This window comes from Brevundimonas sp., assembly GCF_013912065.1.
Lineage (GTDB): Bacteria > Pseudomonadota > Alphaproteobacteria > Caulobacterales > Caulobacteraceae > Brevundimonas.
This window is the reverse complement of sequence record NZ_JACESA010000012.1, coordinates 1-57,671: the sequence shown is the minus strand read 5'-3', so window position 1 is coordinate 57,671 and position 57,671 is coordinate 1. Positions and strand designations below refer to the sequence as shown.

Annotated in this window: 48 protein-coding genes (1 of these 48 running past the window's edge); 17 read left to right on the top strand and 31 right to left on the bottom strand. The window is 66.6% G+C overall.

Features of this window, described 5'->3' with window-relative positions:
• Positions 1-415 carry the 3' portion of a very short patch repair endonuclease gene (locus H2037_RS11570; protein ID WP_292121908.1) on the top strand. Its footprint begins 14 nt before the window's first position, so 415 of the gene's 429 nt are visible here — the last part of the coding sequence; its start codon lies beyond the left edge, outside the window; it ends in the stop codon at positions 413-415.
• Here H2037_RS11570 and H2037_RS11565 read toward each other — a convergent pair.
• The 5 genes from H2037_RS11565 to H2037_RS11545 form a co-directional block, all read right to left on the bottom strand.
• Complete coding sequence (locus H2037_RS11565) at positions 391-2,322, bottom strand: ATP-binding protein (protein WP_292121906.1); 1,932 nt, start codon at positions 2,320-2,322, stop codon at positions 391-393. The two genes, H2037_RS11570 and H2037_RS11565, sit on opposite strands and share 25 nt — an antisense overlap.
• A 72-nt stretch (positions 2,323-2,394) precedes the next feature.
• Entirely contained in the window at positions 2,395-3,453 is a 1,059-nt protein-coding gene (locus H2037_RS11560; RefSeq protein WP_292121904.1) for a quinone-dependent dihydroorotate dehydrogenase, read from the bottom strand.
• Positions 3,450-3,794, bottom strand: coding sequence for a DUF952 domain-containing protein (locus tag H2037_RS11555; RefSeq protein WP_292121901.1), 345 nt, complete (start codon positions 3,792-3,794; stop codon positions 3,450-3,452). The genes H2037_RS11560 and H2037_RS11555 overlap by 4 nt, the downstream gene beginning before the upstream one ends.
• Entirely contained in the window at positions 3,791-4,297 is a 507-nt protein-coding gene (locus H2037_RS11550; protein WP_292121898.1) for a histidine phosphatase family protein, read from the bottom strand. The genes H2037_RS11555 and H2037_RS11550 overlap by 4 nt, the downstream gene beginning before the upstream one ends.
• A 60-nt stretch (positions 4,298-4,357) precedes the next feature.
• The gene (locus H2037_RS11545) at positions 4,358-5,098 is read right to left on the bottom strand and encodes a methyltransferase domain-containing protein (protein WP_292121895.1); all 741 of its coding nucleotides are present in this window, start codon (positions 5,096-5,098) and stop codon (positions 4,358-4,360) included.
• Between the two features lie 45 nt (positions 5,099-5,143).
• Here H2037_RS11545 and gloB point away from each other — a divergent pair, with 45 nt between their 5' ends.
• Positions 5,144-5,872 carry a hydroxyacylglutathione hydrolase gene (gloB, locus tag H2037_RS11540; protein WP_292121892.1) on the top strand — a complete coding sequence of 243 codons (729 nt, stop codon included), beginning with the start codon at positions 5,144-5,146 and terminating at the stop codon, positions 5,870-5,872.
• Here gloB and H2037_RS11535 read toward each other — a convergent pair.
• From H2037_RS11535 to H2037_RS11495, 9 genes are all read right to left on the bottom strand, one after another.
• Positions 5,862-6,581 carry a DUF4908 domain-containing protein gene (locus tag H2037_RS11535; protein ID WP_292122086.1) on the bottom strand — a complete coding sequence of 240 codons (720 nt, stop codon included), beginning with the start codon at positions 6,579-6,581 and terminating at the stop codon, positions 5,862-5,864. The two genes, gloB and H2037_RS11535, sit on opposite strands and share 11 nt — an antisense overlap.
• A 100-nt stretch (positions 6,582-6,681) precedes the next feature.
• Positions 6,682-7,407, bottom strand: a complete 726-nt coding sequence (phbB, locus tag H2037_RS11530; protein ID WP_292121888.1) for an acetoacetyl-CoA reductase — start codon at positions 7,405-7,407, stop codon at positions 6,682-6,684.
• A gap of 122 nt (positions 7,408-7,529) precedes the next feature.
• Positions 7,530-8,591: an NAD(P)-dependent alcohol dehydrogenase gene (locus tag H2037_RS11525; protein WP_292121885.1), complete on the bottom strand. Its 1,062-nt coding sequence runs from the start codon at positions 8,589-8,591 to the stop codon at positions 7,530-7,532.
• 72 nt (positions 8,592-8,663) lie between these two features.
• Entirely contained in the window at positions 8,664-9,410 is a 747-nt protein-coding gene (locus tag H2037_RS11520; protein WP_292121882.1) for a DUF72 domain-containing protein, read from the bottom strand.
• Between the two features lie 220 nt (positions 9,411-9,630).
• A complete protein-coding gene (locus H2037_RS11515; RefSeq protein ID WP_292121879.1) occupies positions 9,631-9,918 on the bottom strand; it encodes a type II toxin-antitoxin system ParD family antitoxin in 288 nt (95 codons plus the stop codon).
• Positions 9,919-10,049: 131 nt separating this feature from the next.
• Entirely contained in the window at positions 10,050-10,364 is a 315-nt protein-coding gene (locus tag H2037_RS11510; RefSeq protein WP_292121876.1) for a YdeI/OmpD-associated family protein, read from the bottom strand.
• Positions 10,365-10,447: 83 nt separating this feature from the next.
• Positions 10,448-11,188 carry a prephenate dehydrogenase gene (locus H2037_RS11505; RefSeq protein ID WP_292121873.1) on the bottom strand — a complete coding sequence of 247 codons (741 nt, stop codon included), beginning with the start codon at positions 11,186-11,188 and terminating at the stop codon, positions 10,448-10,450.
• A gap of 136 nt (positions 11,189-11,324) precedes the next feature.
• Positions 11,325-12,656: a dihydroorotase gene (locus H2037_RS11500; RefSeq protein ID WP_292121870.1), complete on the bottom strand. Its 1,332-nt coding sequence runs from the start codon at positions 12,654-12,656 to the stop codon at positions 11,325-11,327.
• A gap of 167 nt (positions 12,657-12,823) precedes the next feature.
• Positions 12,824-13,804, bottom strand: a complete 981-nt coding sequence (locus H2037_RS11495; RefSeq protein WP_292121867.1) for a glycosyltransferase family 9 protein — start codon at positions 13,802-13,804, stop codon at positions 12,824-12,826.
• 100 nt (positions 13,805-13,904) lie between these two features.
• Between H2037_RS11495 and H2037_RS11490 the strand changes: the two genes are divergently transcribed.
• The 3 genes from H2037_RS11490 (at position 13,905) to H2037_RS11480 (ending at position 16,184) form a co-directional block, all read left to right on the top strand.
• Complete coding sequence (locus tag H2037_RS11490; RefSeq protein WP_292121864.1) at positions 13,905-14,135, top strand: hypothetical protein; 231 nt, start codon at positions 13,905-13,907, stop codon at positions 14,133-14,135.
• Positions 14,132-14,686, top strand: coding sequence for a hypothetical protein (locus H2037_RS11485; protein ID WP_292121861.1), 555 nt, complete (start codon positions 14,132-14,134; stop codon positions 14,684-14,686). Before H2037_RS11490 ends, H2037_RS11485 begins: the two co-directional genes overlap by 4 nt.
• A 76-nt stretch (positions 14,687-14,762) precedes the next feature.
• The gene (locus H2037_RS11480; protein WP_292121858.1) at positions 14,763-16,184 is read left to right on the top strand and encodes a response regulator; all 1,422 of its coding nucleotides are present in this window, start codon (positions 14,763-14,765) and stop codon (positions 16,182-16,184) included.
• Between the two features lie 23 nt (positions 16,185-16,207).
• Here the strand turns inward: H2037_RS11480 and H2037_RS11475 are convergent, their stop codons facing one another.
• From H2037_RS11475 to H2037_RS11430, 10 genes are all read right to left on the bottom strand, one after another.
• Positions 16,208-17,779, bottom strand: a complete 1,572-nt coding sequence (locus H2037_RS11475) for a PAS domain-containing hybrid sensor histidine kinase/response regulator (protein ID WP_292121856.1) — start codon at positions 17,777-17,779, stop codon at positions 16,208-16,210.
• A 58-nt stretch (positions 17,780-17,837) separates the two neighbouring features.
• The gene (locus tag H2037_RS11470; RefSeq protein ID WP_292121852.1) at positions 17,838-19,199 is read right to left on the bottom strand and encodes a glutamate--cysteine ligase; all 1,362 of its coding nucleotides are present in this window, start codon (positions 19,197-19,199) and stop codon (positions 17,838-17,840) included.
• Between the two features lie 125 nt (positions 19,200-19,324).
• Positions 19,325-20,056 (bottom strand): 16S rRNA (uracil(1498)-N(3))-methyltransferase, encoded by a 732-nt coding sequence (locus tag H2037_RS11465; RefSeq protein ID WP_292121849.1) that lies wholly within the window; start codon positions 20,054-20,056, stop codon positions 19,325-19,327.
• Between the two features lie 16 nt (positions 20,057-20,072).
• The gene (locus tag H2037_RS11460) at positions 20,073-21,236 is read right to left on the bottom strand and encodes an acyl-CoA dehydrogenase family protein (RefSeq protein ID WP_292121846.1); all 1,164 of its coding nucleotides are present in this window, start codon (positions 21,234-21,236) and stop codon (positions 20,073-20,075) included.
• Positions 21,237-21,330: 94 nt separating this feature from the next.
• On the bottom strand, positions 21,331-23,115 hold the full coding sequence (locus tag H2037_RS11455; protein WP_292121842.1) for an acyl-CoA dehydrogenase C-terminal domain-containing protein: 1,785 nt from the start codon (positions 23,113-23,115) through the stop codon (positions 21,331-21,333).
• Positions 23,116-23,118: 3 nt separating this feature from the next.
• Entirely contained in the window at positions 23,119-23,601 is a 483-nt protein-coding gene (locus H2037_RS11450) for a MerR family DNA-binding transcriptional regulator (RefSeq protein WP_292121839.1), read from the bottom strand.
• Positions 23,602-23,770: 169 nt separating this feature from the next.
• The gene (locus H2037_RS11445) at positions 23,771-24,190 is read right to left on the bottom strand and encodes a DoxX family protein (RefSeq protein ID WP_292121836.1); all 420 of its coding nucleotides are present in this window, start codon (positions 24,188-24,190) and stop codon (positions 23,771-23,773) included.
• Between the two features lie 148 nt (positions 24,191-24,338).
• Positions 24,339-24,560: a helix-turn-helix transcriptional regulator gene (locus H2037_RS11440; protein ID WP_292121833.1), complete on the bottom strand. Its 222-nt coding sequence runs from the start codon at positions 24,558-24,560 to the stop codon at positions 24,339-24,341.
• Positions 24,561-24,568: 8 nt separating this feature from the next.
• Positions 24,569-25,096 carry a DUF2975 domain-containing protein gene (locus H2037_RS11435; protein WP_292121830.1) on the bottom strand — a complete coding sequence of 176 codons (528 nt, stop codon included), beginning with the start codon at positions 25,094-25,096 and terminating at the stop codon, positions 24,569-24,571.
• Between the two features lie 120 nt (positions 25,097-25,216).
• Entirely contained in the window at positions 25,217-26,635 is a 1,419-nt protein-coding gene (locus H2037_RS11430; RefSeq protein ID WP_292121827.1) for a protein adenylyltransferase SelO family protein, read from the bottom strand.
• Positions 26,636-26,867: 232 nt separating this feature from the next.
• On the opposite strand from H2037_RS11430, the gene nhaA reads away from it, so the two are divergent.
• From nhaA to H2037_RS11415, 3 genes are all read left to right on the top strand, one after another.
• A complete protein-coding gene (gene nhaA / locus H2037_RS11425; RefSeq protein WP_292121825.1) occupies positions 26,868-28,112 on the top strand; it encodes a Na+/H+ antiporter NhaA in 1,245 nt (414 codons plus the stop codon).
• A 210-nt stretch (positions 28,113-28,322) separates the two neighbouring features.
• Positions 28,323-30,959, top strand: a complete 2,637-nt coding sequence (locus tag H2037_RS11420; RefSeq protein WP_292121822.1) for a TonB-dependent receptor — start codon at positions 28,323-28,325, stop codon at positions 30,957-30,959.
• Positions 30,960-31,224: 265 nt separating this feature from the next.
• The gene (locus tag H2037_RS11415; RefSeq protein WP_292121820.1) at positions 31,225-31,611 is read left to right on the top strand and encodes a hypothetical protein; all 387 of its coding nucleotides are present in this window, start codon (positions 31,225-31,227) and stop codon (positions 31,609-31,611) included.
• A gap of 316 nt (positions 31,612-31,927) precedes the next feature.
• Here H2037_RS11415 and H2037_RS11410 read toward each other — a convergent pair whose 3' ends face one another.
• Both H2037_RS11410 and H2037_RS11405 read right to left on the bottom strand, forming a co-directional pair.
• Positions 31,928-35,020, bottom strand: a complete 3,093-nt coding sequence (locus H2037_RS11410; RefSeq protein ID WP_292121818.1) for an efflux RND transporter permease subunit — start codon at positions 35,018-35,020, stop codon at positions 31,928-31,930.
• An 8-nt stretch (positions 35,021-35,028) separates the two neighbouring features.
• Complete coding sequence (locus H2037_RS11405) at positions 35,029-36,177, bottom strand: efflux RND transporter periplasmic adaptor subunit (protein ID WP_292121816.1); 1,149 nt, start codon at positions 36,175-36,177, stop codon at positions 35,029-35,031.
• A gap of 195 nt (positions 36,178-36,372) precedes the next feature.
• Here H2037_RS11405 and lepA point away from each other — a divergent pair, with 195 nt between their 5' ends.
• Positions 36,373-38,181: a translation elongation factor 4 gene (lepA, locus tag H2037_RS11400; RefSeq protein ID WP_292121813.1), complete on the top strand. Its 1,809-nt coding sequence runs from the start codon at positions 36,373-36,375 to the stop codon at positions 38,179-38,181.
• A 257-nt stretch (positions 38,182-38,438) separates the two neighbouring features.
• Here the strand turns inward: lepA and H2037_RS11395 are convergent, their stop codons facing one another.
• Positions 38,439-38,900 (bottom strand): hypothetical protein, encoded by a 462-nt coding sequence (locus H2037_RS11395; protein WP_292121810.1) that lies wholly within the window; start codon positions 38,898-38,900, stop codon positions 38,439-38,441.
• 303 nt (positions 38,901-39,203) lie between these two features.
• Entirely contained in the window at positions 39,204-39,569 is a 366-nt protein-coding gene (locus H2037_RS11390) for a DUF559 domain-containing protein (protein WP_365833668.1), read from the bottom strand.
• A gap of 224 nt (positions 39,570-39,793) precedes the next feature.
• On the opposite strand from H2037_RS11390, the gene H2037_RS17430 reads away from it, so the two are divergent.
• Positions 39,794-39,973, top strand: a complete 180-nt coding sequence (locus H2037_RS17430) for a hypothetical protein (protein WP_365833666.1) — start codon at positions 39,794-39,796, stop codon at positions 39,971-39,973.
• A gap of 226 nt (positions 39,974-40,199) precedes the next feature.
• Positions 40,200-41,060: a DUF6236 family protein gene (locus tag H2037_RS11385; RefSeq protein WP_292121808.1), complete on the top strand. Its 861-nt coding sequence runs from the start codon at positions 40,200-40,202 to the stop codon at positions 41,058-41,060.
• Positions 41,061-41,149: 89 nt separating this feature from the next.
• On the opposite strand, the gene uvrB is transcribed toward H2037_RS11385, so the two are convergent.
• Positions 41,150-43,501 carry an excinuclease ABC subunit UvrB gene (gene uvrB / locus H2037_RS11380; RefSeq protein WP_292121805.1) on the bottom strand — a complete coding sequence of 784 codons (2,352 nt, stop codon included), beginning with the start codon at positions 43,499-43,501 and terminating at the stop codon, positions 41,150-41,152.
• Between the two features lie 382 nt (positions 43,502-43,883).
• On the opposite strand from uvrB, the gene H2037_RS11375 reads away from it, so the two are divergent.
• From H2037_RS11375 to H2037_RS11355, 5 genes are all read left to right on the top strand, one after another.
• Positions 43,884-46,772 (top strand): TonB-dependent receptor, encoded by a 2,889-nt coding sequence (locus H2037_RS11375; protein ID WP_292122080.1) that lies wholly within the window; start codon positions 43,884-43,886, stop codon positions 46,770-46,772.
• A 430-nt stretch (positions 46,773-47,202) separates the two neighbouring features.
• Positions 47,203-50,226, top strand: coding sequence for a TonB-dependent receptor (locus H2037_RS11370; RefSeq protein ID WP_292121802.1), 3,024 nt, complete (start codon positions 47,203-47,205; stop codon positions 50,224-50,226).
• 101 nt (positions 50,227-50,327) lie between these two features.
• Positions 50,328-50,711 (top strand): helix-turn-helix transcriptional regulator, encoded by a 384-nt coding sequence (locus H2037_RS11365; protein WP_292121799.1) that lies wholly within the window; start codon positions 50,328-50,330, stop codon positions 50,709-50,711.
• A 26-nt stretch (positions 50,712-50,737) separates the two neighbouring features.
• A complete protein-coding gene (locus H2037_RS11360) occupies positions 50,738-51,838 on the top strand; it encodes a hypothetical protein (RefSeq protein WP_292121796.1) in 1,101 nt (366 codons plus the stop codon).
• Between the two features lie 76 nt (positions 51,839-51,914).
• On the top strand, positions 51,915-53,690 hold the full coding sequence (locus H2037_RS11355) for an SLC13 family permease (protein WP_292121794.1): 1,776 nt from the start codon (positions 51,915-51,917) through the stop codon (positions 53,688-53,690).
• A 39-nt stretch (positions 53,691-53,729) separates the two neighbouring features.
• Here H2037_RS11355 and H2037_RS11350 read toward each other — a convergent pair whose 3' ends face one another.
• Entirely contained in the window at positions 53,730-54,050 is a 321-nt protein-coding gene (locus H2037_RS11350) for a hypothetical protein (protein WP_292121791.1), read from the bottom strand.
• A 91-nt stretch (positions 54,051-54,141) separates the two neighbouring features.
• The gene (locus H2037_RS11345) at positions 54,142-56,772 is read right to left on the bottom strand and encodes a M14 family metallopeptidase (RefSeq protein ID WP_292121789.1); all 2,631 of its coding nucleotides are present in this window, start codon (positions 56,770-56,772) and stop codon (positions 54,142-54,144) included.
• Positions 56,773-56,893: 121 nt separating this feature from the next.
• Between H2037_RS11345 and H2037_RS11340 the strand changes: the two genes are divergently transcribed.
• Positions 56,894-57,671 (top strand): Ada metal-binding domain-containing protein (locus H2037_RS11340; protein WP_292122077.1); only part of this gene is annotated, 778 nt, incomplete at its 3' end.

Sequence of the window (57,671 nt, the reverse complement as noted above, 5' to 3'; positions counted from 1 at the left end):
CAGTCCCGAGAAGCGCAGCGACGTCATGCGTCGCGTGAAGGGACGGAACACGTCGCCGGAACTGGCCGTGCGCGGAATCCTGCGCGCGGCCGGAATCGGCTATCGACTGGGCGGCATGGGCCTGCCCGGCAGGCCCGACGTGACGATGAAGGGACGCAGGGTCGTCCTCTTCGTCCATGGCTGTTTCTGGCATGGGCACGACTGTGCGCGGGGCGCGCGCCAGCCCAAGGCCAACGCCGAATACTGGACCGCCAAGATCGCGCGGAATCGCGCCCGCGACGCCCGTGTCGCGGCTGAGCTGGAGGCGGACGGCTGGCGGGTGCTGACGGTGTGGGAATGCGACCTGCGCACGCCCGACTTCCCCGCGCGGCTGGTGGCGGCGGTCTCGGGTCAGGCGGCCGCGGACTCCGCCTGAGCGCTCTCGTCCAGAACATGCTGCAGTGCGCCGATCAGGGCCGGGGGCGTCAGGGGCTTGGAGACGAAATAGGCCATGCCGGCCGCCTGGCAGGCGGCGACGTCCTCGGGCGCAGTGTCCGCGGTGACGGCTACGACCGGCGTAAGAGCATTCGGACCTCCGCCGGCGCGCAGGCGGCGCGTGGTTTCGCGCCCGTCCAGCTCGGGCATGCGGACATCCATGAAGATGACGTCGAACACCGTCTCGGCGCAACGCTGCAGGGCGATCATGCCGTCGGCGGCGGTGACGATGTCGCAGCCCAGCGGCTGCAGGATCAACTGCACCGCGCGTCGGTTGATGTCGTGGTCGTCGACCACCAGGACGCGCAGCGGGCGGCCTTCCTCGTCGTCCGCCTCAGACGGCGGAGCGGCCTGCACCTCGGCGACTAGCGGGACGGGGGCTTCAGGGGCGACAGGGACTTCAGGGGCGACAGGCGGCGGGGACGCGCTGACCAGCGGCGTCGTCGCGCGTCGGGGCGCCGCCAGGGACTGGGCGATGTCCAGACGGCTGTCGTCGGTCGGGGCGACCACGGCCGCGGCGTTCTCGCCGATCGGCAGGACCAGGGAGACGGTGAACCTGGCGCCCTGACCGGGCGTGCTGCGCGCGGTCAGTCGGCCGCCCATCAGTTCGGTCAGGTTCCGGCTGATCGCCAGCCCCAGGCCCGTGCCGCCGTATCGCGCGCTGACGCCGTCGGCGGTCTGATCAAACGGGTTGAACAGCCGCTTGAGCTGTTCCCCGGTCATGCCCGGTCCGGTATCGGCGACCTCCAGCAGGATGCAATAGGCCGAGGGTTCCTCGGTCCAGGCGTCCAGTCTGAGGGTGATCTGCCCCTCCGACGTGAACTTCATCGCATTGGAGATCAGGTTGTTCAGGATCTGGCGGATCCGCATCGCGTCGCCCCTGACCCTGCGCGGCATGCGGGCGACGCCCTCGACACGCAGTTTCAGCCCCTTGGCCTCGACGGGTCCGCGCCACAGGCGAAGGGTCTGGGCCAGCATGAGGCGGAGATCGAAGTCGGCGGCCTCGACCGTCATGCGGCCCGCCCCCAGCTTGGAATGGTCGAGCAGATCGTCCAGCAGCGCCTTCATCATCAGGCCGGCGTCGGTGATCAGGTTGGCGTTCGAACGCGAATGCGCGTCGAGATCCTGAAGCTCCGCCGCGCCCGTCAGAATGGCGCCGATCGGGGTGCGCAGGTCGTGGCCGACGGCGGCCAGAAAGGCGCTGTGCCCCGCCAGATCCTGCTCGGCCTTCTGACGCAGGCGATCGGCTTCCGCGTGGGCCTGCAGCTGGTTCTCCGTCGCCTCGCTCATCTTGAACCAGCTGATGACGGTGAAGATGATGAACAGGACCACGGCGGCGGAGGCCGTCATGACCACAGGCGCCGACGCGCCGAACGAGGCGACGAAGAAGGGCGACGCCAGCAGGTAAAGCATCGGCGGCGTCAGGGTCGCCACCAGTATGGCCCTGGAGCGTGGCGCATTGACCATCGAGAACAGCATCAGGCCGGGCAGCATCAGGGCGGCGCCGACGCCTCCCAAAGGGCCGCCGATCAGCCACATCGGTATGGACAGGGCGCCGAACACCGAGGTGCTGGTGAACAGGATCACGCAGGCCACGACCTTGCGCCAACTCGGCAGTTCTTCGATCGGGCCGCCCTCTTTCGACGGTGCGAAGGCGAGCATTTCCAGCCACTGCATCACGCCATAGACCAGGAGCCAGGCCAGGCAGATGCGCCAGCCCATCATCGGTGTGACCACGAGAGCGACGGCGATCGCCAGTCCCAAACGCTGCGGCATCGTGCTGCGACGATGGCGAGCGGCCACGGTCCAGCCGCTAGCAACAGTGTCGATGGCGGTCGTCTTGGGCATTCCACTTCCCGCAAGCGCGAACATTCTCTGTCCGCTTTGGGGCATTAGACGCAGATTGAGGCTAACGCTCCGTCAACGTTGAGCGCCCACTGCCGCTGAAACCGAGGGAAAGCCGTCCGCACGGAGACGCAGGACCAGATCGCGCTTGATCCGCGCGACAAGACCAGGGCCCCCATAGACCAGGGCCGAATAGATCTGAACCGCCGAGGCGCCCAGGCGGATGCGGGCGTAGGCTTCGGCCCCGCTGTCGATTCCGCCGACGGCGATCAGGGGCAGGCGGCCCTGAGCGGCCTCGGCCGCCGCACGAAGCGCCTTTTCGGCGAAGGGGCGGATCGGGGCGCCGGACAGGCCGCCGGTCTCGCCTGCGTCAACAGAGCGCAGGGTCTTGGGCCGTTCCAAGGTCGTGTTGGAGACGATCAGGCCGTCGATCCGGTGCGCCAGCGAGGCCTCGACGATCATGCCGATCTCGTCGGCGATCAGGTCGGGGGCGATCTTAAGAAACACCGGCACGCGGGCGGTCTCGTCTTTGGGGCGGGCGGCGTCGATCCGGCCCAGCAGGTCGTCCAGCTGGTCCCGTCCCTGTAGTGCGCGCAGACCCGGCGTATTGGGCGACGAGATATTGACGGTGAAATAGGAGGCGCGACCCGCCAGGCGCTGGAGACCCGCCACATAGTCGGCGGCCTTGTCCTCCGTATCCTTGTTGGCGCCCAGATTGGCGCCGACGACCACGCCCGCCGGGCGGCGATCCAGCCGCGCCGCGAACGCCTCGAGCCCGGCGTTGTTGAATCCCATCCGGTTGATGATCGCCCGATCCTCGGACAGGCGGAACAGGCGGGGACGCGGATTGCCCGGCTGGGCGCGCGGCGTCACCGAGCCGCATTCGACGAAGCCGAAACCGAGACGCGACAGGCCGCGCAGGGCCTCGCCGTTCTTGTCCAGACCGGCGGCCAGGCCGACGGGATTAGGCAGGTCCAGCCCGGCTACGGTCGTGCGCAGGATCGGATCGTCGGCCGGCGGCGCGGGCAGGGGGGCGAAGGCCAGGCCCTTGATCGCCCACTGGTGCGCGGTTTCGGGATCGAGGCGGCGCAGGGCGGCGGCGGCTCCATCGGCCATACGGTCGAACAGGCTCATGCCGGGTCCTCGAACACCATGGCCCCGTCCTCGGCGACCGCGAAGGCGCGCGCGGAGGTGACGGCCGAGGCGGGCAGGGGGGCGTACAGGTGCGGGAACAGGTCGCCCCCGCGCGAAGGCTCCCAGACCAAGTCGTCGCCGAACCGGCTCAGGTCCACGGTCAGCAGCATCAGGTCGGCGCGCCCGGCGTAGTGGCGCCGCGCCGTCTCGACCAGTTGCTCGCCGGTCGACATATGGATGTAGCCGTCGGCCAGGTCGACGGCCGAGCCCGCGTAAGCGCCTTCGGCCAGTGCGGCGCGCCATTCGTCGACGGCGATGATCTTGTAGGCGGCGCCGGTCATGCGCCGCCGCCCAGGGCGCGGGGCGTCAGAAATCCCTCATAGGCGCAGCGACCCGCGACATCGACGGTGAACAGGGCCGCGGCGCCGGTCGGGAAACCGCCGGTCAGGCGTTCCAGAACGGCGGGCGAGGCGGCGCTCTCGGTCAGATATTCGGTCGCCAGGACATGGACGCCCGGATTGTGAGCCAAGACCAGCAGACAGCCGGCCTCGTCCTCGCTGTCCTCGACGAAACAGCGCAGCACCTCGGCGGGGGCGTTATAGAGGCGCGGCTCGTCGCGGACCTCGACGTCGCCCAGGGCGTCGTGCATCTGGTCCCAGGTCTGACGCGTGCGGACGGCGGACGAGACCAGGGCCAGATCGGGCTTCAGTCCCCGTTCGGCCAGGGCGCGTCCCATCAGCAGGGCTTCATTGCGTCCGACGCCGGACAGGGGGCGGGTTTCGTCGCCGCCGGACGGGCTGGAGGCCTCGGCTTGGGCGTGCCGCATTAGGATCAGTCGATGCATAGGGCTTCGCCATAAGGCCGTTCGTTCGCGTCGAACAGATGGGGCCGCGTCAACTCCCCGTCAGCGCGGCCATTTGGATGAGACTGAGGCGGCGGGCTGGGGCGTCAGCACCGGCTTGGCCGGTACGCGCTGGGCGTGGCCGCTGGGCCGGATGCGGGCATAGGCCTGACGCGACGCCTCCAGCAGGATCAGCCCCGCCGCGCCGGGCGCGACCCGGCGGCCGACCTGTTCGAAGCCGTCGGCGAAGGCCAGCAGAGGGGGCCAGGGCGGCACATACAGGGTCTGGGACCAGGCGGCCGGCTCCAGCCCAGCCTCCCGGACCAGCCGTTCCAGCTGGCCCCGTGTGAAGGGGCGGCCGTGGCCGAAGGGGGTGTTCTCGGCCCGGGCCCACAGACCGCCGCGCGCCGCCGCCGCCAGGATGATCCGGCCGGTCGGCGCCAGGGCGCGCACCGCCTCCAGCAGCAGGGCCGCGGGGTCATCGGCCTCTTCCAGAGCGTGGACCAGCAGGATGCGGTCGAAGGATCCGGCGGCGAAGGGCAGGCGTCGGTCGTCGACCAGCAGGGTCCGGTTACGGCCCACGCTCGGCCACTGTTCGACGCCCTGGCCGCCGGGCATGGCCGCCACCACCCGCCGCGCGCCGACGAAGGCGTCCAGCCAGGGCGTGGCGTAACCGACGCCCAGAACGTCGCAGTCGGGGGCTTCGCCCCAGGCCTCGTCCAGCCGACGGGCCAGCAGGCGCCGCACCAGCACGCCGGTCGGCTCGCCGTAGAAGGTCCGAAGTTCGTCGATGCTGCGCCGCATGGGTCCACCATAGGCCCGCCGGGGCCGTCCTGCTAGAATGCGGTCATGACCCTGGATGTTCACCTGTTCCCGTGCCGCAGCGACAATTACGGCTTTCTGATCCGGGACGCGGCGACCGGCGTCGTGGCCGCCGTCGATACCCCCGACGCGGCGCGGATCCTGGAGGAGCTGGAGCGGCTGGACTGGGGGCGGCTGGACCTGATCCTGAACACCCATTGGCACCCGGACCATACCGAGGGCAACGAGAGGCTGAAGGCCGAGACGGGCTGCGAGATCGTGGGCCCGGAAGAGGTGCGCCGCGTCGCGCCGCTGGATCGGGTGGTTGTGGACGGCGACGTCGTCATGGTGGGCGAGACCCGGTTCGAGGTCACGGCCACGCCGGGCCATACCCTGGGCCATGTCGTGTTCCGTTCGGTCGAGGATCAGGCGGCCTTCGTCGGCGACACCCTGTTCGCCCTCGGGTGCGGCCGACTGTTCGAGGGGACGCCCGAGCAGATGTGGACCAGCCTGCGCAAGCTGGCGGCCTGGCCCGAGGCGACCGTGATCTGGTGCGCCCATGAATATACGGCCTCGAACGCGCGTTTCACCTTGAGCCTGGACGGCCGGCCCGAAACCCGCGCGCACGCCGAGGCCATATTCGCGGCGCGGGAGCGGGGCGAACCGACCGTGCCGACCACTATCGGCGCGGAGCTGAGGTTCAATCCGTTCATGACGGCGGGCGACGCGACGGTGTTCGCCGCTCGTCGGGCGGCGAAGGACGGCTTCAGCGGCTGAGGACGTCGTCCGCCACCACGCGGACGATCAGGGCCGAGGACGGGCGGCCGGCCACGCCGGAACGCGGCTCGATCACGATGCGCAGGGTGCCGCGCGAGAAGACCGCCTGCGGCGCCCGCCCCTGATCGACGATCTCGATGCGGCGAATCTTGTTCGCTTCCGGCCGCAGGGTGGGCGAGCGGGCCATCCGCGCGATGGCGTCCACGGCGGTCGACAGGGCGTCGGCGGCCACGGCTTCCGAGCCCGGCTGGATATCGACGTCGACGACCACCAGCCGACCCAGGGCGCGGCTGGCCCGGTCGCTCTGGCGGATGATGTAGTTCCACAGCTGCATCGCGGTCAGCCCCGGCGCCAGCAACGGCGCGGCCTGGCCCGACGGCGAGACTGGCGAACCCTGGGGCGCAGCCGTCGTATAGAGGGTCATGCGGCCGTCGGCCGTGACGCGCAGAACCTGATCGCCGTTGTCGTTGCGATAGACGATGTCGCCGCGCGGGGCGGGGGTGGCGCGCAGCACCCATATCTCGGTCGAACGATCGAATCGCAGCAGGGGGCGTGACCCCGTCACATCCAGCACGAATCCCTGTCCCGTGCCGGAGACATACCGGGCGGACGGTTCCATGTTGCGGCGGGACTGGGCGTGGCAATCGGCCGACAGGAGTGCGGGCGACGCGACGGACAAGCCGACAGCCACGACGGCCGCGAACGCCATCGCGGTCACGCGAGGCGATTTTTTCGCCTGAGCCGTTTCCGTCAACTTCATGAGACTGTGGATGAAACCGCCACACGGCGGATTTTGGGCGAAGCGTCGATCACCCGACCAGGTACTGACCGCCGTTCAGCGACAGTGTGCAACCTGTGACATATCCGGCACGCTCTCCTACCAGCCAGGACACCATGTCGGCGATCTCCTCGCCCTTGCCCAGTCGGCCGACGGGGATCTGGGCGACGATCGCTTCCAGCACCTTGGGATCCATGGCGCCGACCATTTCGGTGTCGATATAGCCGGGAGCGATACAGTTCACCGTCACCCCCTTCTTGGCGTTCTCCAGGGCCAGGGCCTTGGTGAAGCCGATCATCCCGGCCTTGGCGGCGGAATAGTTGGTCTGGCCGACCTGGCCCTTCTGGCCGTTGATCGAGGAAATGTTGACGATCCGGCCGTGGCCGCGCTCGCGCATGCCGTTGATGACCTGGCGCGTCGTGTTGAACACGCTGTCCATGTTCACCCGGATCACGTCCGACCACTGGTCGTGGCTCATCTTGTGGAAGAAGCCGTCGCGAGTGATGCCGGCGTTGTTGACCAGGATGTCGACGGGCCCCAGTTCGGCCTCGACCTCGCTGACCGCGCGGGCGCAGTCGTCGAACGAGCCGACATTGCCCTTCACCACCATACAGCCCAGGGCCTTGGCCGTGGCCTGGGCGGCCTCGTCATTGCCGGAATAGCCGGCGGCGACGCGAATCCCGTCCTCGCTGAGGCGCTGAACGATCGCCTTGCCGATTCCCCGGGTGCCGCCGGTCACGAATGCCACGCGCGCCATGAGTGTTTCCTTGTCCGTCACGCCCGTCTGACGCGGGCCGTTGTTCAAGGGTTTAGCGGCGCAGCGGTTGCAGGCAAAGCCCGATTTCCGTCACGGAAACCGGGCGTGACCTGCTGACCGGGTCAGGCCGCCAGCTTTTCCATGTCGATGACGAAGCGGTAGCGGACGTCGGATTTCAGCATCCGCTCGTAGGCTTCGTTGATCTGGTCCGGGGCGATGGTCTCGATGTCGCAGGCGATGCCGTGCTGGGCGCAGAAGTCCAGCATCTCCTGGGTTTCGGCTATGCCGCCGATCAGCGAGCCGGCGATTCGGCGGCGACGCCACAGCAGGGGCATGGCGAAGACCGGCAGGCCCTCGGTGGTCAGGCCCAGCATGATCATGGTCCCGTCGCGAGCCAGCAGCTGGGTGTGTGCGGCGATCTCGTGCGTGGCCGAGACGGTGTTGATGATCAGGTCGAAGCTCTCGGCCGCGGCCTTCATCGCCGGCTTGTCGGAACTGATCAGGAAATGTCGGGCGCCCATCCGCTCGGCGTCGGCCTTCTTGCGGTCCGAGGTGGACAGGACCGTGACCTCGGCGCCCATGGCGGCGGCCAGTTTGACGGCCATGTGGCCCAGGCCGCCCAGGCCGATCACCGCAACCTTGGACCCCGGTCCGACCTTCCACTCCCTCAGCGGCGAATAGGTGGTGACGCCCGCGCACAGCAGCGGGGCGGCGACGTCCAGCGGCAGGCTGTCGGGAATGGACAGGACGAAATGCTGGTCGACCGTGATGTGGTCGGAATAACCGCCCTGGGTGATAGTCTCGGCCGTGCCGCCCTTCTTGTCCTTGCCGCCATAGGTGCCGGTGAAGCCGGGCACGCAATATTGTTCCAGCCCCTCCTGGCAAGACGAACATTCGCGGCAGCTGTCGACCATGCAGCCGACGCCGACGCGGTCGCCCTCCTTGAACCGGGTGACATTCGAACCGACGGCCTTCACCAGACCGGCGATCTCGTGGCCGGGCACCAGCGGATAATGGGCCTTGCCGGTCTCGCTGCGAGCCATGTGCAGGTCGGAGTGGCAGATGCCGCAGTATTTGATGTCGATCAGCACATCGTCCGGACCGGGATCGCGGCGCTCGAAGCTGTAGGGGGTCAACGGCTTGTCGGCGGCGGTCGCGGCGAAGGCGCGTGTGGCGATCGGCATGAGCGGTCCTTGGGGGATGGCGGAGCGGGTAAGCTCAGATGTGGCGGCGGCGCCCCCGCCGCAAGGCAGGGACTATTTCAAGCGGGCGATCAGCGCCTGGGCTGCAGCCGGGTTCCTCACCTTGGCCCCGGAGATGAAATAGGCGAAGACCTCGCCACGTTTGGCCCAGGCGCGGGCCTGGGCGGCGACGGCGGACAGTTCGTCGGCGGTCATGCCGGTCGGCTCGTCCTCGCGGCTGGACATCAGCCGGGCGTAGCTGAAGTCAGCCGTGGCCTCGTCGATCTGGGGCCAGGTCGGCTCCTCGTCATCGACGGCATAGACGATGGCCGCGCCGTACTTGCGGGCCAGATCATGGAACTGCTCGGTGGCGAAAGTCGGGTTCCTGACCTCCAGGGCGTGACGCAGGCGAACCCCGTCCTTCTCCGGCGGCAACAGCTTCAGGAAGCCCTCGAAATCCTCGGCATCGAACTTCTTCGTGCCCATGAACTGCCAGTTGATCGGCCCCAGCTTGTCGCCCAATTCGGTCAGGCCCTGGGACAGGAATTTGTCGAAACTCTCGCCGCCGTCCGACAGGATCTTGCGGTTGGTGCAGTAGCGGCTGGCCTTGACCGAAAACACGAAGCCTTCCGGCGTCTCGTCCCGCCATTTGCGCCAGCTGTCGGGCTTGAATGTCGAATAATAGGTGCCGTTGATCTCGATGCTGGTCAGTTTCGACGCGGCGTATTCCAGCTCGCGCTTCTGGACCAGGCCGTCGGGATAGAAGACCCCGCGCCAGGGTTCGAAGGTCCAGCCGCCAATGCCAACTCGAATGCTGTTCATAATTCAGAACCCTGTTTTCCGTGGCAGGTAGGCGTCGATTTCAGTCTGCGAATGAGAACATTTGCCGACTTCGGACAGATAGACGCCACCGCTATCATAGCAGCTGTCCACGTCGATCAAGTGGACAAGCCTCGGCCATGCGAACACGCCGAAGGGCAGCAGCAGAATTGCTCCGATGACAAGTAATCTGCGCGACCATCGAGTGGCGGCGTTGGAACGCCTAACCACGACGTTTAACCCCGCCCTGGTGATCGATGCCGGGTGATTTGGAGGCGACGTATTCTGCCCGCACCTCCTCGAAGATTTCCCTGGGCGTTTGCTCGCAGATTCCCGATGCATCGGCTTCGTCGATCAGCGTCTGCCAGTGCGCGATCTTCTCGGCCTTGACCTGTTCGCGGCGGATCAGGTCGCGGACGACGTCCGAGGCGTTGGCGTAGCGGCCCGATTTGGCCTGTTCCTCGACCCAGGCCTTCATCTGGTCGGGCAGGGAGATGTTCATCGTCGCCATGGCGGCTCCTGTTCGATCAGAATGTCCCGTTGGCAAGGTTTGTCAATTGTCGGGGCGCGGAACACCGCCGCCGCCACCGCCACCGCCGCCTGGCCTGAAAGCGTGCAACGGAGGAAGAATCTAGAAGATCGTCACACCCCGCCCTTGGGCTTCTTGTCGATCAGGACGGCCTGTTGCCAGCGGCTCGGGGCCTTGTCGGTGCGGTGGATGCAGCCGGACCAGCAGCAGGGACGTTTCTTGCCCTCCAGCAGTTCCTCGGCGGTTCTGTGTATTCGACGCTGGCGGGTCTGGGGCTGTTTCGCGTCCTCGACCCAGCAGATGAACTCGTTGCGACCCAGCGGCGTCAGGCCTCGCCACAGCGCGAAGACTTCGGGGTCCGATCGCAGCGCCGCCTGAAGATCGGGGCCTGCCTCGTGGACGACGCCGTGGGGAAATTCGTCCTTCATGCGGTCTCCTGGAAGGGCGGGCCGGTCCCCGATCATAGGCGCCGGACCGGCGGTCGTCCAAGCCCGTTCGCGGGCGGGGCGTCTTACGCCGCGTCCGGCCCGTCCCGCGCCTGGTCCGCCAGGGCGAAGAAGCGGTCGCGGACCTCGGCGGCGAAGGGGTTGTCGCGTTCGATGGCGCGGAAGACAGCGGGGCTGTCGTGGCGGACCATGTCGACGGCCTGCATCAGCCGGTCGAAACTGGCGGTCGTCATCCGCGTCGGCAGGGGCTCCATGGCCATCAGGACGCGGGCGATCAGATGGGTCAGGCCCTGGACCACGGCGGCCTCGCGGTCGTGATCCTCGGGCGTGACCAGAAAGACCTTCAGCCCCAGGGCGCGGCGGCAGAAGGCGGCGACGCGGCGAGCGTCGGGCGCGCCTCGCACCGGGCAGACGGCGATCCGCAGTCCGGCGATCCCGTCCTTGCCGCTCTGGGGGCCGAACAGGGGATGGGTTCCGGCGATCCGCACGCCGGGGGGCAGCAGATCCTGCATCAGCTGGGCCGGTTTGACCTTCACCGAGCCGACGTCGATCACCAGGGCGTCGGGGCGCAGGTGGGGCCGGATGGCGGTCAGCGTCACTTCCATCGCCTCGACCGGCACGGCCAGTATGACCGTGGGGCAGGCGGCTGCGGCGGCCAGGTCGGTCAGGGTCGCGTGGTCGTCTGCGTCGGTTGCCGCCGGGTCATGTGCGATCACCTCGAACCAGGGCGACAGATGAAGCGCCGTCAGCCGCCCAAAGGCGCCGAAGCCGATCAGGCCGAGGCGGGGTTTGGCCAAGGGAGTCACACCCCCCTTCCCACGTCCGTCATCCTAGGCCTTGTGCCTAGGATCCATAGACTCCGTCGCGGCCGGCGCGCACGGTTTGAAACCGGGCGTATGGATCCTCGGGACAAGCCCGAGGATGACGAAAGTGAAAAGAGCCTCACAGGGTCTCCATGAACCGCACCGGCCGGCCATGGGCCGCGCCGATCAGTTCGCCGTCCTGCATCACCACCCGGCCGCGCACGATGGTGGCCATGGGCCAGCCGGTGGCCTCGACGCCGTCGAAGGGCGTCCAGCCGCAGCGGGTGGCCTGCTGGTCATGGGTGATGGTCTTCTTCGCCTTCAGGTCCACGATGGTCAGGTCGGCGTCGTAGCTGACGGCCATCCGCCCCTTGTTCGCCGTGCCGAACACCCGCTGCGCCCCGGCCGAGGTCAGGTCGATGAACCGCTCCAGGCTGAGCCGCCCGTTCGCCACGTGGGTCAGCATCAGCGGCACCAGGGTCTGCACCCCCGGCATGCCGGACGGCGAGGCCGGATAGGGTTTGGCCTTTTCTTCCTTGGTGTGCGGCGCATGGTCCGAGCCGAGCACGTCGGCGACGCCCTGCTGCATGCCCCACAGCCATAGGGCGTCCACATGCTCCTGGGACCGGATCGGCGGGTTCATCTGGGCGTAGGATCCCAGCCGCTCATAGGCTTCGGGCCCGACCAGGGTCAGGTGCTGGGGCGTGATCTCGACGGTGGCGACATCCTTGTGGAAGCGCAGGAACTCCATCTCGTCCCGGGTCGTGACGTGCAGCACGTGGATGCGCGCCCCGGTCTCCTGGGCCAGGCCGACCAGGCGGCGGGTCGAGCGGATGGCGCTTTCGGCGTCGCGGACCTCGGGGTGGCTGGTCCAGTCGCCGGTGCGGGCCAGGCCGCGCCGCTCGACCAGACGATATTCGTCCTCGGAATGGAAGGTGGCGCGACGGCGCACGTTGGACAGGACCTTCCTCACCCCCTCGTCGTCGGCGATCAGAAGGTCGCCGGTCGAGGCGCCCATGAAGACCTTGACCCCGCAGCAGCCGGGCAACCGCTCCAGATCGCTCAGATAGTCGGCGTTTTCGTGCGTGCCGCCGACGTAGAAGGCGTGGTCGGTCCACATCCGGTCCTTCGCCCGCACCAGCTTGTCGGCCATGGTGTCCGGGTCGGTGGTGTTGGGGTTGGTGTTCGGCATTTCGAACACGGCGACGACGCCGCCCAGGGCCGCCGCGCGCGAGCCGGTCTCCAGGTCTTCCTTCCACTCCAGCCCCGGTTCGCGGAAATGGACCTGGGTGTCGATGACGCCCGGCAGGACCGTCAGACCCGTCGCGTCAAAGGTCTCGCCGGCCGAGGCCTGGGACAGGTCGCCGATGAAGGCGATCTTGCCGTCGATCACCCCGACATCGGCCATGCCGCGCCCGGCGTGATTGGCCACCTCGCCGCCGCGGACGATCAGGTCATAGGTCTGGGTCATGGGCCGGGCTCCTGGCTATTCATCACCGTCATCGTCGGGCTTGACCCGAGGATCGGACCGTCTGCGTCACGACAGACGACGCATGGGCAGGGTGCTTCTACCGGAAGGCGCCCCGTGTGCGGAACCCTCGATCCACGGGTCAAGCCCGAGGATGACGGAGGTGTGGGTCAGCCCCGTTCCTGAAGCTTGCGCAGCGAGGCTTTCAGCACCCGTTCCCACGGCAGGTCCATCATGTGCTGGATCGCCTGGTTCAGACGCGGGTCCAGGGTCTTGAACTCCTCGAAGCTGCGCGGGCCGCGCACGACGGTCCCCCGCCAGGGGCCGCGCGTCCGGTCGTCCGAAGGGCCGAAGACCGCCACCACCGGCGCGCCCGAGGCCACGGCCAGATGGGTCCAGATCGAATCCGCCCCGACGTAGAGGACCGCCTTGGACAGGGCCGCGACCGTCTGCAGCCGGGTCAGTTTGCCCTGGAGTTCGATCACCCGCGCCCGGGGCACGGCGTAGCGGATGGTGTGGGCGGCCTCGCGGTCGATCTCCTCGCCGACGATCATCAGCCGTCCGCCAGCCAAAGGACCGTCGTCGGCCAGCAGCTTGGTCGCCACCTTGGCGTAGCGTTCGGCGGGCCAGCGACGCCCCATCCATTCCACGCCCGGCCCGACCGCCAGAATGGGACCGTCGCCGCCCCCGGTGGGGATCAGCGCCTCGACCTGGGCCAGGGTCTGTTCGGAGACATGAATCCGGGGCGGGGGCGCCTCTTCCGGCGCCAGTTTCAGCACCGCCGCCGCCGCCTCGACCGCGTGCAAGCTCGACGCCGGGGCGTTGGCGGCGGGCCGTTCGCGCACCGCCCGCTTCTGTCGCCTCAACCTGCCCGACAGGGTCGAGCCGCGCATGTCCACGACCAGTCCCCATCTGGTCCCGCGCACCTGGTTCCACAGGGCGATCCAGTCGAAATGGCCGTCGCGCTCCAGCACCAGAAGCCGGTCCAGGCGCGGGGTGTCGGCGAACAGCGGGGCGCTGGCGGGGGAGCCGACGACGGTGAAGACCGCGTTCGGCAGGCCTTCGACCAGGTGCGCCAGCACGCCCGAGGACAGGACGGCGTCCTCGGCGTCGGCCTCGGCGATATAGAGGATGGGAAAGCGCCCGATCATCCGTGGACCTCATACATGGATTCTGAACCGGGTTCAGCGTCAAACGCCCGTATCCACAGCCTGGTTTCCCCGTTGGACGCCATGGGCTAGAGCCAGGACCATGACCGACGCCCCCCATCCCGCACCCGATCCCGCGGCAGCCGCCGCCCTCGAACGCTTCAAGGCCCAGCGGGTGACGGCCATCTATCGGCTGGATCTGATCGCCCAGGGCGCGACCATTTCCTATGAGGACGGGACGCCGGTGGACATGGTCTCGGAAAAGGCGCGGCTGGAGGCCGTCGTCGCGGACATGGACCGCCGCATCGCCCAGCTGGAGCGGGCGGGCGGGTGAGCCTGCCCCTGCTGCCCGACCGGACCTGCGGGCCTTGCGTCGAATGCTGCCGCTTCATTCCCCTGGACCTGCCTGAACTGGCCAAGCCGACCGGCGAACTGTGCGCCTATTGCGTCGAGGCGGCCGGCTGTTCGGTTCACGCCATCCGGCCCCAGACCTGCCGCATCTGGTTCTGCCTGTGGCGGGTGGTCGAACTGTCCGACGACTGGCGGCCGGACCTCAGCGGCGTGATCGTGCGGCCCGACGGGATCGAGGACGGGGTGATCACCCTCTACGTCGTGCGGCCGTCCGACTTTCTGGCGTCCGAGACCTTCTTCGCCACGGCGGCCGGCTGGATCGCCGAGGGGATCGAGGTGGCGCTGAGCATTCCCGGGCCGGTCGGAACCTATCCGGCCCGCGCCGTCGTGACCGACTGGCTGCGTCCGGCGGTCGAGGCCGGCGATCCGGCTGACTTCCTCAGCCGCGTGCTGCGGTCGCTGGACAGGCTGGCCGAACACGATTTTCAGCCGGACGGGGTCGAGGCCCGGTATGCGGTGGCGCCGCGGCCATAGCCCCGCCGCTTAGCCGATCCTTAAGGGCTTTGGGTCATGCTGAGCTTGTTTTCGTCGGTCGGAGAGCGTGTCGCTCATGCATGCCTGGGACGCCTTGCGCCGCCCGATCTGGTTGTTCGACCCCGTGAACCTGCGTGGCGTCTACGCAAACGCCTCGGCGCTCGAGTTATGGGGCGCCGATACGCTCGAGGCCCTGCTGGCCCGTGACTTCAGCCAGTTGTCGCCCGCGGTCCTGGCCCGCACCGAGAGGCTGGCGCGGAGCACCGCCCACGGCGACGCCGTTTCAGAGCAGTGGACCTTCTATCCGAAGGGTCAGCCGGTGACGGTCATGGCGGTGATATCGACCTATCGGCTGGAGGACGGCGCCCCCGTTCTGATGTTCGAGGCCGCCCCGGTCGAGGTCGAGAGCGAGGAGCGTCGCGCCGTCGAAGCCCTGCGTCACACCTCCACCCTGATCAGCCTGTTCGACGGTGAGGGTCGGCCGCTCTTCTCCAACCCCGCCGCCTTCGCCGCCTATGGTTCGACCACCCACGCCTTCGAGGCGCGGTTCGCGGAGCCTGAACGGGGCCAGCCGATCCTGGCCGCCGCTCTGGCCGGGCGTGTCGTCAAGGAAGTTTGCGAGATCGTCACCCGAGAGGGTCTGCGCTGGCACCATCTGGATGTCCGCCCGGTCATCGACCCGGTCACCGGCCTTTCCGGCGTGCTGCTGAACGAGAGCGACGTGACCGAAAGGGTCGAGGCCGAACAGGCCCGCGTCGCCGCCGAACAGAAGGCCGCCATGGCCGAGGCGCGTCAGAGTTTCCTGACCGAGATGTCGCACGAGCTGCGCACGCCGTTGAACACGGTGATCGGCTTCTCGGCCCTCCTGTCGAACGCCCGTCTAGACGCCGACCAGGCGGCCCAGGTCGGACGCATCAACACCGCGGGCCAACGGCTGCTGTCGGTGGTCAACGAGATGATCGATCTGTCCGTCGGCGACGGCCCGGCGGTCGAGGCCGATCCGGAGCCGTCCGAAGACGGGCTTGCCCGGTCCCTGCTTCCAGAACCGGTCGTCGACGCCGCCGAAACGGACGTCGAGCCCGCACGCGCCGGCAGGGTGCTGTATGTCGACGACCATGACAGCAACCGCGCCCTTGTCGTGGCCGTGCTCGGCGCCCAGGGCATAGTCTGCGCCACGGCCGAGGACGGCGCCCAGGGCCTGGAAGCCGCCCGCACCGGCGACTGGGACCTGATCCTGATGGACATCCAGATGCCGGTCATGGACGGGGTGGCTGCCACGCGGGCCATCCGCGCCCTGCCGGGCCATCGCGGCGCCGTTCCCATAATCGCCCTGACCGCCAACACCCTGGCGGAGCAGAAGGCCGAATACGCCGCAGCCGGCATGGACGACTGCATGGCCAAGCCGATCAATATCGTGGAGTTGACCCACATGGTCCTGAGCTGGATCGGCAGCGACTGGCGCAGGAACGGTTCGCCGCTGATTTCCGCCGTGGCCTGAACAGAGGTTTCGGTCGGCGGTCTTCAGTCCGTCAGGGCGGAGTCGATCCCGGCCAGCAGGCTGGCGGCCGTGATGGGCTTGGGCACATGGCTGTCGGCCCCGGCGTCTCGCGCCTGATCGCGGTGCTCGGCCATGGCGTTGGCGCTGAGCATGATGACCGGGGTATGGGCGTTGGCGGCGCGTCCTGTTTCCAGCGCGCGGATGGCGCGGGTCGCCGTCAGTCCGTCCATGACCGGCATCTGCATGTCCATCAGGACCAGGTCGAAACGCCCGCCCTCGAAGGCGGCGACCGCGCGGGCGCCGTTCTCGACGATGGTCAGGTCGAAATCCGGCCATGTGAGGATCATCTGAACGACGCGCTGGTTGGTCGGATGATCCTCGGCCAGCAGGACGCGAAGCGGGCGCTGCGGTCTGGCGCCGACTAGCGGGGCGGCGCGCTGGCGCGCGGGGGCGGCGGGAGCGGCGGCGCGGGCCAGGGGCAGGCGCACGCAGAAACAGCTGCCGACGCCGGGCGTCGAACAGGCCGTAATCCGCCCGCCCATCATTTCGGCCAGGGCCTGGCAGATCGACAGGCCCAGACCCGTGCCGCCGAAGCGTCGGGTGATGCTGGCGTCGGCCTGGCTGAACCTCTGGAACAGGCGGGCGGCGTGATCGGCGTCGAAACCGACCCCGGTGTCCTCGACCTCGACCTCCAGCGCCGTTTCCCCGTCCGGCCCCTCGCTCAGGGCCATGCGGACGGTGATGGAGCCGGCTTCGGTGAACTTGACCGCGTTGGAGATCAGATTGGTCAGGATCTGACGGATGCGGGTGCTGTCGCCCATGAAGGCGCCGTGCACGTCGGCGGGGCGCTCGATCCTGAAGGCCAGGCCCTTTTCCTCGGCGCGCAGACGCATGATGTCCAGCGGCGCGGCCACGGCCTCGTCGAGGTCGAAGGGCCGGGATTCAAGGGCCAACTGACCCGCCTCGATCTTCGAGACGTCGAGGATGTCGGACACCAGGCGTTCCAGGGTCACGCCCGAGGCCGCGATCAGGGCGACCATCTCGGCCTGGACGGGGTCCAGCTCCGTGCGCGACAGGGCGTCGACGATGCCGATCACGCCGTTCAGGGGGGTGCGGATCTCATGGCTCATATTGGCCAGGAAATCGGACTTGGCCTGGTTGGCGGCTTCAGCGGCGGCCTTGGCCTCGATCAGGGCGCGCTCGGCGGCGACCTTCTCGGTCACGTCCCGGGCCACGCCGTAGATGCGGTCGCCGAACCGCCGTGCGCGCCATTCCAGGGTGATGTAGTGGCCGTCCTTGTGACGATAGCGGTTGACCTGACCCAGCACCGGATCGCCGGGACGCCGGTTGGTGACTTCGATAATGGCTTGTCGCGTCGCCTCCTGGTCGTCGGGATGGACCAGGCTCGGCAGCAACCGACCCATCAGCTCCTCGGGGCGATAGCCGAGAACAGCGAACCAGGAGGCGCTGGCCTTGATCACGGGTCCGTCGATCTCGCGCACCACCAGCAGATCCAGGGACACGTCGAAGAAGGTGTCCAGATCCACATCGGGCGCGCCGCGAGAGGGCGAGGCTGTGAGCGGCTGGCTGATCATTGCGGGGCTATCCTTCGGTGGATCCACCCTGGCGCCGCGGAGTTAAGGACGCCTTTTTTCAGTAGGCGAAATCAGCGTAAATTCGCGACACATCGCCTCGCCAGGGGCCATGATAGAGGTCCAACAGGCGTTCGGCCGGCGTGATACCGCTATCAGCGATATCTTCCAGTTCAGACAGATAACCGCGCTCGTCGACCATGCCGCCCGAGAATTTCGCGCGGTTCTTCAGCCCCTGTTTGGCGATGTTCACCAGGTCCACGGCGATGTCGCGCACGCTGCGGCCCGCCACCTCGGCCTTCAAGCCCAGGCGGGTGACGTCGCGGCGCAGACGCTCGTGGTCGGCGATGTCCCAGTCCTTGACCAGATCCCAGGCGGCGGCCAGCGACGGGGCGTCGTACAGGACGCCGGCCCACAGGGCGGGCAGGGCGCAGATCCGGCTCCACGGGCCGCCGTCGGCGCCGCGCATCTCCAGATAGGCCTTCAGCCGCACCTCGGGGAAGAGGGTGGTCAGATGGTCGTTCCAGTCTTTGATGGTCGGATATTCGCCGGGCAGGGCGGGCAGTTTCCCGGCCTGGAAGTCGCGGAACGACTGGCCCGAAGCGTCGACGTACTTCCCGCCGCGCTTGGCGAAATACATCGGCGTGTCCAGCGCATAGTCGGCATAGCGTTCGAAGCCGAACCCGTCTTCGAACACGAAGCCCAGCATGCCCGTCCGGTCGGCGTCGGTGTCGGTCCAGACATTGGCGCGAGCCGACAGGAAGCCGTTGGGGCGGCCCTCGGTGAAGGGCGAACAGGCGAACAGGGCGGTGGCGATCGGCTGCAGCGCCAGCGAGGTGCGGAACTTGGCCACCATGTCGGCTTCGGAATCGAAGTCGAGGTTGGCCTGGATGGTGCAGGTGCGCAGCATCATGTCCAGGCCGAGGCTCCCGACCTTGGGCATATAGGCCCGCATGATGTCATAGCGGCCCTTGGGCATGACCGGCACGTCCTCGCGCGTCCACAGCGGGTCGAAACCGGCGCCCAGGAAGCCTAGCCCGATCTGGTCGGCGACCTGCTTGACCTCCATCAGATGCTGGCCGGTCTCGTTGCAGATGTCATGGATGGTCTTCAGCGGCGCGCCGGACAGTTCGAACTGTCCGCCCGGCTCCAGACTGACCGAGGCGATGAAGCCCTCATCGTTGCGACGCTCCAGCCCGATCAGGACGCCGTTCTCCTCGACCGGAGACCAGCCGAACCGCTGCAGGCCCTCCAGCATGGCCTTGATGCCGTTTGGGCCTTCATAGGCCGGACGGGCCAGACTGATCTTGTCGAAGCCGAACTTCTCGTGTTCGGCGCCGATCCGCCACTGGTCCTTGGGCTTGGCCCCCCGGGACATGGCCTCGATCAGGGCCTCGCGGCTCAGCGGCGCGTTTTCGGTCATGCGACAGATCCCCTCCGGCGCGTCTCTGAGCGACCGTGTGTCGCGGCTAGATGGGCGAGGTTCGTGCTCGGCTCAAGGGGTTGAGTTGCTTTCCCTATCGCCCGTCGTGCTGCGCCTCCCTCGGCTCAGTGCTCCCAATCTCCGATCGCGGCCTGCCACAGCGTCATGGCGGCGATGGCGGCGGTGTCTGCGCGCAGGATGCGCGGCCCCAGGGAGACGGCGGTGGTGAAGGGCAGGGACCGCAGGCGTTCGCCTTCTTCCGGTGAAAAACCGCCTTCCGGGCCGATCAGGATCGACCATTTCCGGCTTTGGGGATCCGGCCCCGCCGCCGCGAGGGCAGAGATGGCCGGCGCGCCCCCCGTCTCGTCGCAGAACATCAGGCGGCGGCCGGCCTCCCAGCCGTCCAACAGGGCGTCCAGCCTGACGGGATCGTCGACGGGCGGCACGTCCAGCCGCCCCGTCTGTTCGGCGGCCTCCTCCGCGATGGCGTCCAGCCGGTCGAGGCGGATGCGGTCGGGGTTGGTGCGTTTGGTCAGGACCAGCCGCACGCGGCGCGCCCCCAGTTCGGCGGCTTTCTCCACAATGGTCTCGACCCGCGCCTTCTTCACCACGGCGACGATCAGCTCCAGGTCTGGGCCATAGGCCTGGGGCCGCGCCTGTTCCTCGGCGCGCAGGATAACGCCCTTCTTCAGAACCTCGGCGACGGTGCATCGCCACTCGCCGTCGCGGCCGTTGAACGCCAGCAGTTCATCGCCGAGCTTCAGCCGCATCACCTGGGTCAGATAGCGCGACTGGTCGAGGGTGGGGGCGACCGGGGCGGCGGCGGCGAGCGCGGAGGAGACGTGGAGGCGGATCATGTCCGCCTCTGTGGGGTCAGAGGGTGCGCGCGATCAAGAGTTTCATGATCTCGTTCGTGCCGCCGTAGATCCGCTGGACCCGCGCGTCCTTGTACAGCTGGGCGATGGCGTATTCGTTCATGTAGCCGTAGCCGCCGTGCAGCTGCAGCATCTCATCGATGGTCTCGCCCTGGATGTCGGTGACCCAGTATTTGGCCATGGAGGCGGTGGCGGCGTCCAGCTTGCCCTCAAGGTGCAGGCCGATGCAGTGATCGACGAAGACCTTGGCGACGGTGAGTTTCGTCTTGACCTCGGCCAGCTTGAACTGGGTGTTCTGGAAGTCGATCACTCGCTTGCCGAAGGCCTTGCGTTCCTTGACATAGGCGAGGGTGGCCTCAAGCCCGCGCTCGGCGGCGGCGACGCCCTGGACGGCGATGTTCAGCCGTTCCTGGGGCAGTTGCTGCATCAGCTGGACGAAGCCCTGGCCCTCGGCGCCGCCGATGATGTTCTCGCCGGGAACCTTCACCTCGTTGAAGAACAGTTCGGAGGTGTCGTTCCCCTCCATCCCGATCTTGTGCAGGTTGCGGCCGCGCTCGAACCCTTCCGCCCCGTCCGTCTCGACCACGATCAGCGAGGTGCCCTTGGCGCCCTCGGCCGGGTCGGTCTTGGCGACGACGATGATGAAGTTCGCCAGCTGGCCGTTGGTGATGAAGGTCTTGGAGCCGTTGACCACATAGCCGTTGCCCGACTTGACCGCGGTTGTCTTGACGCCCTGCAGGTCCGAGCCCGCGCCCGGTTCGGTCATGGCGATGGCGCCGACCAGTTCGCCGGACTGGAGCCGCGGCAGCCAGCGCGCCTTCTGCTCTTCGGTGCCGTAATGCCAGATGTAGGGGGCGACGATGGCGTTGTGCAGGCTGATTCCGAAGTGGTCCGCGCCCTTCCAGCCCAGCTGGCGCATCAGCACGACCTCATGGCGATAGTCGCCGCCCATGCCGCCGTCTTCCTCGGGCATGGACAGTCCCAGCAAGCCGTCCGTCCCGGCCTGGGTCCACAGGTCGCGTGGTACGCTGGAGTTCGCGATCCATTGCTGGACCTTTTCCGGCGGCGCGTGCTCGTCGATCCATTTGCCGACGCTGTCAGAGAAGAGGGTGATCTCTTCTTCCTGCATGAAATCGGGGTCGGGGCTGTTGAGCACGTTCATCGGTTTCGTCCCTGAGGTTCGCGGGCTTTTGCCCGTCTGGTCGAAAGAAAAACGGGCCGGCGAGATCGCCGGCCCGCTTGATCGTAATGTCGGCTCAGAACGCCTCGGCCGGCATGGCCATCAGCACGTCCGCACCGGTCTTCATCTTCTTCAGGTGGGCGTCCGCGTCGGGCAGGATGCGCTCGACGAAATAGCGGCCCGTTTGCAGCTTGGTGGCGTAGTAGGGGTCGGTCGCCCCGGCCTCGACCTGAGCCTGGGCGGCCTTGGCCATCTGCGCCCACATATAGGCCAGGGCGGTCAGGCCGAAGAGGTTCAGATAGTCGGTCGAGGCGGCGCCGGCGTTGTCCGGATTGGCCATGCCGTTCTGCATCAGCCACATGGTGCCGTCCTGCAGCTTGGCCTTGGCGTCGGCCAGGCCGTCGACGAAGGGCTTGATGGCTTCATTGCCGCTGTTTTCGGCGACGAAGGCGTCGATCTCGCCGAACCAGGTCATGATGGCGCGACCGCCGGCTGCGGGCAGTTTGCGACCCACCAGATCCAGCGCCTGGATGCCGTTGGTGCCTTCGTAGATCATGGTGATGCGCGCATCGCGCAGATACTGCGAGGCGGGGAAGTGTTCGGTATAGCCCGAACCGCCGTGCACCTGCATGCCCAGCGACGCGACATGGAAGCCCTTGTCGGTCAGATAGGCCTTCAGCACCGGGGTCAGCAGACCCATGTAGTCCTTGGCCTTGGTGGCGACGGCTTCGTCTTCCGACTTCTCGAGGTCGGCGTGCAGGGCGGTCCACAGGATGAAGGCCTGGCCGCCTTCGACGAAGGCCTTGGCCTCCAGCAGCATGCGGCGCACGTCAGGGTGGACCATGATCGAGTCGGCAGGACCCTCTGGGTTCTTCGCGCCGGTCAGGCTGCGGCCCTGCAGGCGGTCCTTGGCGAACTCGACGGCGGCCTGATAGGCGGCGGTGCCGATGGCCAGACCTTGCAGGCCGGTGCCCAGTCGGGCCTCGTTCATGACCACGAACATGTTGTTCATGCCCCGGCCTTCCTGGCCGATCAGCCAACCCTTGGCGCCGTCGTACTGCATGACGGCGGTGGCGTTGCCGTGGATGCCCATCTTGTGCTCGAGACCGGCGCATTCGAGGCTGTTGCGCTCGCCCAGCGAGCCGTCCTCGTTGACCAGGAATTTGGGCACCACGAACAGGGACAGGCCCTTGATGCCCGGAACCGCGCCCTCGACACGGGCCAGGACGGTGTGGATGATGTTGTCGGCGAAGTCGTGCTCGCCGGCCGAGATCCAGATCTTCTGACCAGTGATCGAATAGGAGCCGTCGCCGTTCGGAACCGCCTTGGTGCGGACCATGCCCAGGTCGGTGCCGCACTGGGGCTCGGTCAGGTTCATCGTGCCCGACCATTCGCCGGTCGCCATCTTGGGCAGGTATTTCTGCTTCAGTTCGTCGGAGGCGTTGGCGTGGATGCCGGCATAGGCGCCGGCGGTCAGGCCCGGATACATGGAGAAGGCTGCCGAGGCGCCGGCGGTCATCTGACCGAAGGCCGAGGCCACGACGCTGGGCATGCCCTGGCCGCCGTATGCCGGATCGGCGGCCAGCGCCATCCAGCCGGCTTCCGACATGGCCTTATAGGCTTCCTTCCAGCCCTTGGGACCGGTCACCACGCCGCCCTCGGCCCAGTGGCAGCCCTCCTTGTCGCCCGGATTGTTGATCGGGGCGATGACCTCGTCGGCGAACTTGGCGCCTTCTTCCAGAATCTGGCCGACCAGGTCCGACGAGACGTCCTGGAAGCCCGGCTGGTTGGTGTAGCGGTCGATGTTCAGCACTTCGTTCAGGATGAAGGTGAAATCGCGGACGGGCGACTTGTAGGCCATGGATCAGGCTCTCGCTTTGAAGGGGTGGTGATGGTCGTGGTTGAGACGCGCGCGCAGCAGCTTCTCATAGTCTTCGGCGCCCGGCAGCAGGTCGGGGCGATGTTCGGACAGTTTTGACTCCATCCAGGCGCAGGCCTCTTCGGCCGTCTGGATGGCGCCCTCGATGTCCTCGAGCTGTTGTTTCAGCGCCGCGATCTGGGCGCGGTGGCGGACCAGGGCCACCGCCATCTGATGGACGTTGTGGTCCTTCTGATCGTAGAGATCCATCATGTCCTGGATCTCCTGCAGGGTGAAGCCGATGCGGCGGCCCCTCAGGATCAGTTTCAGCCGGGCGCGGTCGCGGGCGTCATAGACCCGCGTCTGACCCTTGCGCGCCGGGGTCAGAAGCCCCTTGTCCTCATAGAAGCGGAGCGCGCGCGCCGTGGCGTTGAACTCGCGGCACAGCTGGCGAATGGAATAGGTGCGGTGGTCGTCGGCGGTGGCCATGTGGCGACCATAACTTTACGCGCACGTAAAGGGAAGAGTTTACGTGCGCGTAAGGGTAAGCTTTCCGTGTCCGCGCCCAGACAAGAAAAAGCCCGGAGCCTTGGGGAGACTCCGGGCGCGACGCACCGGGACGGAGGGGGGAGAGGGGGCCCGGCGATCGATCTCTTTATTACTGGGGCCTGCGACGGCCCAGCAGCACCGGGACGGTGAAGGAAAGCAGGATCAGGTTCACCACGGCCAGGCCGATGTCCTGGCTGAGACCGTGGACGACCAGCATGGTCGATTCCACAACGATCAGGCCGGCTGCCGACGTCAGCAGCAGCGGGCGGCCGAAGCGCCAGGAAATCAGCGGCGCCAGCACGCCCAGCGCCAGAACCAGTTCGACCATGCCCACGCCCCGCACCATGTTCTCGGGCGCGACGGCGGGCCAGCCCATCAGGGTGATGAGGTTGGTCATCGGCTCGGTCAGCTTGGCGTAGCCGGCGGCGATGAAGAACATCGCGATCCAGCCCTGGAGCGTCCAGAGGGCGATGTTCTTGTAGGCGGCGCGCGAGCGCGCCTGGGCGACGGGGAGGGTCGAGGTGGTCATCGGGGAGGGACCTTAATTCGTAACAGTCACGATATCGGAATGAACGGCTCCGTTCGCAAGAGGGGATATAGCGAGGCTCCCCAGACTTGTCATCATGCGATGACATCAACTGATGACATCAGTTGATGACTTTATGTTTCAGGCCAGATCAGCCCTCTTCCGGCTGCGGTCCCGGCGCCTGGACGATCAGGTCGCCGGGCTGGCAGTCCAGTTCGCGGCACAGGGCGTCCAGGGTCGAGAAGCGGACGGCCCGGGCCTTACCGGTCTTGAGAATCGACAGATTGGCCAAGGTCACGCCGACGCGGTCGGAAAGTTCGGTCAGGGACATGCGGCGTTCGAGCAGCAGTCTGTCCAGCTGGATCATGATCATGGCGCGCCTCAGACCGTGGTCATCTGTTCGTCGCGCATGGCCGAACCCTGGCGGAACACCTCGGCCAGGATGAAGACCACCAGGATCCCCAGCCAGGAGCCCAGGCCGATGTCGTAGTCGGAGGCGGAATCGCCAATGCTGAGCGGAGCGACGACCGACAGCAATATGGCGGTGACCTGGATCCCCAGCAGGCCGAAACCGATAGCCCGAAGCCGTTTCACGTTCGCGCGTTCGAAGGCGTCGCCACGATTGACCGACAACAGGATGGCGCGCAGCCGGTTGATGACCCACCAGGTGAAGCCGCAGGCCAGGAAGGCGCCCAGAACCGTCAGTCGCTCCACCACCGCCAGCGGCCCGCCGGCGTTCACGCGCTCGTCGTTCAGCCCGTCCATGAAGCCGCTGGCGAAGTCGGGGACGAACAGGCTGGCGACGACCAGGCCGCCCATCAGCACCGTGCCGATCATCACGAACACATTGATGAAACCCAGGAACCAGCGCAGTGCGCTGGCGATGGAATATTTGCCGACCAGTTTCATTCGATAGCCCTCCGTTGCGCCGCCCTCCGCGACGATTTGGTGACTATCGATATGGATTTATCGATAAACAGGCAAGAATATTATCGATAAACGAGATGAAGCTTTCGTAAGGTTTCAAATTCAGCCGCTGAAGCCCCAGGCCGCGCGGGCGGCCTCCAGCCGGACCAGCTTGGCCTGGAAGGGAGCCCAGTCGTCGGCGTCGGCTATGGCCGCCCAGATCGCCTCGACCTCGTCGATCAGCATTTCCTCCGGTTCGCGGGCGGCGAACATCGGGTGCTCCAGACGTTCGATCCGGTCGGTCTCGTGCTCCATCAGGGCGAAGCGGAAGGCGTCGAAGGCTTCGCCCTGGTACAGTTTCGCACGCGGCCCCGACAGGGCGCGGGCCGAGGAGGCGAAGCCGCCGAACCAGTCGAAGAACAGCGGCTCCCACCGAAGATCGCCCCCTTCGCTATTGGCGCGCAACAGGGCCAGGGTCGCGTCCAGCAGTCGCTGGTCGGCCGCCTCGCCCAGGCTTTGCACGCCCAGCCGCATCAGGAAGGCGGCGCGCAGCTCGCGGATATAGGCGGGGCCGAATCCGTTCAGCGCCTCCGTCAGGGGGCCGGCGTCGGCGACCAATTTCAGACAGCCGGCCAGCTGCGTCAGGTTCCAGAACACCGCCTCGGGCTGGCGGGCGAAGGCGTAGAGGCCGCCCTGGTCGAAATAGGCGGCGGTGAAACCGGGCTGGTAGGATGGCAGGAACCGCCAGGGGCCATAGTCGAAACTCTCGCCCGTGACGTTCAGGTTGTCGGTGTTCAGCACCCCGTGGACAAAGCCGGCGGCGATCCAGCGCGCGGTCAGTTTCGCCGAGGCTGCGACGATGGCGCCTAGCAGACCGGGCGCGTCTCCGGCGGCGACCTGGGGATGATACAGGCCGCGGACGTGCTCGATCAGGGTCTCGATCTGGTCAACCCGGCCCAGATAGGCCGCGCGCTGGAAGGTTCCGAACCGCACATGGGAGTGGGACAGCCGCACCAGGACGGCCGAGCGGGTCGGGGACGGCTCGTCGCCCCTCTCCAGCGCCTCACCGGTCTCGATCAGGGAAAAGGCCCGGCTGGTGGGCGTTCCCAGGGCCTCCAGCATCGAGGCCGCCAGCACCTCGCGCACCCCGCCCTTCAGCGTCAGCCGCCCGTCGCCGCCGCGCGACCATGGCGTCTGGCCCGATCCCTTGGTCCCCAGATCAAGGAGTCTGTCGGAGGTGTCGCGCATCTGCGCCGCCAGGAAGCCGCGTCCGTCGCCCAGGTCGGGATTGTACTGGCGGAACTGATGCCCGTGATAGCGCATGGCGATCGGTCCCGGTTGGCCGGGCAGGGGCGCGAAGCGGCCGAAGGCGGCGATCCACTCGGCCTCGCTCAATCCCTCCAGCCCGACTTCGGCGGCGGCGCGGTCGTTGCGGAACCGCAGCACGGCCTGGGGAAAGTCGGCCGGGGCGACGGCGTCGGCGAACTCCGGTCCCAGGTCGAAGAAACGGGGTTCGGGGCGATAGGCGGGGGAGGGAGGCATGCCGGCTAGGTGCGGCCGCCGATCCGGTTTCGCAACCCTGCTTTTTAGGACCCCATATGGTTACGGTTTCGGTTGAACCTCTCGCCCGGCCCCGTATTATCGTTCTCAGACATCAGGCCGCGTCTCGCGGCCAGGCCGGCGCCGTCTTCCCATGTGGAAACGGCGAACCCGGTCCGACGCCCGTCGATAACCTGGCGTCACGACAGCTTCAGTATTGCGATTGGAGGCCGCCGTGGCGCGCAAATTTACTCTCGACTTCCTCAAGACCGAGGCCGCGTCCGGTTCGGCCCTGGCCCTGGCCGCCATCGCCGCCGTCCTGGTGGCCAATTCGGCCTGGTCGGCGGACTATTTCGCCTGGCTGAAGAGCTACCACGTGCTTCAGATCGGTCCGATCCGGCTGGAGGAGACGATCTCGGACTGGATCAAGGAAGGTCTGATGGCGATCTTCTTCCTCGTCGTGGGGCTGGAGATCAAATACGAGATCGTGCGGGGGGAACTGAGCGACCCGCGCAAGCTGGCGACGCCGGTGCTGGCGGCCCTGGGGGGCATGGCCGGACCGGCCGCCGTCTATCTGCTGCTGTCGGGGACCATGGGGGCGCCGCACGCCGGCTGGCCCATTCCCCTGGCCACCGACATCGCCTTCGCCCTGGCCATCTTCGGCTTCGTCGGCAAGGGCCTGCCGTCGTCGCTGCGGGTCTTCCTCCTGACCCTGGCCATCGTCGACGACCTGGGCGCCATCGCCCTGATCGCCGTGCTGTTCAGCGAGGGGGCCAACTGGACCCCGCTGTTCTGGGCCCTGGGCCTGCTGGCGATCGGCGGCCTCATCGCCAGCCAAGTTCGCATCCCGACCCCCGGCTGGGTCATCGGCTTCGCCGTCGTCTGGTATCTGACGGTCCTGTCGGGTCTCAGCACCTCCCTGACCGCCGTGGCCTTCGCCATGATCGTGCCGATCAAGGCCCGCAAGGAGGACCATCAGAGCCCGCTGAAGGAGGCGATCCACGATCTGCACCCGTGGAACGCCTATCTGGTCCTGCCGCTGTTCGCCTTCGCCAAGGCCGGGGTGTCCTTCGCCGGACTGTCGATGGAACAGGCCTTCGCACCCCTGGTCGTGGCCATCGCCCTGGGCCTGTTCTTCGGCAAGCAGATCGGCGTGTTCGGCGCCGCCTGGCTGGCCTCGGCGCTGCGGATCGGCGCGCGTCCGACCGACGCCAGCTGGCTGCAGGTCTATGGGGTGTCGCTGCTGTGCGGCGTCGGCTTCACCATGAGCCTGTTCATCGGCGTCCTGGCCTTCCCCGGCGCGGTGGACTCGCCCGAACAGGTCGAGGTCAAGCTTGGGGTCATCGGCGGCTCGATCCTCTCGGCCGTCGCGGCCGCCCTGGTTCTGGCTTTGGCGGGGCGAGGCCGCGCCGTCGATCCCGCTGCAGCGAAGCCCGAAGTCGAGCCCATCGGCTTGAAAACCGAGCAAAAACTTACCTAGCGTCAGCGTTTTCTGTCTCTTCCGTGTCACACAACGGTGAACTGCGGCGAAAAATCGTCGCGGCTAACAACGCTCGCTTGTAGCTAAGCCCGAAGCGGGCTTAGCCTCTGCGGTACTGAACGCGTCTCCACGTAGAGGCGCGTCGTTGGGAACTAGGAAACGCTGCGGTCGCTCCGCGCGACCGGGCTTCAGAGCCGGGAGGACGCTTTCATGCGCCATACGATCCGCTATCTCAGGACAACCGCATCCGCCGCCGTGGTTGGTGCAGCCGCCTTTGGCCTCGTCGGGGCCTTCGCCGGAACGGCCGCCGCCCAGACGGGGCCGGCCACCATCGACGACATCATCGTTACCGCGCAGAAACGCGAACAGAGTCTGCAGGACGTGCCGATCGTGGTCACGACCCTGTCGCAGGAAATCCTCGACGGCGCCGGGGTGCAGGACATCAAGGATCTGCAGATCCTGACGCCCGGCATGACCGTCACCTCGACCCAGTCCGAAGCCTCGACCACGGTCCGCATCCGCGGCGCCGGCACCGTCGGTGACAACCCGGGCCTGGAGTCCTCGGTCGGCGTCGTCATCGACGGCGTCTATCGTTCGCGCAACTCGGTCGGCTTCGGCGACCTGGGCGAACTGAGCCGCATCGAGGTGCTGAAGGGGCCGCAGGGCACCCTGTTCGGCAAGAACACCTCGGCCGGCGTCATCAACATCATCACCGAACGGCCCTCGTTCGATCCGTCGGTCTCGGCGGAACTGACCGGCGGCAACTACGGCGCCGTCGGCGGCTCGATCTCGGCGACGGGACCGCTCAGCGACCAGATCGCCGGCCGCCTGTTCGTGGCCCATCGTGAACGCGACGGCTTCTACGACGTCGAGGTCGGCGATGGACCGCGCACCCTGACCGAGGACAACACCCAGGACTACTGGACCGCGCGCGGCCAGCTGCTGATCCTGCCCAGCGACGAGGTCTCGATCCGGCTGATCGCCGACTACACCAAGCGCGACGAATACTGCTGCGCCGCGGTCCAGACCCGCGTCGGCCCGACCCAGGCCTTCATCGCCGCCCTGACCGCGCCCAACGGCTCCGGCCAGGCCGCGCCGGTCGCCGGCTTCGGCACGGTGCCCTACAGCCGCACCGCCTATTCGAACCGCGAGACCCCTCAAGAGATCGAGGACATGGGGCTGTCGGCCGAGGCGACCATCGATCTGCCCAGCCTGAACGCCACCCTGACCTCGCAGACCTCGTGGCGCGACTGGTCGTTCCAGCAGGGCATGGACCTGGACTATACCGGCGCCGACATCCTCTATCGCGAGAACGACGGCTCGAACGGCTATGGCGTCGACAACCTGACCCAGGAATTCCGCCTGGCGGGCTCGACGGACAAGTTCGACTGGCTGGTCGGCCTGTTCGCGACCAAGGAGGGCGTCTATCGCGACGACAGCTACGTCTATGGCTCCGACTACAACGGCTTCGTCTCCTTCCTGCTGACGGCGACCGTGCCCGCGGCCTTCGGCGGACCCAGCCCGTCGCGCACCGGCTGTTTCACCAATCCCCAGGGCTTCGCGGTCGGAACCAGCGGCCCGCTGCTGGGCCAGCCGCTCTGCGTCCTCGGTCTGACCCCGCCCAGCGCCTCGGCGCCGCTGTTCACCCCCGGCAAGGCGTATGAGGATCACTACAGCCAACGTTCGGAGTCGGTGGCCCTGTTCACCAACAACACCTGGCGCGTGACCGAGGCCTTCGACCTGAACCTGGGCCTGCGCTACACCTATGACAGCAAACGGCTGCTGGGCCTGCAGGACAATCTGGGCACCAATGGCGCGGCCTGCGGCGGCGCCCTGGCCAACCAGAATCCGGCCAACCGCCTGCCGGGCACCGTGGCGACCCCTGCGGCGGCCCTGGGACTTCTGTGTCTGCCCTGGTCGAACCCGCTCTATGACAATCGGCGGATTCAGGAAGACTTCGACGACACCGACATCAGCGGCACCTTCAAGGGCTCGTACCGGTTCAACGAGGCCATCATGGCCTACGCCTCCTATGCGCGGGGTTATAAGGGCGCGGGCTACAACATGGACCGGGTGCAGACGGGTGTGACCCCGGACGCCTCGCTGTTCTTCGAAGCAGAGACGGTGGACAGCTACGAGGTCGGCGTGAAGACGACGCTGTTCGACCGCTCCATGCTGCTGAACATCACCTACTTCGACCAGAAGTTCGAGAACTTCCAGCTCAACACCTTCCTCGGCACCGCCTTCGTCGTGGAATCCATCCCGGAGCTGACGTCGCGAGGCGTCGACGCCGACATGGTCTGGTTCACGCCGCTGGAAGGCCTGATGTTCCAGGGCGGGGTGACCTATACCGACGCCAAATACGGGGACTTCACGGCCAATGACCTGTCGAACCCGGCGCGCTTCCCGCAACTGTCCCTGCTGCCGGGCGCCCGTGCCTCGTTCGCCCCGGAATGGTCGCTGACCGGCGCCCTCGCCTTCGACCGATCGCTGGGCGGCGGCCTGCGTGGCGGCTTCAACCTGTCGGCCAAATATTCGACCGAATACAATACCGGCTCGGACCTGTTGCCGTACAAGAACCAGGAAGCCTTCACCGTCGTCAACGGCCGCATCACCATCGGTGCGGAAGACGAGCGCTGGACCGTGGACGTCTGGGCCCAGAACCTGCTGGAGGAGGAGTACACCCAGGTCGGCTTCGCCGCGCCGCTGCAGGGCACGGCCTTCACCAATACGACCACGCCCCAGGCCGACGGCACCTATTATAATATCGCCACCGACACGGCGACCTACAACGCCTTCCTCGGTGCGCCGCGCACCTGGGGCGTCACGCTGAAGGTCAAATACTGATCGTCCAGCCGCCCGGGCCGTGAGGCTCAAAGGGTGGAACGACGAAGGGCCGACCGGGAAACCGGTCGGCCCTTTTTCGTGAGATCGGGAGGGGAAGGGAGCGTGTGATTGTAGGCCGTTCGCGTAGTTCCTGTTGCGACCCATTGCGGACCTCGGCAAGGACCGCTTACGGTCGCATGCTAGGCTACCTGCCTCGAAACAAAGCGCTCATCGTCGATGCCTTTTTTAGCAACGAGACAAGCCCCGATCACCCAGCGGAGCCGAAATGTTAGTAGGATTGATCGTTGCGGCCGTTAATATTCAGGTCGCGTCTGCTCAGGGCCCATTCACAGATGAGTGGCTTGAGGCAGCCATGGTGAATGTAGCCTATCAAACGGCTCTCTGTCAGCCGTACCTCAATGAATGGCTCGGCGCGGAGGATGTCGAAGAATCTTTGCGTAGTGATTTTGATGCTGAGACAGACGAGCGATCAAAAACTATGTTGCTGGCCTCTATTTCAGCATCACAACAGGGAAAGCTGGATCGATTAACATCAGCCCTTGATGAAAACCAATGTTCTGGACGCGTAGAGTCTGCCTATGCATACCTATTTCTTCCTCTTCGAGCGGCAGAGCCGGACACAATGTTTAGGCTTGATTCCTCGCGTGAATAGCTAGGGCCCTAACGTTCTTTGGGCTTCATAACGGTTTCAAGGATTAGAAAATAGTTCGGGCTGCTGCCGGGTATTCTTAGTTCTTGGGGGGCTTGAGATGCTGCCGGGCGGCATGCGATGCTCGCTAACCACCCCAAGCCGAACTCGTGAACGTCTCCTCCCCGTCGCAGAGCGATGGGGAGGTGGATCCGAGCTCTTCGCGAGGAGACGGAGGGGTTCTTCACTCCGGACGCGGCGCCCGCTTCAAGAGCCCTCCACCCCTTCGGGGTCCCCCTCCCCATTCGCCAAACGGCGAACGGGGAGGAGACGAGCGGGCTCACTCCACCAACGGGCCCTGCTTCGGCTTGGCCAGTTCCCGCTGACCGGCGGTGGAGCGATGCAGGATGCGTCGCGCCCAGCCGGCGAAGTCGTCGACGATGGTGAAGATGGCCGGGATGTAGAGCAGGGACAGGAAGGTCGAGGAAATCAGCCCGCCCAGCACCGCGATGGCCATGGGCGAGCGGAACTGGACGTCGGCTCCGACCCCCAGGGCGATCGGCACCATGCCGGCCCCCATGGCGAAGGTAGTCATAAGGATCGGGCGGGCGCGCTTGTGCGCGGCGTCCAGGATCGCTTCGCGACGCGGCATTCCATCCTTCTCGGCCATGATGACATAGTCGACCAGCAGGATGGAGTTCTTGGCCGCGATCCCCATCAGCATCAGCACCCCGATCAGGGCCGACATGGAGAAGTTGGCGCCGCCGATGGCCAGGGCGATGAAGGCCCCCCCGATGGCCAGTGGAAGCGCCGCCATGATGGTGATCGGATAGGCGAAGCTTTTGAACAGCAGGGTCAGCACCGCATACATCAGCAGTATGCCCGAGGCGAAGGCGATGGCGAAGCCGGTCAGCATCTCCTGGATGAACTCCGTGTCGCCGGCCGGCACCTGACGGACGCCCGCCGGCAGGTTCTGTACCGACGGCAGACGATTGACCGCCGTGCCCGCCGCCCCGGTGGTGATCCCGTCCAGTTCGGCGCTGATCGAAGCGATCCGCGACCGATCCTGACGTGTGACAGTGGCCGGGCCGGCGCCGAATTCGATGTCGGCGACGGCGCTGAGCGGCACGGAGACGCCGCCGGTGGCGGGCACCCGCAGGTTCTCCAGTACGGTCAGATCCTCGCGCGCCTCTTCCGTCAACTGCAGTCGGATCGGGATCTGGCGGTCGCCCAGGTTATATTTGGGCAGGTTCTGGTCGATGTCGCCGATTGTGGCGACCCGCACCGCCTGGGATATGGCGCCGGCCGACACCCCGGCCAGGGCCGCCTCGTCCGGACGCGGCGTGACCAGGATTTCCGGCCGCGCGATCGCGGCCGAGTTGACCACATTGGCCAGGCCCGGAACCCCGCGCATCTCGTCCTCGACCTGGCGCGCGGCGGCGTTCAGGGCGGCGGGATCGTCGCTCAGGATCGAGAAGGTATAGGTGGTTCCGTCGCCGGGACCGCCGCCCTCCTGCGCGATGCCGGCGCGGATCCGGGCGCCGGGAATCTGTTTCAGTTCATCGACCATGACCCGGGAGAAGGCCTGCTGACTCAGCTCACGGTCGCCCTTGGGCGTCATGTCGGCATAGATGTTGGCCTGGGTCACGTCCTGCCCGCCGATGGCGGCATACACCGAGGTGACCTCCGGCCGCGCCTCCAGCCTGCGGGTGACCTGCTGCACCACGGCGTCGGTCTGGCGCAGGGTGGAGCCCGGCGGCAGTTCGACCTGGAAGGCCGCGCGCGCCGTATCGCCTGGCGACATGAACTCGAACGACATCTTGGCGACGACCGAGGTGGCGATCGAACCGACCAGGAACAGGCCGCCGATGATGAAGACTTTCCAGCGGTTGCCCAGCGACCAGCGCAGAGCCCGCAGATAACCGTTCATCCAGAATGGATCCCGGTCCTCGTGATGGGTGTGTTTCAGCACATAGGCCGCCATCAGCGGCGTCAGGGTGCGGGCCACAAGCAGCGAGAAGGCCACGGAAATACAGGCGGCCAGGGCGAAGGCCTTGAAGAACTGGCCGATGATGCCGGGCATGAAGCCCACGGGGGCGAAGACGGCGATGATGGTGGCGGTGGTGGCCACGACCGCCAGACCGATCTCGTCGGCCGCCTCCAGCGAGGCGTCATAGGGCGGCTTTCCGTCCCGCATGTGCCGGACGATGTTCTCGATCTCGACGATGGCGTCGTCGACCAGGATGCCGATGGTCAGCGACAGGGCCAGCAGGGTCACGACGTTCAGCGACTGGTCCAGCGGACCCAGGATGGCGAAGGTCGGGATCAGCGACATCGGCATGGCCGTCGCCGCGATCAGGGTGGCGCGCCAGTCGCGCAGGAAGATGAAGACCACGATGACCGCCAGTATGGCGCCGGTGGCCAGGGCCTCCAGCGAGGCCAGATAGGATTCCTCGATCTCCTCGACGCTGGCGGTGACCTGTTGGATGGTCAGCTCGGGATGGGCCTCGTCGATCTTCCTGACCTCTTCGCGGACCCGTTCGGCGACCTTGACCTCGGACGCCGTGCGCGAGCGTAGGAAGTTGAAGGTCACGGCCTCCTGACCGTTGTATCGGGCCAGGCGGCGCGGTTCGCTCCACTTGTCCTCGACGGTTCCCAGATTGTCGAGGCGCACGGTCTTGCCGTCGCCCAGCGGCACCAGGGTCTCGCGCAGTTGCTCGACCGAGGTGGCGGCGCCCAGGGTGCGGACGGCGCGTTCCGATCCGGCCACGGTGACGCGACCGCCGGGCAGGTTGTTGTTGACGTTGTTCAGGGCCTGGCTGACCTCGGCCGCCGTGACGCCGTATGCGGCCAGACGCTGGGGATCCAGCTCAACCCGCATCTCGCGATCGACCCCGCCGGAGCGGTTGACCTCGCCGACCCCGCCCAGGGCAAGCAGGGCGCGGCTCATCTCATTGTCGATGAACCAGCTGATCTGCTCCGGCGTCATCGTCGGCGACCGGACCACATAGGTGATCAGGGCGTCGCCGGTGATGTCGATACGCTGGACCGCCGGCTCCTGCATGTCCTGGGGCAGGCTGGAGCGCAGTCCGGTCATGGCGTTGCGGACGTCATTGGTCGCCCGGTCGGTGTCCGTGCCCAGTTCGAACTCGATGACGGTCGAGGACACCCCGTCGGTGATGTTGGAGTTGATGTGGCGCACGCCGGATAGACCGGCGAGGGAATCCTCGATCAGCCGTGTGACCTGCACTTCCATTTCCGCCGGGGCCGAGCCGGGGCGGGCGGCCGTGACGGCGACCAGAGGAAAGTCGATATCGGGGTTGGAGTTGATCCGCATCCCCATGAAGCCGACCACGCCGCCGAGCGTCAGCAGCAGGAACAGCAGGATGATCGGAATGGGATTCTTGATCGCCCAGGACGACATCTGGTTCATGGTCGATCCTATTTGGTCGCGGGCTGGGCGGCGGGTCGAGCCGCGGCGGCTCCGGGCGCCTGGGCGACGCTGACGCGGTCGCCTTCGTTCAGGAAGCCGGCGCCGTCGACGATGACCTGGGCGCCCACGGCGACGCCCTCGACCGAGGTCCGGGCGTCGGTGCGCGACTGCACGGTCACGGGCTGGAAATGCACCGTCCCGGCGGGCTGCAGGACGAAGACGCCCGGCTTGTTGTTCCGATACAGCACCGCCCCGGTCGGCACGGTCGTCGCCGGCTGGTCGCCGACGTCGATGTCGGCGCGGGCGAACATGCCCGGGCGCAGCTGGGTGTTGGAGCCCAGCGAGATGCGGGCCAGGCCCAGGCGGGTGGTGGGGTTCACCTCCGGCGTGACGATCCGCACCGTGCCCGAGGTCTGACCGGCCTCGCTGGAGGTCACGGTCGCCGACTGGCCGGCGCGGATCTGGCCCAGTTCGGTCTCGGGCACCTGGGCGTCCAGCTCCAGCCGGCCGTCGCGGACCATCCGGAACAGTTCAGTCCCCGCGGCGATGATCTGGCCCTTGGTGACGCTGCGGCTGATGATCAGGCCCGCGACGGGGGCGCGGACGGTGGCCTGGGACAGCTGGGTCTGGGTCTGGGCCAGTGTGGCGCGGGCGGCGGCCAGATTGGCGTTCGAGGCGCGCTGGTTGGCCAGGGCGGTGTCCAGCGAGGCCTGGCTGAGGAAGCCGCGCTCCTTCAGCTGCTGGGCGCGGTCCAGGGCGGCGTCGTCGCGCGCGACATTGGCCTCGGCCAGCTGCACCTGGGCCTGCTGTTGCTGCAACTGGGCGCGCAGCAGGACGTCGTTCATCTGCACCAGCGGCTGGCCCTGACGGACGTAGGAGCCTTCATCGACATAGACAGCGACGGCGGTCAGACCCCCGGTCTCTGCCGCGACCGGCACTTCCTCCCAGGCCGAGACGGTGCCCGAGGCGGTCACGGTGCGGCGCAGATTGGTCTGGGTCACGGTGGCGGCGGTGACGGTCTGGCGCGAACCGCCGGCGGCCTTCTCCTCGGTGTCGTCGCCGTGACCTCCGCAGGCCGTCAGCACCAGGGCCGAGAGGGCGACGGCGCCCATGACGAAGGCGCGGGGGCCGAAAACGGATCGGGTCGTCTTGGACAAGGGAAGTTCCTCGGTTGCAGGCGAAGCGTCGCACCGGCGGAAGCCGGCTGTTTCGGGGGAGTGTTCCATACCGCGTCTGCGGGCCGCTCTCAAACGCCGATACCTATTGTTGCAAAGCCTTAATCTGACACTGTCAGGGGCGCGGATCGCCGCGCCCGCTGGCCCCGGACCTCTACGCGTGATAGGGGCGCGCGGATGACGACTCCCCCTATCTCGAACATTCGCAACTTCAGCGTGGTCGCGCACATCGACCATGGCAAGTCGACCCTGTCCGACCGACTGATCCAATTCACCGGCGGCCTGACCCAGCGCGAGATGTCCGAGCAGGTCCTGGACTCGATGGATATCGAGAAGGAGCGGGGCATCACCATCAAGGCGCAGACGGTGCGTCTGAACTACAAGGCCAAGGACGGGCAGGACTATGTTCTGAACCTGATGGACACGCCGGGCCACGTGGACTTCGCCTATGAGGTGTCGCGCAGCCTCGCCGCGTGCGAGGGCTCGCTGCTGGTCGTCGATGCGTCGCAGGGGGTCGAGGCGCAGACGCTGGCCAACGTCTATCAGGCCATTGATAACAACCACGAGATCGTCCCCGTCCTGAACAAGGTCGATCTGCCGGCGGCCGAGCCCGAACGGGTCCGGGCCCAGATCGAGGACGTGATCGGCATCGACGCCTCCGAGGCCGTGCTGTGCAGCGCCAAGTCCGGCATCGGTATCGAGGACGTGCTGGAAGCCATCGTCACCAAGCTCCCGGCCCCCAAGGGCGACCCCAATGCGCCGCTGAAGGCCATGCTGGTCGACGCCTGGTACGACCCATACCTCGGCGTCGTCGTCCTGGTGCGCGTCTTCGACGGGGTGCTGAAGACCGGCATGCGGGTCAAGATGATGCGCAACGGCTCGACCCATTTGATCGACCGGGTCGGCGTCTTCCTGCCCAAGAACACCCCGGTGGACCAGCTGGGCCCCGGCGAGGTCGGCTTCATCACCGCCCAGATCAAGGAAGTCGCCCACGCCGCCGTCGGCGACACCATCACCGATGAAAAGAAGCCGACCGCCGAACCGCTGAAGGGGTTCAAGGAGGTCCAGTCGGTGGTCTTCTGCGGCCTGTTCCCGGTCGACGCCGCCGATTTCGAGGACCTGCGCGCCGCCATCGGCAAGCTGCGCCTGAACGACGCCTCCTTCACCTACGAGATGGAATCCAGCGCCGCCCTGGGCTTCGGCTTCCGCTGCGGCTTCCTGGGCCTGCTGCACCTCGAGATCATCCAGGAACGGCTCAGCCGCGAGTTCAATCTGGACCTGATCGCGACCGCCCCCTCGGTGGTTTACAAGATCGGCCTGCGCGACGGCTCCGAGATCGACCTGCACAACCCCGCCGACCTGCCCGACGTGATGCAGATCGAGACCATCAGCGAGCCCTGGATCAAGGCCACCATACTGACGCCCGACGAATATCTCGGCAGCGTGATCAAGCTGTGCCAGGACCGCCGCGGCTCCCAGGTCGAACTGTCCTACGTCGGCGCCCGCGCCATGGTGGTCTACGAACTGCCGCTGAACGAGGTCGTGTTCGACTTCTACGACCGGCTGAAGTCGATCTCGAAGGGCTATGCCTCGTTCGACTACGAGATCACCGAATACAAGGTCGGCGACCTGGTGAAGATGTCCATCCTGGTCAACGCCGAACCGGTGGACGCCCTGTCCATGCTGGTCCACCGCGCCCGCGCCGAGACGCGCGGCCGGGGCATGGTTGAGAAGATGAAGGAGCTGATCCCGCCCCACCTGTTCGTCATCCCGATCCAGGCGGCCATCGGCGGCAAGATCATCGCCCGGGAAACCGTGCGGGCCCTGCGCAAGGACGTGACCTCGAAATGCTACGGCGGCGACGCCACCCGCAAGAAGAAGCTGCTGGAGAAGCAGAAGGCCGGCAAGAAGAAGATGCGTCAGTTCGGCAAGGTCGAAATCCCGCAGGAAGCCTTCATCGCCGCCCTGAAGATGGACGACGATTGATCCCCAGCGCCCCGCCCTCTCCCTCCCCCTGCGGGGGAGGGGCGTTGCGAAGCAACGGGGTGGGGGCGGTCAGGCAAGGCCGCCCCGCTCTGATTTAGGCGGGTCCGTGGGGCGTCGCCCTGCCGTTGTGATTTTGGCTGGTCCGTGGGACGTCGCCCCGCCGTTGTGATTTAGGCAGGTCGGTGAAGCGTCGCCCTGCCGTTCCCACCCGGTCTCGCCTCCGGCTCGACCCCCCTCCCCGGAACGGGGAGGGAAAGCTACGGTCCCTCGACCTCCACCCCCTCCGGCGCCCCCAACGCCCAGCGCCAGTCCTGCGGGTGCAGCCGCGCCATCTCTTCATCCAGCCGGCGCAGCGGCCTCAGCACCCCGTCCTCGTCCCAGAACCGCTCGGCCCAGGGATGCCCCGCCTCCACCGCCCGTTCCCGGTCCCGCGCCGTCGCCTCGGCCCCCAGATGGTCGGCGCGCCAGCGATACAGCCACGGAATATGCCAGTGCGGCGCCCGCGTCAGCCGCTCGTCCTTCATCGCCTCGACCAGACACTCCGCCAGCGCCCGCGCCTCTTCCAACCGCGCCTCGAAGGCGTCGCGCCGCCCCTGCATATAGGCGCTCCAGCCCTCGGCCGGCTCCACCGGCCCCGCCTTCGGCTCCGGCCGCGCCCAACCCTCCGCCTCGCGCCGCTTCCACAGGGCGTGCACCCCCACATCATACCGCCGCGCCACCGACCGCGCCGTCTCCCCATCCTCCCACGCCTTGCGCACCTCGGCCTAGACGGCGTCGGATCGGATCTTGCGGTGAATGCCCTGGCTCATAGCTCCACGACCTAAACCGTCGTTACGCCAAACCCGGACGCAACCCCATCTCCTTCCTTCCTTCCCTTCTTCCTTCTCCCCTTGCGGGAGAAGGTGGCCGAGCGCAGCGAGGTCGGATGAGGGGTCGGTTCGGCCTGAACCGTCAGGGCCGGTGAAACCCCTCATCCGTCAGCCTTCGGCCGCCACCTTCTCCCGCAAGGGGAGAAGGAAGGTTTAATCGCGCGTCAGGCCTTCCTCGGTCGCCGCCACAATGGCCGACAGCACCGCTTCCCGCTGGTCGCCGATCATCCCATTCGCAAACCGCAGCACCCGGAACCCCTGTTCACGCAGCCAGGCGTCCCGCTCGGCGTCCTCGATCCGGTCGTCATGCTGCGGCCCGTCCGCCTCGACGATCAGCCGATGCCTCAGACAGACGAAGTCGACGATATACCGCCCGACCACCATCTGCCGCCGAAACTTCAGCCCCGCCAGCCGCCGATCCCGCAACAGCCCCCACAGCCGCCGCTCATAATGGACGGGCTCGCGGCGCATCTGTTTGGCGCGGGATTGCAGCCAGTCGTCCATATCCAGATTGTGCAAACGCTCGCCAAGATTGCAACCCCTTCCTTCTCCCCCTGCGGGAGAAGGTGGCCCGCAGGGCCGGTTGGGGGTCGGTTCGGCGTGGATCGTCAGGGCCGGTGAAACCCCTCATCCGACCTCCCCTCGGGACAAGCCCGAGGGTCGCCCACCTTCTCCCGCAAGGGGAGAAGGGATCAGGACGGCGATGAAGGCCCAGGGCCTGACCCGCGCCCCAGGACCGACGAATGGAGACCCGCCGCACTCAACTGAACCGCGTCCTCGCCGCGGAGGCGTCGAACGTGACGCTGGACACGCTCAGCCGCGTGGCGCGGGTGCTGGGCATTCGTATAGGTGGAGTTGATTTAGGTCATTTGCCTAAATGGTACGTGTCCCCATTCACGGGCCGCCTCCGGGGCTCCGAGTAGCGACGCCTCTCGTCCTCGGATGCCAATGGCGGGGCGATGCCGGACTTTGACATGGCCGGTGATTCTGAGCGAAGTATTGTCCGACCGAACAAATCGGAAACATCCGGACTTTGCAATGTCGCTCAAAAGCCAGCTGTTAGGTTCATCGTCCGTTGGACCGGGACCATTGGTCCCGACGCTTGGGGGCCCGCCGGCTAATCCGACATTCTTCGGATCCATCGAGATAATGTCAGATCACGACCCTCTCGGTTTGACCGAACGGGGCCTAGTTATATCCCCGCCAATCAACCTGGAACGCGGTCGATTTTATCTGAAAAGTAGTGATATTGATCCGCTGCAGCTCAGAGCGAACTTACTTTTGTGGGACCGACTGGCTTTTCCCAACAACAACTTCATAAGTATCGGTGAAGGGCCGGATGCCAAATTCCTTATGGCGGAAGGGATACTGTTCCGGCCTCAGGCGCGCATATCCGGCGGTGGGAACGCAGCTATCGCCTTTTTGAAGGCACATCTAGAGAGCTTCAGTTTTCTCGACCGGAAAGAGCCTGGACGCTGGAGCCTCGCTCGTGGGGAAGATTCGATATCATTCCCAGAAGAGCAGATGGAGAAACAGCGAGGGCTTTTGCTCCAATTTTATGACGCGATACCTATTCCCGATAGAGAGGTCCCGATAGAGGCGGTTCTTGAGTTCCGGGCAAGGCGCCGAGCCGAACTGCTGTCGTTGCGGCACCATATCGACAACATTTATCTCGAGGTTCTAGCGTCGCCGGACAAGGACTTAGCTGCAATCAGTGCATTAACGGCCTTCGACAAGTCGCTCTCTGATCACATCAGAGCGTCGCAGGAGGCTCCGTTCAGGATGCGGCTTAGTGGCTTGGACATCAAGTTCGATTGGAAAACGGTCGGCGTCGGCATCGCATCGCACGCGGGCGCAGTTGCTGCAGGCCTGCCGCTAGCTTCGGCCTTGCTTGCAACTGGGGGACTGACTGCCTTGTCGATGTTGAGCGTCACCGCCGGGATTAAAGGTCGCGAGCGTAGCAACAGCCCCTTCGAGTATGTGGCTCGTTTCAACAAGGAACTGCTTTAGGCCCCCAGCGCGTTTCAGGGCTTTGTTGCATCCCTGGAGAAGACTATCCGCTCAATCGCACTACTCCCTCTGGCCTAACCGCGCCCCTCCTACCGCCCCTTCCTAAACGCCTCCGCCTTCTCCGCCGCCGCTTCCGCGCGCCACTTCTTCGGCGCCGACTTGTCCACCTCTTCCCCCGCCCCCGTCAGGGCCTCGTTGGCGAATTCCAGGTCCAGCAGCTTCATGCGCTTGATCTCGTCGCGCAGGCGGCCGGCTTCCTCGAACTCCAGGTTGGAGGCGGCTTCGCGCATGCGGCCTTCCAGGTCCTTGAGCGCGGCCTGGAAGTTTGAGCCGACGAAGGGTTTGGAGGCCTCGGCGACGCCGGGGCGGGTCAGGCGGTCCATTTCGCGGGACTCATAGGGGCTGTCCATCAGCTCCTTGATGTCGCGCTTGACGCTTTCGGGCGTGATGCCGTGTTCGGCGTTATAGGCCATCTGGCGTTCTCGCCTACGGTCGGTCTCGGCGATGGCGCGCTCCATACTGCCGGTCATGCGGTCGGCGTACAGGATGACGCGGCCGTCGATGTTGCGGGCGGCGCGGCCGATGGTCTGGATCAATGAGGTCTCGGAGCGCAGGAAGCCCTCCTTGTCCGCGTCCAGGATGGCGACCAGGCCGCACTCGGGGATGTCCAGCCCCTCGCGCAGCAGGTTGATGCCGATCAGACAGTCGAAGGAGCCCAGACGCAGGTCGCGCAGGATCTCGATCCGCTCCAGCGTATCGACGTCGGAGTGCATGTAGCGGACGCGGATCCCCTGTTCATGCATATATTCGGTCAGGTCCTCGGCCATCTTCTTGGTCAGGGTGGTGACCAGGGAGCGGTAGCCGGCGCGGGTGGTGGCCTTGACCTCGTCGATGACGTCGTCGACCTGGTTGCGGGTCTGGCCGCTGACCGGGCGGATCTCGACCGGGGGGTCGATCAGGCCGGTGGGGCGGATCACCTGTTCGACGAAGACGCCGCCGGCCTGGTCCATCTCCCAGGCGCCGGGGGTGGCGCTGACGTGAACCGTCTGGGGGCGCATGGCTTCCCATTCCTCGAACTTCAGCGGGCGGTTGTCGATGCAGGAGGGCAGGCGGAAACCGTATTCCGCCAGGGTGGATTTGCGGCGGTAGTCGCCGCGGAACATGCCGTTGATCTGGCCGATGGTGACGTGGCTCTCGTCCACGAACAGCAGGGCGTTGTCGGGGATGTATTCGAAGAAGGTGGGCGGGGGCTCGCCCGGCGCGCGGCCGGTCAGCCAGCGGGAATAGTTCTCGATGCCGGCGCAGCTGCCGGTGGCCTCCATCATCTCCAGATCGAAACGGGTGCGTTGCTCCAGCCGTTGGGCCTCCAGCAGTTTGCCGTTCTCGATCATCCAGTCCAGCGTCTCCTTCAGCTCGGCCTTGATGCCGGCGGCGGCCTGGTTCAGCGTCGGGCGCGGGGTGACATAGTGGCTGGCGGCGTAGACGGTGACCTCGGTCAGGTCGGCGGTCTTCTTGCCGGTCAGGGGGTCGAACTCCTGGATCGCCTCCAGCTCGTCGCCGAACAGGCTGATGCGCCAGGCGCGGTCTTCCAGGTGGACCGGGAAGATCTCGATCACGTCGCCGCGCTTCCTGAACATGCCGCGGTCGAAGCCCATGTCGTTGCGCTTGTACTGCAGCGCGATCAGATCGGCCCGCAGCTTGGCCTCGTCGATCTGGTCCCCCACCTTCAGCGTGAAGGTCATGGCCGTATAGGTCTCCACCGACCCAATGCCGTAGATGCAACTGACCGACGCCACCACGATCACATCCTCCCGCTCCAGTATCGCCCGCGTCGCCGAATGCCGCATCCGATCGATCTGCTCGTTTATGGACGAGTCTTTCTCTATATATGTATCAGTTCTTGGTACATATGCTTCCGGTTGGTAGTAGTCGTAGTAGCTGACGAAGTATTCGACTGCGTTGTCCGGGAAGAAGGACTTGAACTCGGAATAGAGCTGAGCCGCCAGGGTCTTGTTGGGGGCCAGGATCAGGGCCGGGCGCTGGGTCTGTTCGATGACCTTGGCCATGGTGAAGGTCTTGCCCGAGCCGGTGACGCCCAGCAGCACCTGATCGCGATCGCCCGCCTCGGCCTGGGCGACCAGTTCGGCGATGGCGGCGGGCTGGTCGCCGGCGGGGGTGTATTTTGTTTCAAGCCGGAAGCGGCCGCCCTTCTTCTTGCCCTCGTGCGAGGGGCGGTGCGGGACCCAGTCGGCGGGGGCGGCGACGGGCTCCTCCGGCGTCAGGCGCGGGCCGGACACGGGGGCGAACATCGGCATCTTGCCCCCGTTCGCGGCCTGGTCGCGCTTAAAGGCGGCGGCGGCCTCGCGCACGCCGGGGTCGGGCACGTGAACGGGCTTGGCGGACTGGGGCGCGGCGGGCTTCGGCGTCGAAGAACGGTTCATGAACAGAACTTAGTGCGTGGCGTCATATGGCGCCATAGCGCTCCTAAAGCGTGGCTGGTTCCTCTTCTCAATGCCAAAAAGTGGCGACAAAACGGCGTAATGTAGAAATATAATGCTCCATAGCGGGGCTGGCCGATACAATTCGCGCGCAATTCGTCCCCATTCTCGACGTTTATGCGACTTTTTAGTTGCAGTTCGTTTTCGCTGGGCCTACGCCGGTCACATAGCGGATGCATTCTGTATATCGCCGATACATATCGGTGATATTCATGTGTGTTCGAGTATTGTATCAATGCTAATTGTGAAGAGGCGTATGCGTACTCGTAAGAACAACCTTCTTGCATCGACGATCGTCGGTGGAATTGCTGTCGCTTCCTTGGCGATGTTTGCTCCGTCCATTGCTTCGGCGCAGGATGCGGCAGTCGCCCAGGCCGACGAATCCACCAGCGTCGACGATATCGTCGTCATCGGTTCGCGCATCCGCCGCGACAACTACAACGCCCCGTCGCCGACCCAGGTGGTGACGCGCGAAGAGGCGACCCTGCAGGGCTTCGCCTCGACCACGGAAGCGCTGCAGAGCACGGCCGTCACCGGCGGCACCTCGCAGATCAACAACTCCTACGGCGGTTACGTCACCGACGGCGGCCCCGGCGCCAACACCATCGGCCTGCGCGGCATGAGCCCCAGCCGCACCCTGGTGCTGTTGAACGGCCGCCGCGTCTCGCCGGCCGGTTCGCGCGGTTCGGTCGGCGCGGCCGACCTGAACGTCCTGCCGACCGCCATCATCGACCGGGTCGAAGTGCTGCGTGACGGCGCCTCGTCGGTCTATGGTTCGGACGCCGTCGCCGGCGTGGTCAACATCCAGACCCGCCGCAATTTCGAAGGCCTGACCTTCGAAGCCCAGCGCAACGAGCCGCTGGAAGCCAATGGCGCCGGCGGATCGACCCGTCTGTCGCTGACGGCGGGCACGCGCGGCGACCGCTGGCGCGCCGCCGGTTCGATCGAACGCTATGAGCGCGACGAACTGACCCTGCGCGACCGCGAGTTCACCCGTTGCCAGACAGACGGCTTCCGCAACGGCCAGGACTATATCGATCCGCTGACCGGCCAGTCGAAATGCTATCCGATCACCACGACCGGCTCGAACGGCGTGACGATCAACACCATCGGCACCGGCACGACCACAGGCGTCGCAGCCCCTGGCGCGTTCGGCACGACCTTCAACCGCTGGCGCCCGAATTCGGCCGTCACGACCGGCCTCGTCGGGTTCGAAGGCGTCGGCGGCGGCGGCAACAACCTGAACGTCCGTGACACCTTCGAAGACCGGATGCTGAACGAATCGCTGATCTCGCCGGTCGACATCACGACCCTGTACGGCGAAGCCGGCTACGACCTGCACGCCCTGGGCAATGCCGAAGTCTATGGCGAAGCCCTGTTCAATCAGCGCAAGTCGTCGCAGACCGGCTATCGTCAGCTGGCGCTGGATTACGCCAAGGGCAGCCCGCTGATCCCCGCGAACCTGCAGGCCAGCACCGCCTTCGGCGACCAAGGCCTGAACAAGGGCCAGAACGTCGGCGTGCGCGCCTTCATCGGCTTCGGCAACGACAACTCCGAACAGGAAGTGGACTTCGGCCGCTACGTCGCCGGCATCAAGGGCGACTTCGTCCTGCCGGAATGGCGCTATGACGCCTATGTCAGCTATTCGCGGTCCAAGTCGACCTACACCAGCGAACAGTTCCTGACGGATCGTCTGATCGAGTCGCTGGACGTGGTCCAGACGGCGCCGGGGCAGTTCCAATGCGCGCAACTGGCCTCGAATCCCGGCTGTGTCGCCGCTCCCGTGCTGAACACCCAGACCATCGGCGGCGTCCTGCCGCAGGACTGGGTCGACTATGTCTTCCGCCCGGTGACCGGCACGACCGAGTTCACCGAGAAGGTGGCCAGCATCGGCATCGACGGCCCGCTGTTCAGCCTGCCGGCCGGTCGGGTCATGGGCTTCTTCGGCACCGAATGGCGTGAGTCCGAGATCGACGACACCCCCGGCCTGGATAGCCAGCTGGGCAACACCTACAACTTCTCCACCTCGGCCATCACGCGCGGCTCGGACTCGGTGAAGGAAGTGTTCGGCGAAATCGAAGCGCCGATCCTGGTCGACCTGCCCGGCGTGCGCGAGCTGACGCTGAACGGCTCGTTCCGTTACACCGACTATGATTCCTACGGCGACGACACGACCTACAAGATCGGCGTGGTCTATCGTCCGATCGACTGGATCACGGTCCGCGGCACCTACGGCACCTCGTACCGCGCCCCGGCGCTGTTCGAACAATATGTCGGCGCGACCACGGGCTTCCTGTCGAACACCAACGACCGCTGCAACAACTACGGCGCGCCGGGGGTCAACCCGAACCGCGTCGCCAACTGCACGGCCGAAGGTCTGGCGGGCGACTTCCAATCGACCAACAGCGTTCGCGTGGTCACTTCGGGCGGCGCCGACGCCGGCCTGGAGGCCGAGACCTCGACCAATATGACGCTGGGTCTGGTGCTGCGGCCGCCGCTGCCCTCCAGCTGGGGCGATCTGGCCTTCGCCGTCGACTATTACGAAATCGAGGTCGAAAACGGCGTGTCGCGCACGGGCGCAGGCGAAATCCTGACCCGCTGCTACGACTCCAACCCCGGCGACTTCGCGGCCGACACCGGCTTCTGCCGCCTGGTGTCGCGTGACTCCGCCGACAACAGCCTCACGGTCCAGGACAGCTACGTCAACCTGGCCACGGACAATGTGAAGGGCCTGGATTACACCGTGCGTTACCGCAAGGACGTGGGTCCCGGCACGGCGCTGTTCAACCTGGCGATCACCCAGTACACGGAAATCTCGTCCAAGCTGTTCGCTGATGATCCGCTGGAAGACTACACCGGCATGGTCAACAATCCGGAGTTCACCGGAACGGCCGATGTCTCCTACGCCTGGGACAAGTGGCGCGTGCGCTACGGCGTTGAATGGATCCAGGGCACCGACAGCTACGCCTATTACGAGGAAGATCCGGCCACTTCGGATTACGACCTCGCGGTTGACGACTACTGGCTGCACAACGCCTCGGTCCAGTATGCGTCCGACGGCTGGACCGCCACGGTCGGCGTCCGCAACCTGTTCAACGAAGACCCGCCGACCGTCTCGTCGGGCGTGTACAACCGGGTCGGCAACGCCCCGCTGTACTCGGGCTACGACTACCTGGGCCGCACGGCCTTCGTGAACCTGACCAAGTCCTTCTAAGGGCGACGTCGGCTCCAGACGGAAAGAGGCGGCGGACTTCGGTCCGCCGCCTTTTTGTCTTTTGGGACGCCAGTCGACAAAACTTGCGTCCAGATTGGGGCGGAAACAACCTCGATCCTGTCATATGTGGCGTGAAATATCAGTCGAACGAGAAGGAAAAAATCTCCCCTTGTCCCATAATTGAGGGTCAAAATTACGAACTTGAATGATAATTGAGCATTGATGTTCGCCGAACAAACATACTTTGCGTCGAAATTTCAACACGATTCTATCACGAAGATGTGGCGGAAATGTAACGTGGCTGCTTGGAAAGTGGCGAGAAGGCGACCGTATCACTGTCGCATTGTGTCGGTCGCCCTATAACAGCAGCACTGGTTCGCCCGTTTCGACGAGGCGACACATGTTGATTTGAAAGAGGGGCGAACTGAATATGCTGCAATTCAAGAACCAATTGCTGGGTTCGACCATGGTCGCGGGCCTTGCGGCCGTGGCTGTGATCGGCTTTGCGCCGGCTGCACTGGCGCAGTCCACGTCTACGACCACGGACGAGTCCGAGGAAGCCGCCGCCGTCGAGGAGGTCGTCGTCGTCGGCTCGCGTCTGCGTCGCGACAACTATAACTCGCCCTCGCCGGTCCAAGTCGTGACGCGCGACGAAACCACGCTCGCCGGCTTCGCCTCGACCACGGATGTCCTTCAGGGCACGGCCATCTCCGGCGGCACCGACCAGATCAACAACGCCTACGGCGGCTATGTCACCAACGGCGGCCCCGGCGCCAACACCCTGTCGCTGCGCGGCCTGGGCGCCACCCGCACCCTGATCCTGCTGAACGGGCGTCGCGTCGCTCCTGCGGGTTCGCGCGGGTCGGTCGGCTCGACCGACTTGAACGTCCTGCCCTCCGCCATGGTCGAACGTATCGAAGTGCTGAAAGACGGCGCCTCGTCGATCTACGGGTCTGACGCCGTCGCCGGCGTCGTGAACATCATCACGCGTAACAATCTCGACGGCATCACCGTCGAAGGCCAGTACAACGCTCCGCTCGACGCGGACAGTGAAGGTCAACAGGGCCGCATCTCGATCGTCGCCGGCACCAGCGGCGACCGTTGGCGCATCGCTGGTTCGGCCGAGTACATGAACCGTGAGGAAGTTACCCTTGGCGCCCGCGACTGGGCGCGTTGCGCCGTCGACGGGTACGTGGATGGTTCCGATTTCATCGATCCGAAGACCGGTCAGCCGAAGTGCTACACGATCGACGGCGGGGGCGTGACAATCAACACGATCGGCACCAGCGCGCTCGCCGGCGTGCCTGGTCCGGGCAACGCCGGAGCCGCCTTCACCCGGTGGCGTCCGAACTCGGCGGTCACCACCGGCCTGGTCGGTTTCGAAGGCGTCGGCTACTACGACCGCGACAGCTTTGAGCCGGACATGCTGAAGGAGTCGCTGATCTCGCCGGTCACGGTGACGACCCTGTATTCCGAGGGCGCTTACGACCTGCAGGCTCTTGGCAACGCTGAACTGTACGGCGAAATCCTGTTTAACCGTCGTGAATCGTCGCAGGTCGGCTATCGTCAGCTGGCCCTGGACTATTACCGCGGCAACCTGCTGATCCCCTCGAACCTCACGGCTTCGAACTTCTCGGCCAACCAGGGCCTGAGCCCGACCACGGGTCCGGCTGCCAATGCCCGCGTCGGTGTTCGCGCCTTTATCGGCTATGGCCTGTACGACAGCGAGCAGACCGTCGACTTCAACAAGGAAGTCGTGGGCATTCGCGGTGATTTCATTGTCCCGAACTGGCGCTACGACGCCTACGCCAGCTATACGAAGTCCAAGTCAGAATACATGTTCGAGCAGTTCATCACGAACCTGCTGCAGAACTCGCTGGACGTCGTCGTCGCTCCGGCGGGCACCCCGGCAAGCCTGACGCGCACGGGCGTTCTGTCCACCGGCGTGACCGGTACAGTAACCTGCCGTGTCAACATCACCGATCCCACGGCCAACTGTATCCCGGCGCCCTTCCTGAACACCGCGACTGTCGGCGGTGATCTGCCGGAGAATTGGAAAAACTATGTCTTCCGTCCGATCACCGGCACGACGGAATACATCGAAAAGGTCGTCAGCGTTGGTCTGGATGGCCCCCTGTTCACCCTGCCGGCCGGTCAGGTTTCGGCCTTCATCGGCGCCGAATGGCGCGAAGCCTCGATCGACGACACGCCGGCTCTCGATATGCAGAACTCCAACATCTATGGCTTCTCCACTGCGGGCATCACCCGGGGTGAGGACCAGGTGTGGGAAGTCTTCGGTGAAGTAGAGGTGCCTCTGCTGGCCAACCTGCCGTTCGCCCAGGCTCTGACCTTGAGCGCCTCGGCCCGCTACACCGACTATGAATCGTACGGCGAAGACACGACCTACAAGGTCGGTCTGGTCTACACTCCGGTCAACTGGCTGTCGCTGCGCGGCACCTATGGCACTTCGTACCGCGCACCTGCGCTGTTCGAACAGTTCGTCGGCGCCACCAGCGGCTTTATCTCCGGCGCCAACGATCCCTGCTCGGAGCAGACCCCGAACGACCCGGCCGCCCTTGTAGCGAACTGCACCGCGGAAGGTTACGGATCGTCCTTCGTCCAAACCAGCAGCGTTCGCGTGATCACCTCGGGCGGCGCTGTCGCCGGTCTTGAGGCTGAGACGTCCGACAACATGACTGTCGGCGCTATCTTCCAGCCGACCCTGCCGTCGGGCTGGGGCGACCTGTCCTTCGCCGTCGACTACTACGAAATCGAGGTCGACAACGGCGTGTCGCGGATCGGTTCGGGCGCCATTCTGAACTTCTGCTACACGTCGTCCGCCTCTGATTTCGCCTCGGACGCCGGCTATTGCGCCCTTGTCGAACGCAACACCAGCACCAACGCCCTGACCGTCTATGACAGCTACGTCAACGTCGCGACGGACGTGGTCAAGGGTCTGGACTACACTGTCCGCTACCGCCGCGATTTCGGACCTGGTACGGCTCTGTTCAACCTGGCCGTCACCCAGATGACTGAGCGCTACAGCACGCTGTTTGCTGATGACCCCATCTATGATGATGTCGGCACCATCGGTACTCCCGAGTTCTCAGCTACGTTCGACGCCACCTACTCGTGGAACAACTGGCGGGTTCGTTACGGCGTCGAGTGGATTGCCGCCTCGGGTTACGAGGACTACTACCAGAACCGCTACGGTGAATCTCTGATCAACGACTACGGGATCAACACCGAAACCGACGACTATTACCTGCACAGCGCGTCGGTTCAGTACCGCACCGACGAATGGTCGGTGACTGCGGGTGTCCGTAACCTGTTCAATGAAGACCCAGACTATATCTCGACCGGGTATGCGACCCGCGTCGGCAATGTGCCGCTTTACTCGGGTTACGATTATGTCGGCCGCACGGCCTTTATCAACCTGACCAAGTCGTTCTAACCCAAACGATTCCGAGAACGAATAGGGCGGCGGACTTCGGTCCGCCGCCTTTTTCGTGCGTGAAGGCGATCCCGTCGACCAGGCTTGACGTCTCGAACAGTATGTCCCATACACTGTATGTCACACACTATGTGACGTGGAGGGATCTGGGCGTGGGTCAGGGCGAGGAACTGCTGTTCGAGAGTCTGCGGCTGGAGCTGCGGCGGGGGTCGTTGATCCTGGCGGTGCTGGCGAGCCTGAGGGTCGAGCAGTACGGCTATTCGCTGCGGGTGGCCCTGGGCGAGGCGGGGGTCGAGATGGAGGAGAGCACCCTCTATCCGCTGCTGCGGCGGCTGGAGAGCCAGGGGCTGCTGGACAGCGAATGGCGCGAGGAGGAGCGGCGCAAGAAGCGGTTCTATCGGTTGTCGCCGCGCGGAGAAGTCATGCTGGCGCGGCTGGCGACCGAATGGCGGGGCCTGTCGGCGTCGCTGGAGAAGATGCTGTGAACATCGGGAAAGAGGGAGGGACCGGGATGGAACTGGTCGAACGCTATCTGAAGGCCGTCGCGGCCCAGCTGCCCAAGGCGACGCGCGACGACATCGTCGCAGAGTTGCGCGATGAGATCATGGGACGGATCGAGGCTCTGGAGGCGCGGCTGGGCCGGGCGCCCGACGACGACGAGGTCGAGGCCTTGTTGCGCGAGGTCGGCCATCCGCTGACAGTGGCGGCGCGGTATCGGTCGGGACCACAGGCGCTGATCGGGCCCGAGCTTTATCCGTGGTGGATGTTCGCGGTGAAGACGGCGTTGGCGGTGATGGTCTGCGTCACCCTGATCGGCCTGGCGGCGCGGGTGCTGAGCGGCGACCTCTATATGGGCGAGGCGATCGGCCAGAGCTTCGCCGCCCTGTTCAGCGGGGCCGTGTCGGTGATCGGGGTGATCACCTTGATCGGCTTCATTCTGGAACGTCAGGAGAAGAAGCCGGACTTCATCGCCAAATGGCGGGTCAAGGACCTGGGCCTGTTCGAACTGGGTGGGGACATCGACGCCGAGACCTGGAGCCAGAGGCTGGCGGGCGCCGCCGAGTCGGGTCGGGTCAAAACGGGCTCTGCCGTGAAGAAGAGCGCCGAGATGTCGCCTGTGGCGCGGGCGGTTTCCAGCGCCATCGCCTGGGCCGTTCTGTTGCTGTGGTGGACCGGCCTGTTGCCGATGGCCTCGATCCGGCCGGAGGAGCTGGCGTCGGTCGTGGACGGCGTCGACTATGGCCGGATGCTGGCCCAGATCGTTGAGGCGGCCTATTGGCCGGTGACCCTGTTCGCCCTCGCCAAGGTTCTGTTCGACCTGACGCGCGCGGCGTCGGGCGGGAATGTGCGGTTGACGGCCTTTGGCGACATGGCCTTCGGCGCGGCGGCGGCCTGGGGCCTGTTGTGGCTGTGGTTCTGGTCGCCGCTGAGCCCGGTGATCTGGGTCGGGACCGTCACGGAATTCGCCGAGCGGGTGCAGGCGCTGTTCCACCGGACGGCGGGAGACGCCGGCGGCCTGGCGGCGATCCTGATGATCATCGTGGTCTGGACCTTCGCGGCCGAGGTGTTCCGCATCGTGCGAGCGGCTGGCCGATTGGTTGCGGGACGGTAGAAGAGGTTGAACCTCCGGCCGCTTTCGCCGTTGCAGTGCATCGGCGGCGATGGGCGGCCGGGGGCGAGGCTGACGCGTGACTTTACAACAGGGTTTGGCCTTCGGCCTGGTCGGTCTGACGGTCGCGGCCTTCGTCTGGGGCCGGTTCCGGTACGACCTGGTGGCCTTGGCGGCCCTGGTCGTCGGTCTGGCCATAGGGGTGATCCCGGCCGAGGACGCATTCTCCGGATTTTCCAATGACGTGACGGTGATCATCGCCGCCGCCCTGGTGGTGTCGGCGGCCTTCGCCAAGTCCGGCATCGTCGAGATGGCGTTGAAGCGGATCATGCCGCACCTGAAGACGGAACGGTCCCAGGTGCCGGTGCTGACCGTGGCCGTGACCCTGTTGTCGATGGTGACCAAGAACGTCGGCGCCCTGGCCATCATGATGCCGGTGGCCCTGCAGGTCAGCCGGCGGACAGGCACCAAACAGTCGCGGCTGCTGATGCCCATGGCCTTCGGCGCCATGGCCGGGGGCATGGTGACCCTGGTCGGGACCTCGCCCAACATCCTGGTCGCCGAGGTGCGCCAGGACATGATCGGGGAACCGTTCCGCATGTTCGACTATGCGCCGGTGGGACTGATCCTGACCGGGGCGGCCCTCGCGTTTCTGGCCTTCGGTTATCGGCTGCTGCCCAAGGACCGGACCGGGACCCTGGGGTTGGCGGCCGCCCTGTCGGCCAACGCCTATCTGACCGAGGCCCAGGCGCCAGATGACTGGAGCCTGGAGCCGCGTCCGATCAAGGCCTTGATCGCCCTGGCGCCGGACGAGGTGCAGGTCATGGCCCTGATCCGCGACGGCAGGCGCAGGGCCCGGCCCCGCGGCAACACCATCGTCAGGCCCGGCGACACCCTGTTGATCAAGGGCGATCAGGAGGCGCTGGAAGGCTTCATCAACGCCACCAAGCTGAAGCTGGTGCGGGGCGACCGGCCGGTGCTGCTGGAAGAGGCCAAGGACGAGGTCAGCCTGGCCGAGGCGGTGATCGGGGCGGACTCGCCCCTGACCGGACAGTCGGTGCGGTCGCTGGATCTGTACGGCCAGCATGGGCTGAACCTGCTGGGCGTGTCACGCAGCGGCTATGAACTGACCCAGCATCTGCGGACGGCCAAGCTGCAGGCGGGGGACGTGCTGTTGCTGCAGGGGTCGGAATCCGGCCTGCCCGGGCGGCTGGCGGCCCTGGGGCTGCTGCCCCTGGCGGAACGCGAGGTGCGGCTGGGCGGTCAGAGGCGGAAATTCCTGCCCGCCGTCGTGCTGGCGACGGCCATGATCATGGTGGGGTTCGGCCTGATCCCTGTGTCGATCGCCTTCTTCGGCGCGGCTGTGGTCATCGTGGCTCTGGGCGGGTTGAAGATGCGCGAGGCCTATGCGGCGCTGGACGGACCGCTCCTGGTGCTGATCGCCGCCCTGATCCCCGTGTCGGACGCGATCCAGCAGACCGGCGGGGCGGACCTGATCGCCGGCGGGCTGAAGTCGGTGTTCCAGGGCATACCGCCCGTGGTGGCGGTGGCGGGCATGATGTTCGCCGCCATGGCGGTGACGCCCTTCCTGAACAATGCGGCGACGGTTCTGGTGGTGGCGCCGATCGCGGCGACCCTGGCCCAGCAACTGGGCTATCGGCCCGACCCCTTCCTGATGGCGGTGGCGGTGGGGGCGGCGTGCGACTTCCTGACCCCCATCGGGCACCAGTGCAATACGCTGGTCATGGGGCCGGGCGGGTACAAGTTCTCGGACTATCCCAAGCTGGGGGCGCCGCTGAGCCTCTTGGTGCTGGTGATCGGCCCGCCCGCTATCTTGCTGTTCTGGCCGATGTAAGAAACACCGGTCCCGGCGTGCCGGGACCGGTGGGTCTTGTCAGGTCGAGCGCGTCGAGGTCGGCGCGGCGCAGGCCAGCCGACCGTTGTCGTTCTTGATCTGGGCGCCCTGGCAACTGCGGACGCTGAGGGTCGAAGAGACCGACTGGCCGTCCTTGGCGATGCAGCGCGCGCGCAGCCGGTCGCCATTGAGGCTGATGCCCCGGCAGGTCTCGCGATAACTGCCCACGGGCAGGGCGCGACCTGAAGCGGCCGGTTCCGGATTGGGGCGATCCTGGGCCGTGGCGGCGAAGGCGACCAGACCGGCGGCGGCCGCCGCGGCCCCTATTGAGGCAAGCGTGGAATAGGACAGACGTACCAAGGCGTAGCTCCCGTTTTTATATTTGCGCCTCTGCGGGCGAAAACGAGGTTATGCCCGTCTGGGCGCGTGTCCAGTCCTGATCGCCAGGATGTCACCAGCGGGGCGAGACGTGGGCCGGCCCCTTGAACACCGCATTGGCGAACAGCGGCTTGAGACCCTCCAGATAGCCGCGCACCGTCGGGTCCTGGGTAAAGGCGATCAACTGGCCCGCGCCCAGGGTCTCGACCATGACCACGGGCTTGAAGCCGAGCTGGGCTTGGTTCTCGGCCCAGAGCTGGCCCGAGGCCAGCAGCCGGTCCGAGCCTTCGAAGCGAACGGCGTTGGTCCCTTCGCCGCGTTTCAGCGGGGCGTAAATGTCGGCGCCGCGCACCAGAACGTTCAGTTCGGACGGCAGGCCGGCGCCGATCCAGTGGTCCGGATCGACATGGGCGCGGGCCAGGACGCCGGCGACCGAGTCCGGGCCGTGGTCGCTGTGGGCCAGCAGGGCGGCGTAGTCGGTCTGGTTGGCGATCCGGGCGGGGCTTTCGGGCTTGTCTTCGTCTTCGCCCAAGGCGCCGTCCTCGCGACGCGAGGCCAGCATGTCGCTGTCGGGGTCGGTCAGCAGGCGGGTGGCGGTTCCCAGGCTGATCAGGGTGCCGCCACGCGAGACCCAGTCGCGCAGCGCCTTGACCCCGGACTCGCCCAGGACGGAAGCGTAGTTGCGGCCCTCGGGAAGGATCAGGACCTGATAATGCGACAGGTCGGCCTCGCCGAAGCTGGCGGCGCGGATGGCGGTGACCGGATAGCCCAGGTCGCGTTCCAGCAGCCAGCGGGTCGCGCCGGCGGCGTCGGGGGCGGCGGGACTGTCCCAGGCGAGGGCGACACGGGGCGCGCGTAGCCGCACCACGTCGCTGGAGCCGAAGCCCGCGCCCTGTTCGACCCATGACTGGTCCGTGCCGACAACCTCGGCGCCCGTCTGGGCGGCGAGACGGTCGAGGGTGGCGGCCAGATCGGCGGGCGCGCCGGCCTTCGGCAGGATCAAGGTTCCTGCGGGCCAGTCGCGGCCGTTCTGGACGAAGGGCTTGTCGGAGGCGTTGACCGTCAGCCCGGCCTGGAGGGCGGCGGCGAGGAAGCGGGGCTGGGCCGAGCCGGGGGCGACCAGGAAGCCGTAACGGGCCTCGGCGTTCCGCACCGTCGCCGGCGTGACCAGTTCGGGGCCGCGCGCGTCGACGGCGACGCCGGGCGCGCTGTTGCAACGGGCGGACTCGACGCCGAACATCAGGGGCAGGGACCAGGCGGTGACGTCATAGATCTCGTCGCCCAGGCCGCGCGCGCGACGGCGTTCCTGCTCGGCCAGGAAGGCGGGCGGGACGGGGACGTCGCGGGTCAGCAGCACCTCGGCCATGCGGCGCTGGGGCTGGGCCAGGTTCACGACATAGTCGCCGGCGCGATACTGGCCTCCGCAGGCGCCGAAGGCCTGGCGGGCGACGCCGACCTCTATGCCCGAACGGACCAGCAGGCCGGCCAGACGGTCGGCGGCGGCCGGGTCCGATGCGCGCGACAGGACATAGGCTCCGCGGCCCGTCAGCCCGTCGCGGTGATAGGCGTAGAAGTCGTTCAGCAGCCGGTCGTGATTGCGCGACGCCGTCTCGATCGTCGCCAGGGTGGCGGTCAGGTGGGCGCGGACCGTGTCGGCATAGGTGAAGACCTCGCCCGAACTGCGCCGCGCGGCCAGGCCCCGCGCCGAACCGGCCTCATAGGTCATGGAGACGGCGCCGAGATAGCCGGGCCAGCCGTCGCCATAGCCGGGATAGAAGGCGTCATAGACCTTGCGATTGAAGTAGGGCAGGCCGGCCGCATCGAACCGGGCGCCGGTGTTGCGGCCGAACAGGGCGCGGTTTTCCAGGGTGCGCGGCCAGATCCACGGGTTCAGCGGTTCGGCTTCCGGCGGGAAGAAGAAGGTCTCGTCCGAGCCCATTTCGTGGCTGTCGACGACGACCTGGGGCCGCCACTCGCGGACCTGGGCCGAGTGTCCCTGGGTCTCCGGCTGGGTCTGGATGAACCAGTCGCGGTTCAGGTCGAACAGATAATGGTTGTAGCGGCCGCTGGGCCAGGGCTCGTCGCGCTCGGCCGAGGCCGGGTCGGGATTGGGCAGGGAGCCGCGGCCCGAGGCGAAGCTGTTGAGGAAACGCTCGCGCCCGTCGGGGTTCTGGGTCGGGACGAAGACGACGACCGTATTGGCCAGCCAGGCCTGGGCGGTCGGATCGGTCAGCAGGCGCCGCGCTGCAGCCATGGCGGCGTCGGCGGGGCTGATCTCGTTGCCGTGAACCGAATAGGCCATCCAGACCAGGACCGGTTGGTCGGCGATCAGGGCGGCGGCCTGCGGGGGCGAGGTCAGGCGGGGGTCGGCCAGGGCGCGAGAGGTCGCCTTGATCTGGTCCAGGCGGGCGATATTGGCGGGCGAGCCGACGGCGGCCCAGAACAGCGGGCGGCCCTCCCAGGTCGTCGCATAGTCGCCGATCACCACCTGGGTCGGGGCGGCGGTCTTCAGCGCCTGGAAATAGCGGCGCACGTCGGCGGCGCGAGTGATCTCCTGGCCGCTGTCATAGCCGAGGGTCTGGCGGACGGTCGGGATTTCGGTCGTCTGGCGCGCCGAGACGGGTTGGACCCCGAGCAGGGCCGCGGCGCAGGCGCCGACCAGGGCGAGAGCGAGCGAACGCGCGGAACGACGAAACATGGACATGATGAACCCCCCGGAGGCGACCACCTTAGCTGCAGGTTCGGAAAAGGAAACGGTGCGTATACGCCCATTGATGTCCGAAAACCGCGAGACATGTTCCGGCTGAGCGCCCATCTTGCCGGTCATGGAACAGACGCTGGATCAGGAGGCCTGCTGGCGCGCCCTCGGGGCGCGGGACGCCCGGTTCGACGGGCGGTTCTTCACGGCCGTGACCTCGACCGGAATCTACTGCCGGCCGGTCTGTCCGGCGCGGACGCCCCGGCGCGAGAATGTGGTCTTTCATCCTACGGCCGCCTCGGCGGAGGCGGCGGGATTTCGCGCCTGCCTGCGCTGTCGACCCGAGACGGCGCCGGAGATGGGCGCCTGGCGAGGCACGTCGAACACGGTCAGCCGGGCCCTGGCCCTGATCGAGGCCGGGGCGCTGGACGCCGGCGACGCCGAGACCCTGGCGACCCGGCTTGGGGTGGGGGAGCGGCATCTGCGGCGGCTGTTCCGCCAGCATCTGGGCGCCGCACCGGTCAGCGTGGCCCAGACCCGGCGGGTGCTGTTAGCCAAACAACTGATCCACGAGAGCGACCTGTCGATGGCCGAGGTGGCGATGGCGTCGGGGTTCGGGAGCGTGCGACGGTTCAACGAGACCTTTCAGGCCCTGTACGGCCGCGCGCCCTCCGAATTGCGGCGGCGCAAGGTCGAGGCCGAACGGGGCGGGGCGGTGCGGATCGGCCTGGCCTATCGGCCGCCCTATGACTGGGCCGCGATGATGCAGGCCCTGGCGACGCGCGACGCGGCCGACGAGGCGGTGACGGGCGCGGGGGCGGGCGCGGTCTGGACGCGCACCCTGCGGGCTGATGTCGATGGAACGGACGGGGCCGTGGTCGTGCGGGCCGGGACGGTCGGCGGGG

Bases quoted from the DNA above. Each gene is read 5' to 3' on its own strand.
- H2037_RS11565 (WP_292121906.1), bottom strand. From the start codon at position 2,322: ATGCCCAAGACGACCGCCATCGACACTGTTGCTAGCGGCTGGACCGTG.
- H2037_RS11560 (WP_292121904.1), bottom strand. From the start codon at position 3,453: ATGAGCCTGTTCGACCGTATGGCCGATGGAGCCGCCGCCGCCCTGCGC.
- H2037_RS11555 (WP_292121901.1), bottom strand. From the start codon at position 3,794: ATGACCGGCGCCGCCTACAAGATCATCGCCGTCGACGAATGGCGCGCC.
- H2037_RS11550 (WP_292121898.1), bottom strand. From the start codon at position 4,297: ATGCATCGACTGATCCTAATGCGGCACGCCCAAGCCGAGGCCTCCAGC.
- H2037_RS11545 (WP_292121895.1), bottom strand. From the start codon at position 5,098: ATGCGGCGCAGCATCGACGAACTTCGGACCTTCTACGGCGAGCCGACC.
- gloB (WP_292121892.1), top strand. From the start codon at position 5,144: ATGACCCTGGATGTTCACCTGTTCCCGTGCCGCAGCGACAATTACGGC.
- H2037_RS11535 (WP_292122086.1), bottom strand. From the start codon at position 6,581: ATGGCGTTCGCGGCCGTCGTGGCTGTCGGCTTGTCCGTCGCGTCGCCC.
- phbB (WP_292121888.1), bottom strand. From the start codon at position 7,407: ATGGCGCGCGTGGCATTCGTGACCGGCGGCACCCGGGGAATCGGCAAG.
- H2037_RS11525 (WP_292121885.1), bottom strand. From the start codon at position 8,591: ATGCCGATCGCCACACGCGCCTTCGCCGCGACCGCCGCCGACAAGCCG.
- H2037_RS11520 (WP_292121882.1), bottom strand. From the start codon at position 9,410: ATGAACAGCATTCGAGTTGGCATTGGCGGCTGGACCTTCGAACCCTGG.
- H2037_RS11515 (WP_292121879.1), bottom strand. From the start codon at position 9,918: ATGGCGACGATGAACATCTCCCTGCCCGACCAGATGAAGGCCTGGGTC.
- H2037_RS11510 (WP_292121876.1), bottom strand. From the start codon at position 10,364: ATGAAGGACGAATTTCCCCACGGCGTCGTCCACGAGGCAGGCCCCGAT.
- H2037_RS11500 (WP_292121870.1), bottom strand. From the start codon at position 12,656: ATGACCCAGACCTATGACCTGATCGTCCGCGGCGGCGAGGTGGCCAAT.
- H2037_RS11495 (WP_292121867.1), bottom strand. From the start codon at position 13,804: ATGATCGGGCGCTTTCCCATCCTCTATATCGCCGAGGCCGACGCCGAG.
- H2037_RS11490 (WP_292121864.1), top strand. From the start codon at position 13,905: ATGACCGACGCCCCCCATCCCGCACCCGATCCCGCGGCAGCCGCCGCC.
- H2037_RS11480 (WP_292121858.1), top strand. From the start codon at position 14,763: ATGCATGCCTGGGACGCCTTGCGCCGCCCGATCTGGTTGTTCGACCCC.
- H2037_RS11475 (WP_292121856.1), bottom strand. From the start codon at position 17,779: ATGATCAGCCAGCCGCTCACAGCCTCGCCCTCTCGCGGCGCGCCCGAT.
- H2037_RS11470 (WP_292121852.1), bottom strand. From the start codon at position 19,199: ATGACCGAAAACGCGCCGCTGAGCCGCGAGGCCCTGATCGAGGCCATG.
- H2037_RS11465 (WP_292121849.1), bottom strand. From the start codon at position 20,056: ATGATCCGCCTCCACGTCTCCTCCGCGCTCGCCGCCGCCGCCCCGGTC.
- H2037_RS11460 (WP_292121846.1), bottom strand. From the start codon at position 21,236: ATGAACGTGCTCAACAGCCCCGACCCCGATTTCATGCAGGAAGAAGAG.
- H2037_RS11455 (WP_292121842.1), bottom strand. From the start codon at position 23,115: ATGGCCTACAAGTCGCCCGTCCGCGATTTCACCTTCATCCTGAACGAA.
- H2037_RS11450 (WP_292121839.1), bottom strand. From the start codon at position 23,601: ATGGCCACCGCCGACGACCACCGCACCTATTCCATTCGCCAGCTGTGC.
- H2037_RS11445 (WP_292121836.1), bottom strand. From the start codon at position 24,190: ATGACCACCTCGACCCTCCCCGTCGCCCAGGCGCGCTCGCGCGCCGCC.
- H2037_RS11440 (WP_292121833.1), bottom strand. From the start codon at position 24,560: ATGATCATGATCCAGCTGGACAGACTGCTGCTCGAACGCCGCATGTCC.
- H2037_RS11435 (WP_292121830.1), bottom strand. From the start codon at position 25,096: ATGAAACTGGTCGGCAAATATTCCATCGCCAGCGCACTGCGCTGGTTC.
- H2037_RS11430 (WP_292121827.1), bottom strand. From the start codon at position 26,635: ATGCCTCCCTCCCCCGCCTATCGCCCCGAACCCCGTTTCTTCGACCTG.
- H2037_RS11420 (WP_292121822.1), top strand. From the start codon at position 28,323: ATGCGCCATACGATCCGCTATCTCAGGACAACCGCATCCGCCGCCGTG.
- H2037_RS11415 (WP_292121820.1), top strand. From the start codon at position 31,225: ATGTTAGTAGGATTGATCGTTGCGGCCGTTAATATTCAGGTCGCGTCT.
- H2037_RS11410 (WP_292121818.1), bottom strand. From the start codon at position 35,020: ATGAACCAGATGTCGTCCTGGGCGATCAAGAATCCCATTCCGATCATC.
- lepA (WP_292121813.1), top strand. From the start codon at position 36,373: ATGACGACTCCCCCTATCTCGAACATTCGCAACTTCAGCGTGGTCGCG.
- H2037_RS17430 (WP_365833666.1), top strand. From the start codon at position 39,794: ATGGAGACCCGCCGCACTCAACTGAACCGCGTCCTCGCCGCGGAGGCG.
- H2037_RS11385 (WP_292121808.1), top strand. From the start codon at position 40,200: ATGTCAGATCACGACCCTCTCGGTTTGACCGAACGGGGCCTAGTTATA.
- uvrB (WP_292121805.1), bottom strand. From the start codon at position 43,501: ATGAACCGTTCTTCGACGCCGAAGCCCGCCGCGCCCCAGTCCGCCAAG.
- H2037_RS11375 (WP_292122080.1), top strand. From the start codon at position 43,884: ATGTTTGCTCCGTCCATTGCTTCGGCGCAGGATGCGGCAGTCGCCCAG.
- H2037_RS11370 (WP_292121802.1), top strand. From the start codon at position 47,203: ATGCTGCAATTCAAGAACCAATTGCTGGGTTCGACCATGGTCGCGGGC.
- H2037_RS11365 (WP_292121799.1), top strand. From the start codon at position 50,328: ATGTCCCATACACTGTATGTCACACACTATGTGACGTGGAGGGATCTG.
- H2037_RS11360 (WP_292121796.1), top strand. From the start codon at position 50,738: ATGGAACTGGTCGAACGCTATCTGAAGGCCGTCGCGGCCCAGCTGCCC.
- H2037_RS11345 (WP_292121789.1), bottom strand. From the start codon at position 56,772: ATGTCCATGTTTCGTCGTTCCGCGCGTTCGCTCGCTCTCGCCCTGGTC.